This is a genomic window from Halobacteriovorax vibrionivorans (assembly GCF_003346865.1).
In the GTDB taxonomy this organism is placed as follows: domain Bacteria; phylum Bdellovibrionota; class Bacteriovoracia; order Bacteriovoracales; family Bacteriovoracaceae; genus Halobacteriovorax_A; species Halobacteriovorax_A vibrionivorans.
In genome coordinates, this window is sequence record NZ_QDKL01000002.1 from 749,731 (window position 1) to 806,242 (window position 56,512).

General features: G+C 36.0%; 65 protein-coding genes (2 of these 65 running past the window's edge). 33 read left to right on the forward strand and 32 right to left on the reverse strand.

What is annotated here, in order from left to right; translation table 11 throughout:
* The 7 genes from DAY19_RS09475 to DAY19_RS09505 form a co-directional block, all read left to right on the forward strand.
* On the forward strand, positions 1 to 1,275 hold the final stretch of the coding sequence (locus tag DAY19_RS09475; protein WP_115361764.1) for a Tad domain-containing protein. It extends 1,458 nt beyond the left edge of the window; only the last 1,275 of its 2,733 coding nucleotides appear in the window; its start codon lies beyond the left edge, outside the window; the stop codon is at positions 1,273 to 1,275.
* Between the two features lie 124 nt (positions 1,276 to 1,399).
* Entirely contained in the window at positions 1,400 to 2,350 is a 951-nt protein-coding gene (locus tag DAY19_RS09480; protein ID WP_115361766.1) for a histone protein, read from the forward strand.
* A gap of 68 nt (positions 2,351 to 2,418) precedes the next feature.
* Positions 2,419 to 2,661: a glutaredoxin family protein gene (locus tag DAY19_RS09485; RefSeq protein WP_158536864.1), complete on the forward strand. Its 243-nt coding sequence runs from the start codon at positions 2,419 to 2,421 to the stop codon at positions 2,659 to 2,661.
* 18 nt (positions 2,662 to 2,679) lie between these two features.
* The gene (locus DAY19_RS09490; RefSeq protein ID WP_115361770.1) at positions 2,680 to 3,990 is read left to right on the forward strand and encodes an HD domain-containing protein; all 1,311 of its coding nucleotides are present in this window, start codon (positions 2,680 to 2,682) and stop codon (positions 3,988 to 3,990) included.
* Positions 3,991 to 4,040: 50 nt separating this feature from the next.
* The gene (locus tag DAY19_RS09495; protein WP_115361772.1) at positions 4,041 to 4,715 is read left to right on the forward strand and encodes a hypothetical protein; all 675 of its coding nucleotides are present in this window, start codon (positions 4,041 to 4,043) and stop codon (positions 4,713 to 4,715) included.
* Positions 4,708 to 5,613 (forward strand): DUF350 domain-containing protein, encoded by a 906-nt coding sequence (locus DAY19_RS09500; protein WP_115361774.1) that lies wholly within the window; start codon positions 4,708 to 4,710, stop codon positions 5,611 to 5,613. Before DAY19_RS09495 ends, DAY19_RS09500 begins: the two co-directional genes overlap by 8 nt.
* A gap of 67 nt (positions 5,614 to 5,680) precedes the next feature.
* Complete coding sequence (locus DAY19_RS09505) at positions 5,681 to 6,187, forward strand: rhodanese-like domain-containing protein (protein WP_115361776.1); 507 nt, start codon at positions 5,681 to 5,683, stop codon at positions 6,185 to 6,187.
* A gap of 6 nt (positions 6,188 to 6,193) precedes the next feature.
* Here DAY19_RS09505 and DAY19_RS09510 read toward each other — a convergent pair whose 3' ends face one another.
* From DAY19_RS09510 to mreC, 6 genes are all read right to left on the reverse strand, one after another.
* Positions 6,194 to 6,679, reverse strand: a complete 486-nt coding sequence (locus tag DAY19_RS09510; RefSeq protein WP_115361778.1) for a MarR family winged helix-turn-helix transcriptional regulator — start codon at positions 6,677 to 6,679, stop codon at positions 6,194 to 6,196.
* A 78-nt stretch (positions 6,680 to 6,757) separates the two neighbouring features.
* Positions 6,758 to 7,051 (reverse strand): hypothetical protein, encoded by a 294-nt coding sequence (locus DAY19_RS09515; RefSeq protein WP_115361780.1) that lies wholly within the window; start codon positions 7,049 to 7,051, stop codon positions 6,758 to 6,760.
* Between the two features lie 64 nt (positions 7,052 to 7,115).
* Positions 7,116 to 8,228 carry a rod shape-determining protein RodA gene (rodA, locus tag DAY19_RS09520; protein ID WP_115361782.1) on the reverse strand — a complete coding sequence of 371 codons (1,113 nt, stop codon included), beginning with the start codon at positions 8,226 to 8,228 and terminating at the stop codon, positions 7,116 to 7,118.
* A gap of 2 nt (positions 8,229 to 8,230) precedes the next feature.
* Positions 8,231 to 10,240, reverse strand: coding sequence for a penicillin-binding protein 2 (mrdA, locus tag DAY19_RS09525; RefSeq protein ID WP_115361783.1), 2,010 nt, complete (start codon positions 10,238 to 10,240; stop codon positions 8,231 to 8,233).
* Positions 10,240 to 10,770, reverse strand: a complete 531-nt coding sequence (locus DAY19_RS09530) for a hypothetical protein (RefSeq protein WP_115361785.1) — start codon at positions 10,768 to 10,770, stop codon at positions 10,240 to 10,242. The genes mrdA and DAY19_RS09530 overlap by 1 nt, the downstream gene beginning before the upstream one ends.
* Positions 10,767 to 11,657 carry a rod shape-determining protein MreC gene (gene mreC / locus DAY19_RS09535; RefSeq protein WP_115361788.1) on the reverse strand — a complete coding sequence of 297 codons (891 nt, stop codon included), beginning with the start codon at positions 11,655 to 11,657 and terminating at the stop codon, positions 10,767 to 10,769. Before mreC ends, DAY19_RS09530 begins: the two co-directional genes overlap by 4 nt.
* Before the next feature lie 130 nt (positions 11,658 to 11,787).
* Here mreC and DAY19_RS09540 point away from each other — a divergent pair, with 130 nt between their 5' ends.
* The 3 genes from DAY19_RS09540 (at position 11,788) to DAY19_RS09550 (ending at position 15,484) form a co-directional block, all read left to right on the forward strand.
* Positions 11,788 to 13,251: a peptidylprolyl isomerase gene (locus DAY19_RS09540; protein ID WP_115361790.1), complete on the forward strand. Its 1,464-nt coding sequence runs from the start codon at positions 11,788 to 11,790 to the stop codon at positions 13,249 to 13,251.
* Between the two features lie 23 nt (positions 13,252 to 13,274).
* Positions 13,275 to 13,505, forward strand: coding sequence for a ferredoxin (locus tag DAY19_RS09545; RefSeq protein ID WP_115361792.1), 231 nt, complete (start codon positions 13,275 to 13,277; stop codon positions 13,503 to 13,505).
* Positions 13,506 to 13,615: 110 nt separating this feature from the next.
* Positions 13,616 to 15,484, forward strand: a complete 1,869-nt coding sequence (locus DAY19_RS09550) for a hypothetical protein (RefSeq protein WP_133296932.1) — start codon at positions 13,616 to 13,618, stop codon at positions 15,482 to 15,484.
* A gap of 292 nt (positions 15,485 to 15,776) precedes the next feature.
* Here DAY19_RS09550 and DAY19_RS15330 read toward each other — a convergent pair whose 3' ends face one another.
* The 4 genes from DAY19_RS15330 to DAY19_RS09570 all read right to left on the reverse strand — a co-directional run bounded on the left by DAY19_RS15330 (position 15,777) and on the right by DAY19_RS09570 (position 19,677).
* Positions 15,777 to 16,835, reverse strand: coding sequence for a hypothetical protein (locus DAY19_RS15330; protein ID WP_199506639.1), 1,059 nt, complete (start codon positions 16,833 to 16,835; stop codon positions 15,777 to 15,779).
* Positions 16,836 to 16,908: 73 nt separating this feature from the next.
* Positions 16,909 to 18,048, reverse strand: coding sequence for an acyl-CoA dehydrogenase (locus tag DAY19_RS09560; RefSeq protein ID WP_115361795.1), 1,140 nt, complete (start codon positions 18,046 to 18,048; stop codon positions 16,909 to 16,911).
* Positions 18,049 to 18,050: 2 nt separating this feature from the next.
* A complete protein-coding gene (locus DAY19_RS09565; protein WP_115361797.1) occupies positions 18,051 to 18,842 on the reverse strand; it encodes an enoyl-CoA hydratase/isomerase family protein in 792 nt (263 codons plus the stop codon).
* Positions 18,832 to 19,677, reverse strand: a complete 846-nt coding sequence (locus DAY19_RS09570; RefSeq protein WP_115361799.1) for a 3-hydroxybutyryl-CoA dehydrogenase — start codon at positions 19,675 to 19,677, stop codon at positions 18,832 to 18,834. The genes DAY19_RS09565 and DAY19_RS09570 overlap by 11 nt, the downstream gene beginning before the upstream one ends.
* A 248-nt stretch (positions 19,678 to 19,925) precedes the next feature.
* Between DAY19_RS09570 and rpsT the strand changes: the two genes are divergently transcribed.
* The gene (rpsT, locus tag DAY19_RS09575) at positions 19,926 to 20,186 is read left to right on the forward strand and encodes a 30S ribosomal protein S20 (protein WP_115361801.1); all 261 of its coding nucleotides are present in this window, start codon (positions 19,926 to 19,928) and stop codon (positions 20,184 to 20,186) included.
* 107 nt (positions 20,187 to 20,293) lie between these two features.
* Here the strand turns inward: rpsT and DAY19_RS09580 are convergent, their stop codons facing one another.
* Together DAY19_RS09580 and DAY19_RS09585 are read right to left on the reverse strand one after the other, a co-directional pair.
* Positions 20,294 to 21,244 (reverse strand): hypothetical protein, encoded by a 951-nt coding sequence (locus tag DAY19_RS09580; protein WP_135420452.1) that lies wholly within the window; start codon positions 21,242 to 21,244, stop codon positions 20,294 to 20,296.
* Entirely contained in the window at positions 21,207 to 21,866 is a 660-nt protein-coding gene (locus tag DAY19_RS09585) for a hypothetical protein (RefSeq protein ID WP_115361806.1), read from the reverse strand. The genes DAY19_RS09580 and DAY19_RS09585 overlap by 38 nt, the downstream gene beginning before the upstream one ends.
* 77 nt (positions 21,867 to 21,943) lie before the next feature.
* Between DAY19_RS09585 and DAY19_RS09590 the strand changes: the two genes are divergently transcribed.
* The gene (locus DAY19_RS09590) at positions 21,944 to 22,522 is read left to right on the forward strand and encodes a DUF721 domain-containing protein (RefSeq protein ID WP_158536865.1); all 579 of its coding nucleotides are present in this window, start codon (positions 21,944 to 21,946) and stop codon (positions 22,520 to 22,522) included.
* On the opposite strand, the gene DAY19_RS09595 is transcribed toward DAY19_RS09590, so the two are convergent.
* From DAY19_RS09595 to DAY19_RS09640, 10 genes are read right to left on the reverse strand one after another with little or no spacing between them, the layout of a single operon-like run.
* Positions 22,496 to 23,122, reverse strand: coding sequence for a methyltransferase (locus DAY19_RS09595; protein WP_115361810.1), 627 nt, complete (start codon positions 23,120 to 23,122; stop codon positions 22,496 to 22,498). The two genes, DAY19_RS09590 and DAY19_RS09595, sit on opposite strands and share 27 nt — an antisense overlap.
* On the reverse strand, positions 23,106 to 23,693 hold the full coding sequence (locus tag DAY19_RS09600; protein ID WP_115361812.1) for an L-threonylcarbamoyladenylate synthase: 588 nt from the start codon (positions 23,691 to 23,693) through the stop codon (positions 23,106 to 23,108). The genes DAY19_RS09595 and DAY19_RS09600 overlap by 17 nt, the downstream gene beginning before the upstream one ends.
* Positions 23,690 to 24,781 (reverse strand): hypothetical protein, encoded by a 1,092-nt coding sequence (locus tag DAY19_RS09605; RefSeq protein ID WP_115361814.1) that lies wholly within the window; start codon positions 24,779 to 24,781, stop codon positions 23,690 to 23,692. The genes DAY19_RS09600 and DAY19_RS09605 overlap by 4 nt, the downstream gene beginning before the upstream one ends.
* A 5-nt stretch (positions 24,782 to 24,786) precedes the next feature.
* The gene (locus DAY19_RS09610; RefSeq protein WP_115361816.1) at positions 24,787 to 25,860 is read right to left on the reverse strand and encodes a prolipoprotein diacylglyceryl transferase; all 1,074 of its coding nucleotides are present in this window, start codon (positions 25,858 to 25,860) and stop codon (positions 24,787 to 24,789) included.
* Positions 25,861 to 25,870: 10 nt separating this feature from the next.
* Complete coding sequence (locus DAY19_RS09615) at positions 25,871 to 27,241, reverse strand: MlaD family protein (protein WP_115361818.1); 1,371 nt, start codon at positions 27,239 to 27,241, stop codon at positions 25,871 to 25,873.
* Positions 27,242 to 27,265: 24 nt separating this feature from the next.
* Positions 27,266 to 28,018 (reverse strand): ABC transporter ATP-binding protein, encoded by a 753-nt coding sequence (locus tag DAY19_RS09620; protein WP_115361820.1) that lies wholly within the window; start codon positions 28,016 to 28,018, stop codon positions 27,266 to 27,268.
* On the reverse strand, positions 28,019 to 28,819 hold the full coding sequence (locus tag DAY19_RS09625) for an MlaE family ABC transporter permease (RefSeq protein WP_115361822.1): 801 nt from the start codon (positions 28,817 to 28,819) through the stop codon (positions 28,019 to 28,021). It abuts the gene before it with no gap.
* A gap of 37 nt (positions 28,820 to 28,856) precedes the next feature.
* Positions 28,857 to 29,984: an alanine racemase gene (gene alr, locus DAY19_RS09630; protein ID WP_115361824.1), complete on the reverse strand. Its 1,128-nt coding sequence runs from the start codon at positions 29,982 to 29,984 to the stop codon at positions 28,857 to 28,859.
* Positions 29,981 to 31,333: a hypothetical protein gene (locus DAY19_RS09635; RefSeq protein ID WP_115361826.1), complete on the reverse strand. Its 1,353-nt coding sequence runs from the start codon at positions 31,331 to 31,333 to the stop codon at positions 29,981 to 29,983. Before DAY19_RS09635 ends, alr begins: the two co-directional genes overlap by 4 nt.
* 59 nt (positions 31,334 to 31,392) lie before the next feature.
* The gene (locus DAY19_RS09640) at positions 31,393 to 31,899 is read right to left on the reverse strand and encodes a shikimate kinase (protein WP_158536866.1); all 507 of its coding nucleotides are present in this window, start codon (positions 31,897 to 31,899) and stop codon (positions 31,393 to 31,395) included.
* A 98-nt stretch (positions 31,900 to 31,997) separates the two neighbouring features.
* Here DAY19_RS09640 and DAY19_RS09645 point away from each other — a divergent pair, with 98 nt between their 5' ends.
* From DAY19_RS09645 to acpP, 7 genes are all read left to right on the forward strand, one after another.
* Entirely contained in the window at positions 31,998 to 32,570 is a 573-nt protein-coding gene (locus DAY19_RS09645; RefSeq protein ID WP_115361830.1) for a YceD family protein, read from the forward strand.
* Positions 32,571 to 32,683: 113 nt separating this feature from the next.
* Positions 32,684 to 32,893 carry a 50S ribosomal protein L32 gene (rpmF, locus tag DAY19_RS09650; RefSeq protein WP_115361832.1) on the forward strand — a complete coding sequence of 70 codons (210 nt, stop codon included), beginning with the start codon at positions 32,684 to 32,686 and terminating at the stop codon, positions 32,891 to 32,893.
* 148 nt (positions 32,894 to 33,041) lie between these two features.
* On the forward strand, positions 33,042 to 34,361 hold the full coding sequence (locus DAY19_RS09655; RefSeq protein ID WP_115361834.1) for a cytochrome-c peroxidase: 1,320 nt from the start codon (positions 33,042 to 33,044) through the stop codon (positions 34,359 to 34,361).
* A gap of 148 nt (positions 34,362 to 34,509) precedes the next feature.
* Positions 34,510 to 35,508: a beta-ketoacyl-ACP synthase III gene (locus DAY19_RS09660; protein ID WP_115361836.1), complete on the forward strand. Its 999-nt coding sequence runs from the start codon at positions 34,510 to 34,512 to the stop codon at positions 35,506 to 35,508.
* A gap of 17 nt (positions 35,509 to 35,525) precedes the next feature.
* A complete protein-coding gene (gene fabD / locus DAY19_RS09665) occupies positions 35,526 to 36,479 on the forward strand; it encodes an ACP S-malonyltransferase (protein ID WP_115361838.1) in 954 nt (317 codons plus the stop codon).
* A gap of 8 nt (positions 36,480 to 36,487) precedes the next feature.
* The gene (fabG, locus tag DAY19_RS09670) at positions 36,488 to 37,252 is read left to right on the forward strand and encodes a 3-oxoacyl-ACP reductase FabG (RefSeq protein WP_162929500.1); all 765 of its coding nucleotides are present in this window, start codon (positions 36,488 to 36,490) and stop codon (positions 37,250 to 37,252) included.
* An 89-nt stretch (positions 37,253 to 37,341) separates the two neighbouring features.
* Complete coding sequence (gene acpP / locus DAY19_RS09675) at positions 37,342 to 37,566, forward strand: acyl carrier protein (RefSeq protein ID WP_115361840.1); 225 nt, start codon at positions 37,342 to 37,344, stop codon at positions 37,564 to 37,566.
* A 50-nt stretch (positions 37,567 to 37,616) separates the two neighbouring features.
* Here acpP and DAY19_RS09680 read toward each other — a convergent pair whose 3' ends face one another.
* Entirely contained in the window at positions 37,617 to 37,877 is a 261-nt protein-coding gene (locus tag DAY19_RS09680; protein WP_115361842.1) for a hypothetical protein, read from the reverse strand.
* Positions 37,877 to 39,451, reverse strand: a complete 1,575-nt coding sequence (locus DAY19_RS09685) for a protein-glutamine glutaminase family protein (protein WP_115361844.1) — start codon at positions 39,449 to 39,451, stop codon at positions 37,877 to 37,879. The genes DAY19_RS09680 and DAY19_RS09685 overlap by 1 nt, the downstream gene beginning before the upstream one ends.
* 192 nt (positions 39,452 to 39,643) lie before the next feature.
* On the opposite strand from DAY19_RS09685, the gene fabF reads away from it, so the two are divergent.
* The 6 genes from fabF (at position 39,644) to DAY19_RS09715 (ending at position 45,260) form a co-directional block, all read left to right on the forward strand.
* Positions 39,644 to 40,897, forward strand: coding sequence for a beta-ketoacyl-ACP synthase II (gene fabF / locus DAY19_RS09690; RefSeq protein ID WP_115361846.1), 1,254 nt, complete (start codon positions 39,644 to 39,646; stop codon positions 40,895 to 40,897).
* A gap of 17 nt (positions 40,898 to 40,914) precedes the next feature.
* Positions 40,915 to 42,165, forward strand: a complete 1,251-nt coding sequence (glyA, locus tag DAY19_RS09695; RefSeq protein WP_133296933.1) for a serine hydroxymethyltransferase — start codon at positions 40,915 to 40,917, stop codon at positions 42,163 to 42,165.
* Between the two features lie 93 nt (positions 42,166 to 42,258).
* The gene (locus tag DAY19_RS09700) at positions 42,259 to 43,839 is read left to right on the forward strand and encodes a YiiX/YebB-like N1pC/P60 family cysteine hydrolase (protein WP_115361848.1); all 1,581 of its coding nucleotides are present in this window, start codon (positions 42,259 to 42,261) and stop codon (positions 43,837 to 43,839) included.
* A 9-nt stretch (positions 43,840 to 43,848) separates the two neighbouring features.
* Positions 43,849 to 44,400 carry a transcriptional regulator NrdR gene (nrdR, locus tag DAY19_RS09705; RefSeq protein WP_233500255.1) on the forward strand — a complete coding sequence of 184 codons (552 nt, stop codon included), beginning with the start codon at positions 43,849 to 43,851 and terminating at the stop codon, positions 44,398 to 44,400.
* The gene (gene nusB / locus DAY19_RS09710) at positions 44,378 to 44,854 is read left to right on the forward strand and encodes a transcription antitermination factor NusB (RefSeq protein WP_115361852.1); all 477 of its coding nucleotides are present in this window, start codon (positions 44,378 to 44,380) and stop codon (positions 44,852 to 44,854) included. Before nrdR ends, nusB begins: the two co-directional genes overlap by 23 nt.
* Positions 44,855 to 44,858: 4 nt before the next feature.
* A complete protein-coding gene (locus tag DAY19_RS09715) occupies positions 44,859 to 45,260 on the forward strand; it encodes a hypothetical protein (RefSeq protein WP_115361854.1) in 402 nt (133 codons plus the stop codon).
* On the opposite strand, the gene DAY19_RS09720 is transcribed toward DAY19_RS09715, so the two are convergent.
* From DAY19_RS09720 to DAY19_RS09740, 5 genes are all read right to left on the reverse strand, one after another.
* Positions 45,257 to 46,021: a HEAT repeat domain-containing protein gene (locus tag DAY19_RS09720; protein ID WP_115361856.1), complete on the reverse strand. Its 765-nt coding sequence runs from the start codon at positions 46,019 to 46,021 to the stop codon at positions 45,257 to 45,259. The two genes, DAY19_RS09715 and DAY19_RS09720, sit on opposite strands and share 4 nt — an antisense overlap.
* 37 nt (positions 46,022 to 46,058) lie before the next feature.
* The gene (locus DAY19_RS09725) at positions 46,059 to 47,093 is read right to left on the reverse strand and encodes a hypothetical protein (RefSeq protein ID WP_133296934.1); all 1,035 of its coding nucleotides are present in this window, start codon (positions 47,091 to 47,093) and stop codon (positions 46,059 to 46,061) included.
* Positions 47,094 to 47,212: 119 nt separating this feature from the next.
* Positions 47,213 to 48,055: an inositol monophosphatase family protein gene (locus DAY19_RS09730; RefSeq protein ID WP_115361860.1), complete on the reverse strand. Its 843-nt coding sequence runs from the start codon at positions 48,053 to 48,055 to the stop codon at positions 47,213 to 47,215.
* Entirely contained in the window at positions 48,039 to 48,251 is a 213-nt protein-coding gene (locus tag DAY19_RS09735) for a DNA gyrase inhibitor YacG (RefSeq protein ID WP_199506641.1), read from the reverse strand. The genes DAY19_RS09730 and DAY19_RS09735 overlap by 17 nt, the downstream gene beginning before the upstream one ends.
* Positions 48,248 to 49,048 (reverse strand): aminotransferase class IV, encoded by an 801-nt coding sequence (locus DAY19_RS09740; protein WP_115361862.1) that lies wholly within the window; start codon positions 49,046 to 49,048, stop codon positions 48,248 to 48,250. Before DAY19_RS09740 ends, DAY19_RS09735 begins: the two co-directional genes overlap by 4 nt.
* Before the next feature lie 39 nt (positions 49,049 to 49,087).
* Here DAY19_RS09740 and DAY19_RS09745 point away from each other — a divergent pair, with 39 nt between their 5' ends.
* The 3 genes from DAY19_RS09745 to DAY19_RS09755 are packed head-to-tail and all read left to right on the forward strand — an operon-like array spanning position 49,088 to position 51,489.
* Positions 49,088 to 50,056 (forward strand): NAD(P)-binding domain-containing protein, encoded by a 969-nt coding sequence (locus tag DAY19_RS09745; RefSeq protein ID WP_115361864.1) that lies wholly within the window; start codon positions 49,088 to 49,090, stop codon positions 50,054 to 50,056.
* Entirely contained in the window at positions 50,028 to 50,834 is an 807-nt protein-coding gene (gene panB, locus DAY19_RS09750) for a 3-methyl-2-oxobutanoate hydroxymethyltransferase (RefSeq protein WP_115361866.1), read from the forward strand. Before DAY19_RS09745 ends, panB begins: the two co-directional genes overlap by 29 nt.
* A complete protein-coding gene (locus DAY19_RS09755; protein WP_115361868.1) occupies positions 50,815 to 51,489 on the forward strand; it encodes a type III pantothenate kinase in 675 nt (224 codons plus the stop codon). Before panB ends, DAY19_RS09755 begins: the two co-directional genes overlap by 20 nt.
* Here DAY19_RS09755 and DAY19_RS15150 read toward each other — a convergent pair.
* Positions 51,421 to 51,645: a hypothetical protein gene (locus tag DAY19_RS15150; protein ID WP_133296935.1), complete on the reverse strand. Its 225-nt coding sequence runs from the start codon at positions 51,643 to 51,645 to the stop codon at positions 51,421 to 51,423. The genes DAY19_RS09755 and DAY19_RS15150 overlap by 69 nt on opposite strands.
* Positions 51,646 to 51,744: 99 nt before the next feature.
* On the opposite strand from DAY19_RS15150, the gene coaBC reads away from it, so the two are divergent.
* From coaBC to DAY19_RS09775, 4 genes are read left to right on the forward strand one after another with little or no spacing between them, the layout of a single operon-like run.
* Positions 51,745 to 52,968 (forward strand): bifunctional phosphopantothenoylcysteine decarboxylase/phosphopantothenate--cysteine ligase CoaBC, encoded by a 1,224-nt coding sequence (gene coaBC, locus DAY19_RS09760; RefSeq protein WP_115361869.1) that lies wholly within the window; start codon positions 51,745 to 51,747, stop codon positions 52,966 to 52,968.
* A complete protein-coding gene (panC, locus tag DAY19_RS09765) occupies positions 52,968 to 53,837 on the forward strand; it encodes a pantoate--beta-alanine ligase (protein WP_115361871.1) in 870 nt (289 codons plus the stop codon). Before coaBC ends, panC begins: the two co-directional genes overlap by 1 nt.
* Positions 53,830 to 55,149 carry a GTPase HflX gene (gene hflX, locus DAY19_RS09770; protein ID WP_115361873.1) on the forward strand — a complete coding sequence of 440 codons (1,320 nt, stop codon included), beginning with the start codon at positions 53,830 to 53,832 and terminating at the stop codon, positions 55,147 to 55,149. Before panC ends, hflX begins: the two co-directional genes overlap by 8 nt.
* 30 nt (positions 55,150 to 55,179) lie before the next feature.
* Positions 55,180 to 55,533, forward strand: a complete 354-nt coding sequence (locus DAY19_RS09775) for a hypothetical protein (protein ID WP_115361875.1) — start codon at positions 55,180 to 55,182, stop codon at positions 55,531 to 55,533.
* Between the two features lie 3 nt (positions 55,534 to 55,536).
* Here the strand turns inward: DAY19_RS09775 and DAY19_RS09780 are convergent, their stop codons facing one another.
* Positions 55,537 to 55,809 (reverse strand): peptidylprolyl isomerase, encoded by a 273-nt coding sequence (locus DAY19_RS09780; protein WP_115361877.1) that lies wholly within the window; start codon positions 55,807 to 55,809, stop codon positions 55,537 to 55,539.
* 99 nt (positions 55,810 to 55,908) lie between these two features.
* Positions 55,909 to 56,256, reverse strand: coding sequence for a hypothetical protein (locus DAY19_RS09785; RefSeq protein ID WP_115361879.1), 348 nt, complete (start codon positions 56,254 to 56,256; stop codon positions 55,909 to 55,911).
* Positions 56,257 to 56,306: 50 nt separating this feature from the next.
* Between DAY19_RS09785 and DAY19_RS09790 the strand changes: the two genes are divergently transcribed.
* Positions 56,307 to 56,512, forward strand: partial view of a hypothetical protein gene (locus tag DAY19_RS09790; RefSeq protein ID WP_115361881.1) — the 5' portion only. The gene runs 82 nt beyond the window's last position; only the first 206 of its 288 coding nucleotides appear in the window; the start codon lies at positions 56,307 to 56,309; its stop codon lies beyond the right edge, outside the window.

Here is a 56,512-nt window from a genome sequence, read left to right on the forward strand (position 1 = left end):
ACTACAAATGACCCAAGACTTGAAGATGGGGCCAAGGTTCAGGGGCTACCACTTCCCGCTTCAAATGATTTCTTCTTAGATGTAAGCTCTTCCGATATTGCAATTGGCGGTGTTCCTTCAAATGTCGATACGAAGTTCACTCTTCCCAATATGATTTATAATCTCAACTCTGAAACAACAAACGATGGAAGGCTTCAAAACCTCCCATATAATACAGATCTCAATAGTCCAGCGCCAGTAACAGCAGGGCTTTTCACAAGACAACAATACGAAGACCTAAGAAGAAATATACCTAATTATACTGGGATGCAGGCCGGTGTTTCAGCTCAGGATCTAATTGAGAGTTATAAGAATGTAAGATCTCCTACCAATTATGACGTTCTAAATTATATGGTTCCAACACTTCTTGAGCTTGAGACAGATGATGATGCTGAACACTACTCAACACATCGCTACTTTAACCGTGATAATGAAACGATAGGATATTTTGCTCCTCTATTTCACGCAAACCTTCTCTTTAAAGACCAGTCTAATGTAAAGGGAGTACTTTACAGCTATATTGAAGGCCTAAAGGATTCAGTTATTGTTTATCGTAAGGCACTACAAGCCTATGCTCAAAAAGTAAGAGAAACTCCTGCTCAAGAAGCAGATGCCTATGTTGCCGCTTCAAAGGCCATCTTCAATGAAGATACAGATGGCGATCCTAGCGATGTCTCAACTGGAACAATTGGTGGACCTTTTGGAAATTGCCAAAAACAAAGTATCGCCTCTCGCTTTAGCTATTTTATATTAGGTGAAGACCAGCCACCATCAGAAGATAATTGTAATACCGCTCCTCTAATAACAACAATTGGTGAGTACTTAAACAATTTTCGAGGAAGCTCAAGCTTGTTCTATATAACGTCATATAGACAAAACAACAACGCACAGGGTCCAACACCACTCCTCAATAATAATTTAATGAGAACTGGATACTCACCAGGAAAGGATTATGGTTCAGAAAATAATGGCCGTTCATCAAATCCACTATCAGGACGTGACCGTAACCAGCGACGTAATGCCTACTCTACAAAGTTAATAAGTCTCGACTCGATTTCTAGCACAGATGTCGGTTATGGGAATAATGTTTCAAATTACCTGGAGTCTCAAAGGGGCTTCTCACCAGAAGGTGAAACACCGCGTACTCCTGAAGATATCAAGACAGGAGCAGATACTATTTACAATCTACTGCCAAGAGAACAGCTTAGTGAATTTGGTAGTGACTTATTCTTTTAACAAAATTTCCTATTTGCCCTTAAAATGGCCTCTATTGACCTAAAGTCAACAAAAATAGCTTGCGAAAATTTAAATTTCTTTTATATACTAGGGTCGATTCTAAAACTTTATCGCGAGGTAAATAATGGCAAAGAAGAAAGCGGCCAAGAAAAAGGTAGCCAAAAAAGCTACAAAGAAAAAAACTGCAAAGAAAGTAGCTAAAAAAGCTACTAAGAAAAAAACTGCAAAAAAAGTAGCTAAGAAAGCGACAAAGAAAAAAACAGCAAAGAAAAAAGTTGCCAAAAAAACTACAAAGAAAGCAACGAAGAAAAAAACGGCCAAGAAAAAAGTTGCCAAAAAAACGACAAAGAAAGCAACAAAGAAAAAAACGGCCAAGAAAAAGGTAGCCAAAAAAGCTACTAAGAAAAAAACTGCAAAGAAAGTAGCCAAAAAAGCCACTAAGAAAAAAACTGCAAAGAAAGTAGCTAAAAAAGCTACTAAGAAAAAAACTGCAAAGAAAGTAGCTAAAAAAGCGACAAAGAAAAAAACAGCTAAGAAAAAAGTTGCCAAAAAAACGACAAAGAAAGCAACAAAGAAAAAAGTAGCAAAAAAAGCAACGAAGAAAACGACGAAGAAAAAGACTGCTAAAAAAGCAACAAAAGCTTCTCCAAAGAAAAAGCAAACAAAAGCAGAAAGAGAAGCGGCAGCAGCACTTTCTCGTGAAGAGGCCATTGCTAAATACAAAGCTGAGCATAAAGCTGAACTAGAAGCTCAATTAGCAGATTCACTTAAAGAATATGAAATTGAAGATAAACTAGCTGAAGCCGAAGAAGCAAAAGTTGAAACGATTGAGGAAGCTGAAGGAAGCGTTGCTCTTGAAGCGGCTGAAAATTACAACGATCCAGGCCCAAATCTTCAAGAAGAATATAACCCAGATGATGAGCAAGACGAAAAAGATGATATGAGTTTTGGTTGGGGTTATAACGATGCTTTTGACTCTCCAGAAGAGGAAGTATCAGCAGATGATCTAGATGAAGATGAGCGCTATGCACTTGGCCTAGAAACATCTGATGAAGATAAAGACGATTTATATTAAGATTTATTTACATCGATTATAAAATGATAAAAGCGGCTTCGGCCGCTTTTTCTGTTTGGGATAAAATTATGAAACTAGAACTATACTATTACGACTCATGTCCTTTTTGCCAAATTGTCCTTCAGGCAGTGAAAGAACTAGATATTAATCTAACTTATTGCGATATAATGAATGACACATCAGCTCTAGAAAGGCATATTAAGACTACAGGACGACGTACAGTTCCTTGCTTATACATTGATGGAGAACCAATGTTTGAGTCGCGAGATATCATCAACTGGTTAACGCAAAACAAAGAAAAACTAAAATAAGCTTGAGGTTAAATCCAAATGGAAGTTAGAGACCCGGTACATGGATCAATCCATATTTTAAAAGAAGAAGAACCAATTATTCGTGCAGACTTTTTTCAACGTCTTCGCAATATTAAACAACTTGGCTTTTCTGAATATATTTTTCCAGGTGCCACTCATACTCGCTTCATTCACTCAATCGGTGTAATGAGAGTTGGAGAGATGTCATTTGACCGTCTTTTCAAAGGTGTCGAACTCACAAAAGAACATTTAAGAATCAAAGAAACTTTTAAGCTAGCATGTCTTCTACATGATATTGGACATGCACCTTTAAGTCACTCAACAGAAGTTGTGATGCCAAAGCTTAAAGACCTAAAGATTCCAAAAGAATACCTTGTTGCAAGAGACCTTAATAGTGATCGTCAAGCAACACACGAAGACTACACTATCAAGGCCATTGCTGATAGTTCTCTTGCACATAGTTTAAGAGAAGTTGAGAAAACATTTGGCGTTGAAAGAAAGTATATAGCAGACTTAATTCGCGGAGAAACAAGCGACCACGAATATTTCACAATAAATGGTATTAGCTACTTCCCACTTCTACATCAACTTGTTTCAAGTGAACTTGATTGTGACCGAATGGACTACCTTTTAAGAGATAGCTACTTCTGCGGAGTTAGCTACGGTTCCTACGATCTTGACTGGTTACTTGATAATCTCGAACCAGCTATTATCGATGGAAAAGCAAGCTTAGGTATTTCGGAAAGAGCAGTTATCACATTTGATGACTTCTTACTAAGCCGCTACCACATGTTTATTATGGTTTACTTCCACTACCGCGCTGTTTGTCTTGAAAAGCTTCTACAAAGATATTTTAAAACTTCACCATATGAGTATTTAATCCCTGCTGATATTGAAAAATATATTGAACACGATGATTACCATCTAATGAAGGTTCTTCGTCATTCAAACAATCCTTACGCGAAGGCCATTGTTAACAACCAAACTCCAGAAAAGATTTTTGAATCCTTTAATAGTTCACAACTAAAGACATTAGAGGAAGTTCAAAAGTACTTAGAATCCTTAAATATTGAAGTCATCCGCTCTTCTTCAACTGGACGTCTATCGAAGTATTATGCAGCAGATAAGCCAAATAATAACGAATACACGATGAAAGTAGTAAGAAATTCAAAGATGGGTGGACGTACAGAATACTTCGATATCAATGAAGCGACGGATCTTTTCCACAAATTTCAAAAGTCACATGCTATTAATCGCCTCCACTGTGACCTTGGGATGCTAAGCAAAGCTAATTTAGACGAAATTAATAAAATAATTTCTGCAAATTAATCTTTGAAAGTTTTTACTTAACTCTTCATCCTCGTCTATAATAAGAGGATATGAATAAGTTTTCACTTTATGTGCTATTAATTTTGCTCTATTTAGGAATCTCTAAGAGCTTCTCGCCCTCTGAGAAGAAGACAATCTATATTCCGAATGCAAATGCTTTTGCCTCTATTTTTAAAGGCTCCCCTATTTCAGTAATTCTTGAAAAAGAGTTCTCTACTGGTGCACTAATTAAAACTTATTATCATCAATATCAAATCATTCACGCCTTTAAAGCACCTCAAAGATATAATATTAGAATCTCAAGAGACTTTCATCTTGAGAATAAAAAAAATATTGGGATGTCTCTTTTTAGAAGATTTGAAAACGGTGAAATCTCAACAGTTCCCCTACCTCCTGGTTCAATCTACATTGGTTCCCCTGCATATGGTACATGGAGAACTTCAGGCTCTGGTCAAAAAGTATGGCGCTTTCATCGAACATACAAAAACTTTCCTATGATCTTTCGCTGGGGAGACTTTACACCAACTTACAGCTTCTATCGAAAAATGATAGCTTTAGAAAAACTTGATACTCCTTTCTACGGACTAAATGATGAGTTTGGAACAGATGGAAAAGTGACTCAAGAAAATTACAAGTTAAAGAAGAATGTCAAAAGAGAAACTAACTTCAAAGATATTTTAAAGAAATATACCAAAATACCTAAATGGGACCTCAAGAATGAATGAGCTTTATGATAAATTAATTATTCGAGTTATATTTGCGCTCCTTATTTGCTTTATTGTTTATATTTATAAGCAAGCGCACCTTATTCTCTATCCTTCAATAAAGCATCAAATTCTTAAGAAATTTGCTCCATCTAAAAATTCAACAGATACTATACATCTCTTTGGTCGAATCATCGGTATTGGAATTATCTATTCAAATATTGTCATTAATGTATCTGATGGAGTTTACTTCGCTCTTGGACAATTATTTCTTGAATCGATTATGGTCATCATTCTCTACCTTGCTTCTCTATATATTTTAGAGAGTATTGTTTTGTACAACTTTGAATACGCAGATGAAGTTTTAAGGCGTAAGAACTATGCTTATGCGATCATTTGTTTTTCTCATTCTATTTCATTAGCCTATATTCTAAAGACTGTAATTAAGGTTTCAAATAGTTCTCTTATTATGACCGTTTTTCTCTGGCTATTTGCCATTGTTCTCATCGGCTTTTGTTCAAAGACATTTCAGATCATATCCAAGCTCTCGTTTAATCGACTGCTAGTTCAAAAAAGCTTGGCGGTTGCAATTTCTTATATGGGCTTTATTTTAGGCTTATGCATTATTATATCTTCAGCATTAGACCATTCATTACAAGATATTAAATGGTATACGATTCAGGTAATCTTAAAAATTCTACTTTCTATTATCATTATTCCAATTATTAGAAAGGGCCTTATTTGGGTCTTCTCAATTCAAGATGACCTTCAGGTTAAGAAAGATGAAACAGAAGAGAAAAAACTGAATGTTGAACTCGGTTATGGAATTTATGAGGGTGCGATTCTCTTCACATCATGCTTCTTAACAACGGTTATCACTGGGAATATCTATTACGGAAATTTTTACCCGCTCTTCTAGCCACAGCCTCATTCTCTCATCTTTAAGGTTTTTTAACCGAAATGGTTGGTAGAATGAGGAGGATTTCGTGGATTTAAAATACTTTCAAATGCTAGATTTTATCAATACAAGGCTTACTAATATTGAACGTAACCTTGCAAAGGTAGATGAGAAACTAGATTTCTCAGTTGCATTACAAAGAAATCACTTAATTCGTGTCAAAAATGGTGAATTCATTGATGATAATATGATCTTAATGGGACTTCCATATAACGATCTCTCACCTCGTCGTGCACTTGAAATTTATGAAGATAAGGATATGGATTATATTCTTCTTGATATCACTTCTAAAGGTTATGACAAACCAATTGAATTAGAAGGTGCAATTCACATTCCTTACGAAGAATTAGATCACCGCTATGTTGAGATCACAAACAAAACAACACCAATTCTCGTTATTAGTGAAGACGGCCTTAAGTCAATTCAAGCTTGTGAAAAGCTAGTTAAGAAAGGATTCTTCAACGTTAATAACATCTCTGGTGGCTATAAGTTTTGGCCAGCAAATCAGGGTTCTGTTGTTTTGAAAGTTGCCTAAATACGTCTAGAAATCGAGAGAAAGATTTAATTGAATACGAGATTCAAGTGTATCTCTTTCCACGTTATTAAGCTTGTCGTGCATATTATCGAGAGTCGATAAAATTCGCTCAAGTTCAACTTCACCAATACGTCTTGAATAATTATTCTCGATTAGCTCTAATACGTCATAAAGTGAAAACTTAAATTTCTCACCGTACTCCGTCAGATAAACTCTTTGCTCACGCTTATCAACTTCTGAAGACTTGCGAATAATGTAGCCACGTTTTTGTAATTCATTGAGATGGCTTGTCATAGTTTGTTTCTTTAAACCACAAGCTGCACCAATCTCTTTAATTGTTGGGCCTTCATTTTCACATGTATAAATAAGAATCTCGAGGAAACTAGGTCTTAGATCAGTAAAACCCTTATCCTGAAGATAAGATAAAATATGATTACTATAAATGCGATAGATTCTCTTAAGGAGACTACCAATTGCTGAAACGTTTTTCATTTCATACCTCGCTACAGCAATATTGTAGCGAGATCATTTCTCCATAGTCAAATATTAGTACTAAATTTAAATACGTTTTTAGAACGATCTTTCAAAGGCATGGATAAGATCATAAGGTACTGATTTTACAGCGGACATTTGCTGGGCAACTTCTTGCTGAATTTCACCATCTTGCATCATTCCATGGGTTGGTGAGTTAAGATCGGCCGTTTGGACATATTCAAAGTCAAGGCCCATCTGCCACATATCAGTTTTCAATCGATCAAATAATTCAAATTCTTCATTATGACCGAATGAATTGGCCATAACAGAACCCGATAAAATGCTAAGTAATGAGACAACTGTAAATAATTTGATCAACTTCTTTGCCATATTTGCTCCATATTGCTGCTTTCTTCAATATAGTTGCAGGATTAATGCCAAATCGAAGCTGATCTTAGAAAAACCTTCTCGTATTGGAAATTGAAGTCGCTACCCCGATACATATCCCAAAGGTCAATAATGAGGACCCACCATATGACATAAGAGGAAGTGGTAAACCTACAACCGGTAGTAATCCCATAACCATCCCCATATTGATAAAGGTGTGCCAAAAGAAAATACTCATAATTCCAATTATGGTGACGGATTCAAAGATCCTGCTGACATTTACGGAGAGCCAGACAAATCGAAAAAAGAGAAAGAGGTATAAGCCAATCAGAAGTATCGCTCCAAAGAAGCCATGTTCTTCATTATAGATTGAGAAAACGAAGTCAGTATGATTTTCAGGAAGATAATTAAGTGAAGCCTGAGAAGATTTTCTTAAACCTTTACCAAATATCTTTCCTGAACCAATAGCAATCTTTGATTGGATCGCATTGTAACCTGTCCCCTTAGCATCGGCCGTAGGATTTAAGAAAGTTCTAATACGATTTCGCTGGTACTCTTTTAATCCAAATTGATACATCACTCCCCCACTAAGAACTCCAACAAGTCCCAAGATAAGAAGTGTTTTCCATTTGAGTTTTCTAAAGAAAACCATTGTTGCAAATATAAGAAGAACAAGAAGTCCTGTTCCAAGGTCTGGCTCCACAACAATTAGAATGGTCGGAATAATGGCAAGGATTGCAGGTTTAATAAGATCCTTTAATCCAAGTTCAATATCAGGAGCGTAATTTCTAAAATAACGGGCCAAAATAAAGATCACTGAAATCTTCATAAATTCTGAAGGCTGAATTCTAATAGGCCCTATTAATAGCCATCGTCTTGCCCCCATTCCCTTATGACCGAGAACTAGTACTAAGACTAATAAGAGAATATTAAATAAATAGATCGGCCAAGCGAAACGGTATAGGTTTTGTGGATTAATAAAGCTAATAACAAAGGCAACAACAATTGAAAGTGCATACCAACCTAATTGAACTTTAAATAAGTTTGCATGAGCTGTACTGGCCGAAGCATGAGTTGCAGAATAGAGGTTTAGAATTCCAAAGAAAAAGATTACAAAACTCAAAAGAAAAAATGAGAAGTCATATCTTTTAAAAAATTCTTTGATATTAGATAAATCCATTATTAATCCTCTTCGCGTCCATTTTCTTCAGACTCTGAAGCTTGTTCTTCTTTCTCTTCTTTTAGTCGTTGAGCTTCTTCTCTCTTACGTCTTCTTTCTGCAAAGTATTTCTTCATAATGGCACGATCTTCTTTTGCATAAATTTGATGAAGATCTGGCATATACTTTTTCATATAAGTCGTAAGAACATCTCGAACAATTGGGCCAGCTGCACCTGAACCGGAACATCCGTGTTCAACAACAGCAGCAACTGCAACTCTTGGATTCTCATATGGTGCAAAGGCCACAAATAGACCGTGGTGTCTTTGGTTATATGGTTTTTCACTACACTTAGAAAATAGCTCTGATGTCGTCATTGAAATAACTTGAGAAGTACCAGACTTTCCGGCCATTTTTATACCTGTACCACGTACCCACCAACCTGTTCCTTTTGGGTGATTGGCAACTTCGTATAGGCCTTGTCTGATGTCGACAAAAGTTTGTTCACTAATGTCGGCCGTTTGAATGAGCTCTTCTTTATAACTTTTAATAATGTCACCTTTATTATTAAAAACTTCTCTAACAATTTGCGGTTTAAATACTTTCCCACCATTTGCAATGGCAGCATAAGAGACGGCCAATTGTAGAGGTGTTGCAAGAACATATGATTGACCGATTACACAACTTACGGTTTCACCGTCTTGCCACTTCTCACCAAAACGTTTCTCCTTCCATTCTCTAGTTGGAATAAGGCCAGTTGTTTCGCGAGGTAGAGCAATTCCTGTCTTTTCACCAAGTCCGAACATACGAGCATACTTTGCAAGGATATCAATATCCAGTTCAACAGCGATCTTATAATAGTAAACATCAACAGAGCGACGTAATGACTTATACAGATTTGTAATCCCGTGTCCAGATCGCTTCCAATCATTATAAGTACGACGTCCTAATCTGAAGCGAGGCCCACACATTATTTCATCTTTTGCTTTTATAATTCCCTCTTCGAGAGCAGCAATTCCTGTGAAAGTTTTAAAAGTTGAACCTGGAGCGTAGTGATCCTGTATTGTACGATCTCTTAGAGGACGATCAGGGTTATTAATTAGCGAGTTCCAATACTCTGATGTTAATCCTTTAGAAAATTGTCCTGGGTCAAAAGAAGGACGTGATACCATTGTTAAAACTTCACCATTTCTAACGTCTACTGCTACAACCCCACCAACCTTTTCCTCAAGGGCCTTGTAAGCAGTAATTTGCATATCACGATCGATTGTTAATCTTAGATTATTACCAGGTCTAGCTTTCTTATTTTGAATACCGGCCAAAAGATTACTCGTACCAATTGAGCGACGCATACGTCCTCTGGCATCGACTTCCATAATTTGGTATCCGTCTTCACCACGTAAATAGCGATCAAAACGTTCTTCAATTCCGGCTTGTCCGATAAAGTCACCTAGCTTGTAATCAATATTATCTCTTTTACGATACCTTGGTAATTGGTTTTGAGAGATCTCACCAATATAGCCAAGTAAGTGTGAGCCAACTTCTTTATCTCGATATTCACGTGAAATAAATGTTTCGACCTGCACACCTGGAAGCTTTTCATTTTCAGTTTCGACAATGGCCACTTCTTTATTTGAAATATTCTTTTTAATTCTTACGGGACGGTATCTTGCTTGGCCACGATACTTCTTTAACGTTTTATAAATATCTTTCTCATCCATCTCAAGAATTTTTGAAAGCTTCTTTATAGTCTCTTTCTTATTCGTTAAATATTGAGGAATAATAACGAGGTCAAAACGAGGAACGTTATCAACAAGAAGTTGATTATTACGAGAAAAAATCATCCCCCTTGGTGCTTTAACTGTCTCTTTTCTTAAGCGGTTTTGAATCGAATATTGATACAACAGGTCCCCTTGATATATCTGTAAATACCAAAGGCGAATTAAGATAATCGCAAAAGCTAAAGTAATTAATGTAAATAGAATATCCGCTCGTGTCTTATGGGAGCGAACTACTTCTTCTTCAGCAAACATTAAACATTACTTCCCATAAGGCCTTCACCTTTCGTCTTCCATACCTTATCAAGTAAAGAGAAGAAAACTGGTGCCAATAAAGATAAAATTATACTCTCTGGAATAAAACGCCAAAACTTCTGAACAATATAATCAAAACTATCAAACTTTAAATACAGTAGTGATGAACTGATTAAGAACCAAAGAATTTGAAATATAAATGTTGTCAGCATCGTAATGAAGCTACTTGTAAAATGAAGTAGATCTCTTAAATATGCAATGACGATACAAATAAGAACACCTGCAATAGTCCCATACTCCCAACCTTCAATTGAGAAGAGTGAATGAACTAATTGAAGAGAGAGAATTATAAGAGCTAAGTATGGAGTTTCTAATTTAAACCCAACATAGAGAACAATTAAGATATTAAATGGAATCATGTACTTATTAAGTCCAAATAAAGGAAGAAAGGCACTTGCCAAAACCTCTAAGACAATAAGGATTAATACCGTAATTAATAAACGAATTGGGATATCTGATGACTTAATCATTTGTCATCTCCTTGTTCAGCGTTATTCTCTAGAGCTTGCCACTCCACTCTCTTTCTTTCTTGATCTTTCGTCGTTACAAGAACTGCAACTTCTTCAAGCTTTGAAAAATCAACCGCAGGAGTTACTTCAAGGTGCTGAGTAATCCCATAACTTTCACGTTCAATTTTTGTAATTCTTCCAACAGGAATACCTTTTGGATAAATATTTCCAAGACCAGAAGTGATAACAAGATCATTTAGGCGAACAGGATCAGTACGAACGACATACTTCATCACTGTTCTCCAGCCAGAATAACCTTCAAGTATTCCATAAGACCTTGTGCGATTTACAATAACATCAACGCGATTACTTGGATCAAGGATCGTTAAAATATCAGCGAAATGATCTGTTAGACGATATACATAACCAACTACACCTTCTGATGTAACAACTGTTGACTGAAGTTTAATACCATCTTCAACACCTTTATTAATACGAATTACACGAAAGTCACTCGACGAGTCCCAGGCCACAACCTGAGCAGAGATCATTTCATGTTTTATCTTTTCTCCAAAATTTAAGATATCTCTTAAACGTCGATTTTCTTGCTCTAATTGCTTTAGTGCAAAAACCTCTTGCTTCAAGGCACCGATTTTTTCTTTCAGTGCAACATTTTCTTTCGACGCATTAACATTGAGCATATAATCTTCAAAAAAAGACGCGACATTTCCATATGCGTTGGAAATCCCTCTTTGAAGAGGTGCTAGTGTATCCATCATTACATTCTCGAAAATAGAGGCTTCTTTATAAGGGGCCTTACGTTTTGACACGCCGTAAAATGCAAGTGATAAGACAACGAGATTAATGATTAATTTGGTTCGAGATCCTTCCGATGCGATCAGCTTCATTCTAATCCTAAGTTGCTAATTTTTTTTATATTAAAATCGTACACAGGATTATTTAAACTGCCAATAATCTTTACGACCCACCTTATTTAAGTGATAATATCGGAAATCAAAAATTACATGGAGTGGTATAATGTCATCTAGTTTTCAGAAAAAATCATCGCAGATATTCCTGACTCTTTTCATCGGGATTATTGTAATTTCATTTATGGTTTCAGGACCAATGTTTAATACTGGTACACCTGATTCAATAGGAAGTGTTGCTGGTCATGATATAAAAGTTCGTGAATTCAATGCTGAAGTTCAAAGACAATCTGAGTTCTACGCAAATATTCTAAATGGTGGACAACCATTAACATCACAACAAATGTCTCAATATAAAGTTTATGACAATGCTATTAGAAACCTTGTTTTTCAAAAGTTAAGAATTGTTGTTGCTGATGATCTAGGAATTGTTGTTTCAAATGAAGAAGTTATCAACGATATTCAAAACCAGCCATATTTCCAAACAAATAAGCAATTTGATATCACAAAGTATAAAGCACTACTTTCATACAATAAATTCACTCCTGAAGATTATGAGAATGAAACGAAAGATCGTGTGGCCCTAAGAAGACTACAAAATATCGTTCAACACGTTCCTCTATCAAAAGGACTAGAAAACGAATTAAATGAATTATACCAAGACCAAAGAAATGCAAAAATTATTTCTTTAAAGCATAGTGAAGTTAGAAAGCTTGTTAATGTTTCAGATAAAGAGATTACTAAGTTTTTAAGCAATGAAGAAAATAAGTCAAAAGTTGAAGCTCTTTTCAATGAAAAGAAGCCTGTTCTTTCAACACCTGAACAAGTAAGAACAAGACACATCCTTATTACTGTTGATGAAGGTAATGAAGAAGAAGCTCTTAAGCAGGCAAAGAAGATTAGAAAGGAAGTTAATCCTAAAAACTTCGTTCGTCTTGCTAAGAAGTATACTCAAGAACCACAAGGTAAAGAAAATGGTGGTGATCTTAATTGGGTAAAGCGCGGTCAAATGGTACCAGAATTTGAAAAAGCAGCCTTTGCTTTAAAAGAGGGTGAAATCTCTGAGCCAGTTAAAACATCATATGGTTATCATATTATCTATGCACAAGATCGCAAAGATGCAGTCGTTGCTAAACTTGAAAATCATGAAAGAAGTCTTGCAAAAGAAATCTTACAAAAAGAAATCGATATAAAAGACATGGTGGCCAAGGCAACTAATGAGATTAAAAATGCAGCTGGAAGCGGTAAAGCTCTTAGTCGTTTAAAGAAAAAGTACAACTTAACTGTTAAAGATCAAAATATTAATAAGCTTGAAGGTGCCGGTCCAACAGGTGCATTAGATGAGAAGCAAACAGCTGAGATCTTTTCAAAAGATAGCGGATTATTCACTTTTGATGAAGCAACACAAACAACAATTGTTGCGACAAAGCCAGCTGATGAAAAAGATGTAAAATCTTATAATATTGAAGGTCTTACAAATATTAGTTCTCAACAAATGATAAAAAATCTGCTAGATAACTTAAGTAAAGAATATACTTTTAAACAAAATAAATACGCTCAATTACCACAGTAATTTAGAATTTTTGGAGAAGCGAGATGGCCGATAAAAGCGCAAAATTTGATCAGAATGTAGATGGCAAATTCTATGTTGATGACCAATGCATCGCCTGTGATGCTTGCGTGATGGAGGCTCCTCGCTTCTTTGAAATGAATGATGATGAAGGACACGCCTTCGTAAAACTCCAGCCAACAAACGATGCTGAATTAGAAGAATGTATCTCTGCCCTTGAAGCATGCCCAGTTGAGGCCATTGGAGATGATGGTTAAACCTCATTTTCTTTGCAATTTCAAACCCTTAGCTCTCTTCTAACTAGTTAAAATCACATTAAATTTATCTAAAGCTTCTGCCTCAAATAACCGAGTAGTATAATATGGTTATGAGGAAAACTCTTACGCTATTCACACTCTTGTCTCTGACAACGGCCCTTGCAAATGACAATGGAGAGGCCCAGTATCTACAAGTTATCAGTAGTAAAAATCCTCTTTTTAAAAGTGCTATGCAAGTTGAAGGCGTTCGAGAAATGTATTCAGAGTGTTATCAAATTGATGCGCAAAATGGAAAGCTTGAAGATGGCGACAATAAATTAAGTAATTGTTTATGGGATCGCATCAAAGCGGATGAAGGTATTAAAGAAAAAGTCATGAAGCTTGTTAATGAGCAAAGTGGCGAGGAAGGTACTGGACGCTATCGCACGACCATGGAAACGACAAAGAAACAGTCGGCAGGATTAAAAGGCCTGAAGGAATTTTTCCAAAAACGCCTTGAAGAGGCCCTTTACGGTGAGTATCAAAGTGATAAAGGCCGATTTGAAAAAATCGCCGATCAAAGAACCTTCTTTGAACTCTATAAAACTCAACTTGGTAAAAATATTATTGCTTCAATGACATCATATTGTATTGAGACTGGGCCATACGCTACAGAAATACATCAAACAGGAATACCAGCATATCCTCTTATTCATTTTAGTGATGAAAAAGCGAGTGGTGATAAGAACAAAAATATCGCTAGTCTTAATAAGCAAGACATCGAAAAAGGTGCATATTCAAATTGGGAACGATGTATTCAAAACCTACCTGTAATTTGTGCTATTGGCTCGAGTGCTAATAAAGATGAAGTTACCTATAAGAAATATGATGTTTCAACAAAGAAACAAAAAGATTCAAAGAAGTATTCAGATATTCTTGGCTCATGTGAAGACCGCATGAAGAAGGGAAAAGACCCTACAGCAGATGAAACTGAAACATGTGAAAAAATTGTCGATAACTCTAATATGAGGGCCTGCCAGGTTGTTCAATATATTGAACTAGCTAAGCAAAGTCTTCTTAAAACAGATGATATCGTAGCCAAACTCGATAAGAAGTCCGGAATGGCCGGAATTCAAAATGTTGAATTCTATGACTCAACTAAGAATCAAGACGAGAGTATCAATGCTCTAACGACGATTTCTTCAGGTGAGGCCCTTGAGGCCTTATCAGAAGGTCACAAGCAAGATGTTGCAAAAATGGAAGAGTGCTATAAAGACGGAGCAATTGTAGATGCTGAAGCTTGTAGTCAATACTTAGCAACAGATAAAGAAGAACAATACGCACTTCTAGGTGAGCTAAAAGTCCAACAAGAAGCGACTCTTGAAAAGTTAAAAAATAGTGAAAACGATCCAGAAGAGATCGCAAAGATCCTAATTGAAGAAGGTTATACAGAAACGCAGGCCCAAGAACTTGCAACAATTCAAGGTGTAAAAGAGCAAGTTGAGAGTCGTTATCAAGCAAAGAAAGATGCCATCCTTGCTTCTTTAAGAGAAGAGATTGAAGCCCATACAACAACAGGTGATGAGTTTGATGCTAATAATGCCCAGGATGTTGAAAAGATCGCAAAGATTGCTAAAGATATTGAATCACGACCAGAGAACTTTTCAAAACTAGTTCACTATAACAATATCATTTCATCATTTCTTGAGGTTTCTAGTACTGGTGAAGATGGTGAAGAAGTTAAGAACCGAAACACCGCTTCCCTATCAGCTGAAATGAAAAATTCATTTCTATCTGAAGAAAATAAGCAGAAATATGAAGAGATGAACGTAAATTTAGCAACACTTGGCTATTCAGAGGATCAGCTTGGGGAGAGATTTGCTCAGGCAGGAATTGATTACTCTGAAGCTCCTAATGACGATACAACTGTAGAGTTGGAAGATATCAATAAACTGATCTTTAGTTTATTTGATGGCGCCGAGAATATTCAAGAGAAATAAGAGATAGTTTTTTTTGCGGGGTAATGGCTTATTTTCACGAAGTGAAAATGTTGATTTTTTCTTTGCGGAGGATTTAGCTAACTTTAGCTTCGCTAAAGTGTCGCTTTTTATTTGTGGGGGATTTGGCTTATTTTAGCTACGCTAAAATGTCGCTTTTTCTTTGCGTTTTCTTTCCCATTGCTCCAGAGGCAACAAAGCCGGGCTTGAACCCGGCTTGTTGAATTAGTTTAATTTCTTTTGCATGGGGAGCTGGCATAGCGTCCAATAGTTTGCCTTTGGGCAAACAATGACGCTATTCCTCATCCATAATAGCTTTAACAGATGACTTTGTTTCGAAGGCGATGTCTTGATCATCTTCTGCATCAATATCATCAACTTCATCAAAGCTTTCATCTGCTTCAATATCCATCTCACGAAGAACATCAACGAAAGACTTATCATCAGCAAGATCTTTTAAAACCTCGTCGATAACTTTTACTGGATATTTAGAAGTGATCTCACGAACAAACTTCTGTAGCATTCCTTCTTCAAGGATTGTTATTTTGTTTTTAATTTCTTTCCAATAACCAATATAGTGAAGACGACAGTATCCGGCCGTTGTAGCTGGATTATCACATCCTTTAGCTAGACAATCATCAGTATCACCTAGGAAATAATCTAAATTATCGGCCATATCAAATACTTGTTCAATACGATCTTCTTCAGCTTCTTTCTTTTCTTCAGCTTTTGTTTTCTTCTTGGCCTTTGGTGCAGGCTTCTTCTCTTCAACGACTTCCTCAACTACTTCTTCTTCAGTAAATAGTTCCGGCTGCTCTTCAACTGCCTCAACTACTTCTTCCTTCTTTGCTTTAGCTTTTGAAGTTTTCTTTTTAGGTGTCGCTTCAGCCTTTTTTGCTACTTTATTTTCTGCCTTCTTCTTAACTGAAGAAGCGGCTTTTTTAGCTGTCTTCTTCTTTGTTGAAGAAGTTGCTGCTTTTTTAGCCACTTTTTTCGCAGTCTTTTTCTTCGTAGTTTTCTTTGCTACTTTTTTAGCCGCTTTTTTCGCAGTCTTTTTCTTCGTAGTCTTCTTTGCTACTTTTTTAGCCGCTTTTTTCGCAGTCTTTTTCTTCGTAGTTTTCTTTGCTACTTTTTTAGCCGCTTTTTTTGCAGTCTTTTTCTTTGCTACCTTCTTCTTTGCAGAAGAAGTAGCCGCTTTTTTTGCAGTCTTTTTCTTCGTAGTTTTCTTTGCTACCTTCTTCTTTGCAGAAGAAGTAGCCGCTTTTTTTGCAGTCTTTTTCTTCGTAGTTTTCTTTGCTACTTTTTTAGCCGCTTTTTTCGCAGTTTTCTTCTTAGTAGTTTTCTTTTTGGCCATGCCTACTTTCTCCAAGATTTTCTTTAACATAACAAGTTAAAACCGTATCACTTCTCTTTCAATAGAACAACGCCTACTTTAAGCTCTTAAGCTCGTTAGCGGCAATTACGACTCTTTGAATTTCTGAAGTCCCTTCATAAATTTCAGTAATCTTAGCATCACGGAAGAACCTCTCAACCGGATACTCTTTAGTATATCCATTACCACCACAAACCTGAATAGCTTGAGTCGTAATCCACATTGCAGCTTCAGCAGCAAAAAGCTTGGCCTGAGCAGATTGTAATGAGTACTCTTCACCATTATCTTTTCTACGAGATGCTTCCCAAATAAGAAGACGTGATGCTGCAAGTTTTGTACTCATATCAGCTAACTTAAACTGGATTGCTTGAATTGCATGAAGTGGCTTACCAAACTGAACTCTTTCATTTGAGTAATGCTTAGCATAACGGAATGCAGCTTCACCAATACCAAGTGCCTGAGCAGCAATACCGATACGTCCACCATCTAGTGTATTCATCGCAATTTTGAAACCTTTCTCATACTCACCTAAAAGATTCTCTTTTGGCACTTTTACTTTATCGAATGCGATTTGAGCTGTTGATGATCCTTTGATCCCTAGCTTATCTTCACATTTCATTACTTCGAAACCTTCAGAGTCACATTCAACGATGAATGCCGAGATTCCTTTGTAATTATCTGTTTTTGATGTCTTAGCGAAAACAACTGCGATATTAGCTTCTTTACCATTTGTAATGAAGTTCTTTGTTCCACTAATCTCAAAGTAGTCACCTTTATCTTCAGCAAATGTTGTCAGAGAACCTGCGTCTGTACCAGCATTTGGCTCAGACAGACAGAAACAACCAATATGCTCACCAGAAGCTAGCTTAGGAAGATACTTCTTCTTTTGCTCTTCATTACCAAAGTTTAGAATTGGGTAAACACATAGTGAAGTGTGTGCTGAGATTAAAACCCCTGTTGAAGCACAAGCACGAGAAATTTCTTCTACGATGATCGAGTAAGATACATAATCCATTCCTGCTCCACCATATTCTTCTGGAACATATGAACCTAGGAATCCATTCTCACCGAGCTTACCAACGAGATCACTTGGAATCTTTTCATTTTTATCAATTGAAGCCGCTAGAGGAGCTACTTCGCTATCAGCAAATTTAGAAACAAGGTCTCTAAGTTCTTGGTAGTCACTTAACATCATTATTATTCTCCCTTAAATTCTGGTTTTCTTTTTTCAACAAAGGCCTTTGTTCCTTCTTTCATATCATAAGAAGAGAAGATATCGCCAAAGTGGCGAGCTTCAATATCTAGACCTTGTTCATTAGTCAGGTCATTACCTTCGTTCATAATTTGTTTTGATATGGCCACTGCATTTGGTGAGTTTTTAGAAATTGCTTCCAATGTCTTCATCGCCTCACTAATCATTTCATCTTGTGAATCAAAAGAACGAACAACTAACCCGATTTCTTTTGCTTCATTAATATCAACATTACGGCCACTATAAATAATTTCTTTAGCGCGATTGCGTCCAATTAACTTTGCTAATCTCTGTGTACCACCAAAGCCTGGAACAAGACCAAGTTTTACTTCAGGCTGCCCAAAAACTGCTGTCTTCGTTGCATAAATAAAGTCACATGCCATGGCCATTTCACAACCACCGCCAAGTGCAAAACCATTTACACAAGCGATTACTGGAATATTTAAACTTTCAAAAAGTAGCGTTACATCTTGCCCAAGAGTTGAGAAGTCATGCCCTTCATCAACTGTCATATCACTCATTTCAGCAATATCTGCACCAGCTATAAAAGCTTTGTCACCAGCTCCAGTAAAGATCATCCCTTTAAGCTCATGACCTTCACTTAGTGAAGATAAAAAATCTTTTAACTCGTGAAGTACTTGTGAGTTAAGTGCATTATATTTCTTTTCACGATTTACTTTTAAAATTCCAATTTCACCGAGCTTTTCAAAAGCAATTGTTTCAAAATTAGTATTCATAAACACCCTTCCCTACTTTGCGACCAAAGCGACCAGCTGTTACATACTTCTTAAGAAGTGGGCATGGACGATACTTTGTATCACCTAGGCCATCATGTAGAACTTCCATAATAGCTAAACATGTATCAAGTCCAATAAAGTCAGCAAGCTCTAGTGGTCCCATTGGCTGGTTACATCCAAGCTTCATAGCATCGTCGATCCCTTTAGCCTCAGCAACTCCTTCGTATAGAGTATAGAAAGCTTCATTGATCATTGGCATAAGGATTCTATTAACAGCAAAGCCTGCTACATCATCTGCACGTACAACTGTTTTACCCATTTTTGTTGCTGCTTCTTCAACAGCATTAATTGTTTCAGCACTTGTTTCAAGCCCAGTGATTGTTTCAACTAACTTCATTACAGGTACTGGATTCATAAAGTGCATTCCAGCAACCTTTTCTGGACGTGAAGTAGCTGCAGCAATTTCAGTAATTGAAATTGAAGATGTATTTGAAGCTAAGATTGCTTCAGGTTTTGCAATCTCATCTAATTGCTTAAAGATTTTGAATTTTATCTCTTTATTTTCAGTAGCTGCTTCAATGAAAAGGTCACAACCTTTAAGATCATTCATTTCTGAAGTTGCACTTAAGTTAGCTAGCGTTGAATCAACAAATGATTGTTCCCACTTACCTTTTGAAACACCTTTTTCTAATTGCTTTTTTATAAAGCTCTGTCCGAACTCAAGGCCTTCAGCTGAGATATCATACATAAAAACTTTATAGTCATTCATAGCGGCAACTTGAGCGATTCCTCGACCCATCTGCCCTGCTCCTATAACGGCAATTTGTTTAATCATTGTGTCTCCTTTGTATTGGCATTCAAAGTACCTAAATTATAAAGGATCGTCCATTAAATTACTATTTCACTCAGATATATCAAACACTTAGACGCCATGAATCATTTAACCATAAAAAGGAGCCAGGTCCATAAATCCTATTGTAGAGATGTGTAATATTCACTTTTCTCTTGCAAAAATGCATTGTGCGGATTATAAAAAGTGACTTATTAATTAGATGTTGAACAAGTTAAACGTAGGAGTCCATTGTGGCAAACCACAAATCTTCAAAGAAAAGAGCTAGACAAGCAATTGTTAGAAACGAAAGAAATACTTCAAAAAGAACTGCTGTAAAAACAGCTGTTAAGAACGTAAGAAATGCTATTGAAGCAGGTAAGAAAGAAGAAGCATCAACTCTTCTAGTTACAGCTCAAAAGCTACTTGGTCGTCTAGCAAAGCACGGTGTTATTAAAACTAACACAGCTGGAAGAAAAACTTCTAGACTAGCAAACCAAATCAACAAGCTTTAATCTTTAATTAGATAGTTTGATATATAAAAAGCGGAGAGCAATCTCCGCTTTTTGTGTTTGTAGCTATATCTTTTAAAATACTAACCTCTTAATTTTTTCTTATAATTTTAGAGGCAGAGGTATTCTCTACGGATTTGATCTCTAAGCCAAAGGTCTTTAGACTTGGCCAGCACCTCAAAATTAATCATCTTCTGCTGAATATCGATTAACTCTTCAAAATCCCACTTCTTAGATGCTAATTGAATTCCCCTATCATACTTACTAAGGGATTTTTTAGTGGCCAAATAACTAGGATCAATAATTTTTGATATATGGCCCTGAAATGAACGGAAGAAATCCATATATAAACTAAAATCATCTTCCACTAATAATAAGTTGAGGTAGAACCTTTTTAAGTTTTGCTGATTAAAAAGATCTGTCTGATCAAAGAAATCTAACTTTCTCACCTTTATAAGCTCTCTGGCTTTTTCAAGAGAGATATTCCCATTTGCATCCACATGGTGAGAAAGAATATGACATGAATTGAAATAATCACCAACATTATCCTGGACTGACTTTTCAATAAAATTCTTCACTTGAGGATTCATTTGAAAACCAAAGTACTTAGCAAAAATATCTAAGTATTGGCCAAAATGCCATGGCTTTGGTGCAGCGATGGACAAAGCATTCATATCTTTAGGAAAAGCTTTAGGGAGGCGCCCTTTCGTTATGAAGATAATTGTGTCTTCAATTAAGTGACGATTATTATTAAATGCTTCAAAAGCATTAGCTTTAATATCCTGAGCATCAATAACAACATAAGGGCCATTAGTCCCAAATAGACCGCCTCCAGCAAGAAGCTCTTGCTCTACAAAGTCGATATTAAACTCATTAGGCCACATCTTCTTTGTCTCACCTTTTAATTTGTCACAAACAATTTTTGAAATAAATTCATCTGGGACAGCTAAATGGTATAGGCCATTTAATTCACTAAGAATTTTTGAAACTTGATCAACGCTATTAATATCAAAACTTTGTTTTTTAGAAGGCATAAAGAAGAACCTCTCTAAAGTCATCACCGAAATCACTTGCTCCATCAGCTAGGGATTTCTTAAAAGTACCTCGGTTCTTTACACTTCTAAGAGGAGCAGCACTGTCAATTCCACCAACTGTATTTTCAATAATATAAGAATCACTTATATCAAAAGTCTTTGAAAAAATGCTACGAGGAAATTGAGAGTGGTCTATTTTATAAAATGATTCATAGAACTGAATTTCATCATTATTTGGCTTCTTAAAGACTGTCACTTGTATCTGAAATTGATAACTTCCAGATGTAGCTAGATAGAAAGCATTTCTATTTCCACCCAATTGATTCTTCTGCTCATCATTCATTAAGGTGTCACCAGTTTCAGTAACTTCTTTCCCCGCTTTTTTTCGACTAGTAATCTCTGCAAGTAAAATTGCATCACTGTCATAATTCTTTCCTGTTCTAACCCTTAAAGAACTAAAAGAAGAAAGAGTTTCAACAATTTCATCAGTATATATTTGAGAAAGACCTGATATTCCAGTGTGATTTTTTACAACAAAAATTGTAATACTATTAACTCCTTGGGCCTCAAATGGGTTATTTGACTCACTGAAACGATACCCTGCACAAGAAGAAAGTAAAATTAAACAAGTTAATACGAAAAACCTCATATTAATAATATGCCTATGATTCAATCAATCGTCTATTACTTTGACTGGTAAGACCTCTTTAATATATGATGCATCTTGTGAAAAAGCTGAAAAATCTCAAAAATTTAAAAGATGTTTTAAAAGATATCGATAGTGACTTCAGTAAAAACGCTGGTGTTGCGAGCGTTTCAAGTTATGGTAGTTATGGTAATAAACAATCTAACTTTAAAGCGAATAAGGCCATTGATCTCTTTGACTTTCTCGAGCTCTCAAGTTCTTGGAATAAGATCGTAGGGCCAAGGCTTTCTCAATTCACTATTCCACTTAAGCTAAAAAATAAATCTCTAACGATTTTAACTTCACATCCAGTTTACGCTCAACAGCTTAAATACATGGAAACAGAAATTATAAAATCAATTGGAAATGTTCTACCTGCAACAAAAGGACAGATTAAGAAAATCTTCTTCCAAGTAGATAATCAATTCTTCCAAAAAAAGAAGTCCGAAGTCGAAAGAAAAGAGATAGTAAAACAAGAAGTTGAAAATCGTCTACATCCACAATCTCCAGAATACAAAGCAATTATGAGAGATGCTCAAGAACAATTTTCAGATATTGAAGATGAAGAGCTCAAAAAGTCATTAACTTCAATATTAATGCAACTTAGAACGAAGAAGTAAGAAAATCGAAAAGCCTTCTGCATCCTCAACCTTCTCTATATAATAGTTCTTAGAAATACCACTTAGTAATTCTTTTAATTGCTCATCTTCTCGACAAACAAAGAATAAAACACCATTTTGACTCAGTAAATTAGCAGCGTGAACGATATAACTCTTAAGCTCATCACCAGAATACTCTCGGCAAGTTCTTTTCTTTTCATTCTCACTAGATCTTCCATGGCCATTTTTAAAATATGGTGGATTCATCACAATAAGGTCAAAGTCTTTTACTGTATTAAATTGAAGAATATTTTCGAAATGAACCTGATATTCAAGGCCATTTATTTCTCTTTTAACTATTTCAATATTACGATGAAGATGAGAGTTGTAATCATCTTGCACTTCAACAAAATGAATCTCTTTTATCGAATTGAGAAGTTCTTCTTCTAGCTTTTGTAAGATCTCGAGTCCAATGACGCCACAACCACAGCAGAGGTCAGCGACCTTATCAACGACAAGCTCATGAAATTCAATATGCTCGGCCACACAATTTGCTAACTCAATTGAATCACGAGAAAAATGATAAAATGAGGGCTGTGAATAATCAGTAATTAATGCCATGAGATTTTAACACTTCTAAAATATTGTCAATATGATTACCTTCTCGAACTACTTGGGCCGTCAATCCTGAGATTAATATGATAGTTGATGAATGCCCACTCGGTTTAAGAAAATCTGAACTTATGAAGTTACTGTCAGGACAATATCGATGCCAAAATTCATTTGCTTCATCAGAGTCGTAAATCGGAGGCTGACCTGTTTTATTTAAACTTGTTGAAGTAATGAATCCAGGAAAGTCCCTAATACACTCATCAATGATCTCATTTTGAATGACTCGAAAACAAATAAAGTCCGTATCATCAAATGGACCTTTAGGAAATTGAAGGGATAAACTCGCCTTTGGCAGTCCCACTGTGATTTCGTATTTGAAAAGGTCATCAAAAAGAGCTGTATAGGATTCTGAACCATGAAAAGTATCAATCAAATTTTGAACATCATTAGTTAATATACTCAAAGGCTTTCTAATTGAAGTTCCCTTCACTTGAGCAATAAGTTCATACGTTTCAATAGAGAATGGATCTCCTCCAATTCCCCAGACAGTATCCGTTGGATAAATGAATAAATCTTTCATAAATCAACCATTAAGTTTTTAATAACTTCTTCGTTTCTTTGTCCAAGATATAACAGCTGATACGCAAGCCAGCTACTCTTTTTTTCTCTTAATTTCTTATTTAGATATGTTCTTTCAATACTAAAGATTGGCCTTTCAAAATACTTATCACGCTTGACCAGCTCTTTTTTAAAAACAGGGTTACGTAATCCAGAAATCAAAGAAATCATTTGATCAAAATTATAATCTTTATACTCACTAGCTATTTTATCGATAATCTTATCTCGGCCACTTCCAACCTTTGGTAGGTTGTATTCAAATAATAGGCCATTATAATCAGATAACTCTTTTACAGCTGGAGTCGCAAAGAACCTCTCTACTAAGCGCTTCTTTTCATTAAAGTTCTCAAGCTCCTGCACCCAAAATGGAGTCATCTTAACTCCATATTTATAACTTGTTATATCAAACTCAAGAGTTGCTCCAAAAGTTTGATTTAAAAGCTGTGTTAACTTTAATCGACTATCACCAGTAGATATATGAGTGAATTTTTTAAAAAACATTAATTTATAAAATTCATCTATACTGGACTCGTTTACCAATTCAAATGTTCTATTAATATATTTTGCATACTTCTGTCTTGAATTTGGAATGATATTTTCATTAATCCAAACAGAATAATTTGTAATATCTCTACCTAATAAGTCGATAATAACAGTGGTTAGCCATTCGTTTTTATTTAACGAAGAAGCGATTATTATTTCTAAAAGTAATTGATGAATATTCTTTCTCTCTAAACTTTTTAAGAAGTTTTGATGAGCTACTTTTTTACTATCAAACTTCATTTTTAAAGCTTCTTCAAACTCCAAAATAGGCTTATCAGAACGAGACTCAACATAAGACTTTATAACGATATCTGGATAAAATAGATGCTGACACTTGGCCTGAAACTCAACCCAAGGCTTCTCGTCACTTTTAAGTTCTGACGTCGTAAAAGCATAAATCAAATTGAACTCAAATTGTGTAATTTTATCACAAGTACTAGGAGGTGTTTTAATAAAGTCCGGTATATACTCGACACCTTCTAATGATAAACTATATGAAACATTCACATAGTTTAGAAAAATCTTTTTTTTTTATCCTGTGATCTAAACTCTTGCGCGTAAACTAAGCTAGTTGGTGTTTTAAATTGAATATCAGAAAACAATTCCTTACCTACAAGCTTTGAATAGAATTTTGAAATAAAGAAAAGAAGAACAATTAATACAGCAATAGCAATATAGACAAAGCTATAATCGTTTTTTCTTTTCTTCTTTTTAGCTTTTGATTTTTTCTTAGCACCTGACTTCTTCTTTTTTGAAGGACGAGGCATTTCGACGGCCTTCATAGGCTCGATATTATCATCTTCAATACTATCTAAATCCGGTGCAGTTGGTGGTTGTTTTTTTTCAGACTTAAGAATCTCTTCTGCTTGAGCAGCTAGTTCATCTTCTTTATTCTTTTCTACTTCTTCAACAAATTGATCAATTTGGCTTACTTGAGAAGCTTCTTGTGCAACTTCCTCAGCAGGTGTACTTTCTGAAACACCGCCAATATCTGGGAAATCGAGATCATCCGATGAAGGAAGGATTACTTCTTCTTCCTCGATATCCATAGCACTTGTTGCTTCGGCTAAACTGATTGATTCGTCATTGGCCACATCTGCCAGTGGTTTTTCTTGAACAATATTAGGCTCACTACTTGGAGCTGCAACTGCTGTATCACTGTAATCAATTGGCTCTGGAAAATCTAAGTCATCTTCAGCAGGAAGTAATATTTCTTCTTCATCATTAATTGTTGTTGAAATATCTGTTGCAGGGTTTTCAGAAGATAATGGTGTTGCAGGGATTTCATCCCCATTTTCTTTAGAGATTTTTTCTACGATACCACTTGTTTTAACAAGTTTTGTTACGCTATTTGCAACTTTCGTCTTGGCCTCTGCTACAGGATTGAAGGTTTGTTCTTCATCTCCATAGAGAAACTTATTTAATAGGTCTTCTTCTTTGACCCAAAACCAGTAACCATTACCGCTACAAATCTCATCCTCTCCAGAGAGGGTTCCATTTTGTACAAACTCGACAACCTTCTGCTTTGAAAGTGGACCGAGTATTTTTTTCGATTCTGTTCTAATTAACCAGTTTCTTTCCGTCATTACTTATTCTTTATAAGAAAATCCCTACTAAGCCTTTTATATCTTCGTCATTAAACTTTAATCCTAAACTATAAACCATACCAGGATCATTAATTAAATCTTCACCCTCAATTTTACCATAAATTACACTCCATAGTTGAAAATCTAATCCGATACGAATATTTGGCCCAATATTATCTCGGTAATCGAAGACCTCAAGGCTTGTAATGGTATTCCAGTCATCAAAATTATAATCAACAGCAAGACCACCATAAGAATCGATAAGTCCTCCACGGAATGTCCAATTGTCGATACGACGTCCTAATTGAAGGTTGAGGAGAACGTCATTGTATTTTCTAACCTTCTCATCCTCAATAGTCGTTGTCCCACCAACAGTTGTTTCTGTAATCTTTCGTCTTTCTGGCCCAAATTCAGAAGTCGTTACACCTACCAGGTAAAAACGGCCAGGGGATGGAAAGATACGAAGTTCAGCAGTTGTATCTGTTTGATCAGTTCTCGTATTTGCACCAGTATAAACCGACAATTGTGTTCGGATACTATCAACTCGTCCAATTACTTTTTGAACACTTGATAGAGTTGACTTAACTTCATCAGCAATCTCTTCTTCAACAAGAAGCTTACCAACTGTTCCCTTCCCATCTTTGATATTTTGAACAAGGTCCTCAAGATCGGCCATCATATTATCAGCTTTCTTAAGAATCTCTTTTACATCTGCAACAGCACTTGCTGGCTCGTTTGCATCTGTCTGGTATGCTATTTGAGCAGTAAAGTCTTCGAGATTATCAATAATTCGTTGAAGTTTTTGATTATTCCTTCCAACGAGATCATTAAGTTTACCTGTTAATTCTTTCGTATTCGTCATCGTCTCCTGAACATCAGCTACGATCTTTTTCATCGCTGGCTCACCACCCTCAGGAACAAAAGACTCTTTAATACTTCCAACAAGAACTTTTACATCTTGCATAACTTCACTTGCATCTTTTAGAAGTGTTTCAATACCTGCTTTTTCTTCTGCTAGAAGCTCTGAACCATCAGGAAGAAGTTCATCATTATTAGCAACGTAAATCTCTAAGTACTTATCACCTAAGAAACCTACTGATCGAATTCTAAGTTTGGAGCCCTTTGTGATCTTAACTCTTTCAAGAACCTCAAAACTAATACGGGCCTTATTTCCAGTTAGTTGAATATCTTTAATTCGTCCCGCATTAATACCAGCAACTTTGATTGGAGTTTTTGGAAAGATACCAGAGGCATCATTAATAGTTGTGTAATAATCATTATAAGCTCCAAAACCAGATTGGTTTGAAGTTACAACTAAGGACATAACAACAACAGCTATCATGGCGGCCAAGGCCATTAAGCCGACTTTAAATTCATTCATATAATTCCTCTTTCCTGGAACTACCTATAAATTAATAAACTCTTGAACCAATGGATGGTCTGAGTTTTTAAAATCATTTGCAGGTAGATACTCAACAATATTACCACGGTTTAAAAAGGCAACGTAGTCGGAAATTTCAAGCGATGCTTTTACGTCGTGCGAAATAATAATTGAGGTTAATCCAATATCTTTATGTAATTTACTTGTTTCTATGATCAAATCGTTGACCATTTTAGTTGTAATAGGATCAAGTCCAGTTGTTGGCTCATCATAGAGCATAAGTTGTGGACTTAGGGCCAGTGCTCTTGCAAGACCTACCCTTTTTCTCATACCACCAGACAATTCACTTGGTAGTTTATCAAAAGAGATCTCCTGAAGACCTACTGACTTTAATAAAGAAGCTGCTTTCTCTTTAATTTCACTTTCATTTAATTTTGTGAATTCAATTAATGGAAAGGCCACATTTTCAATTGTTGTCATTGAATCAAAAAGTGCCGCATATTGAAAAAGCATTCCGTAGTTTTGACGGAATTCACGAAGCTTATCTTCTTGAAGAGTTGATAAGTCTTTTCCCAAAACCTCAATTGATCCAGAAGTTGGATGATGAAGTCCTAGGATATGCTTTAAGAGTGTTGATTTTCCAGCTCCTGAAAAGCCGAGGATTGTAGTAATACTTCCTCGTTTTATATCAAAGTTTAATTCACTTAAAACAGTGTGCTTACCAAAAGTCTTGGTTAAGTTTCTAATTCGTACTGAATGATCATCAAACTCTAACATCTACATCACCTGCACTAAGAAACTTGTTAAAAAATAATCTAAAACTAAAACCGAAATCATTCCCCATACAACAGCGAGGTTTGTCCCCTTACCGACTCCTTGTGCACCTTTTGTGACAGCAAAGCCAAAGTAAGTTCCAATTACTGAAATAACGAAACCAAAGACAGTCGCTTTAATTACACCTTGGAAAATATCTGAGACATACATAAATTGTCCAAGCTTAGACAAGTATATGGCATCATCAATCTGCAAGGCATAGGTTCCGACAATGTATGAGCCAACATTCCCTACTAATAAAAAGAAAACTGATAATAGTGGAACTGATAAAGTACCAGCAATAATTCTTGGAACAGCAAGGTATTGCATACTACTAATACCCATAACTTCAAGAGCATCAATTTGTTCAGTAACTTTCATCGTTCCAATTTGTGCTGCCATAGCAGCCCCTGCTCGACCTGCAACAATTAGCCCTGTTAAAACAGGAGCCAATTCCTTTGCTAAAGAAATTGCAACAACTGGACCAACAAGAGAATCAACATTGATTAACTTAAAGCCAAAGTATGTTTGATAGGCCATAACCATTCCCGTGAATGCACCGGCCAAGAAAATAATAAATAGACTTTTGTTTCCGACAAATTCCATTTGTTCAAAAAATAATTTGAAACGATACGGCCTCTTCGTTAACCAGTAAAAAAAGTTCACAATGAACTTCATCACTTTGCCAAGACCTGCCAAATTGAAAATAACTAATTTTCCTATATTTTCATTAAAGGAAACAAATGTTCTAAGTAAAAGATTCATTACTTAAATTCTAATGGAAAAAGAATGAAACTGCTACTTACTGTCGATATATTTTGGGAATTCTTTCAGTTAAGTGAATGAACACTTCGTAAGGAATAGTCTTTGATTCGACACATATATTAGAAAAGTTTTGACCATTTTGATCCCATACGACAAACCTTTCTCCATTTTTGATTGTTAAGTTTGTGTTAGGAAACAAAATCTGTGCCATATCCATATTAACTCGCCCTACAATTTGCCCTTCATACTCTCCATGATTAAGGTGAACATTTTGATAGCGAGTTGAAAAACCATCACCATATCCTAGAGCAAAAACTCCTACTGTACCTGCTGATGGGCATGGGGTTGCTCCATAGCCTATAGGCGTACCTCGATCAACTTGGAAACTATCAATAAAGGTTGTCTCAAGTTTAGAGATCAACTTTCCTTTCCAGCAACTCAACTTATTATACTGAGGCAACAAAGAAGACGGGCCATACATCATTAATCCTGCACGAACATGAGACTCTTCAAGTCCAACCTTTTGCTCAATTGCACCAGAGTTTGCAATTGATGATTTATGAATTTCAATTCCAGAACTATTGATTTGAGACTTTAATTCTTTCCAATTCTCTTTTTGAGTTAGATTTCTCTTATTTTTTTGCATTGATAAGCTTGAGCTCGAAAAGTGGGTCATCAAATGATAAATACTTGATCGGCCATGCTTTTTGATTGTTTGAATCGCATAATCAATTCGATCCATTTTTATTCCGAGTCGATTCATTCCCGTATTAAATTTTAAACAAAGTGGGAAGTAGCGAAATTCCTCATGAGACAAGAAGAACTCTAAGTTTGTTTCATTTGAAATAACTGGGATAATTCGATTATTTAAATAAATATCTGCTGCTTCTTGAAGGTCTAGGTTCACATCAGAAAAGACATAAACTTCAAACTCTCCATTTGGAATTTCTTCACGAAGCCTAAGAGCCTCTCCAATACTGGCACAGCCAAACTCTTTTATGCCAAGCTCATAATAAGCAAACTTAACAACTGGCACCAGTCCATGTCCATAGGCATTGGCCTTGACCATAAAGAGAGTTTCATTATTAGGACAAATTTCTTTTAAAAGTTGATAGTTTTGCGCAAGAGTGGAGACATTAACCTCCATACTACTTTTTATTCTCATAAGGTACTATCTTGAAACGCTCTTTTTCCTCTCAACTTTCGTGATGTCGTCACCATTGAATACCCAGAGTAAGGAATTTCAGAAACATTTAGCTGCATTGATAGAATAAGACTCTTATCTTTTCCGCTAAAATACTTTCCTAATCTTATATTCTTACAAAGGTCTTGAGCGGCTGCATAACTTTCATCAAAAAAGTCATTTTCCACATCCAGTACAATTGATTCAAAAGAGATATTGTAAATATTGCCAATACTAGTGATTTGAGAAAGATAAACTTTCATATCTTTCCAAAATGTATTCCAGTCAAATGAGAAGTCTGATCTTAACTCCATTAGATCTGTAATTTCAGAAGTATCAATCGATATTAAATTCCTTCCATGACTAACTTCAGAGATATTTGATAATAATTCAAATGGCCCTTTAGCCTGTGCGATAGAAGAAACATGAGTTAATGAATTCTTTATTTGAGAATAAATCCCACTTAAAAGTGTTTCTATGACCTGCCAATTAAAGTTAAATAAATAATCGCGATCAACTTCAAGTGCTACAACACTAGTTGTATCGACACCATTTTCCGATAATTCTAAGGTAACAACAGGATTGTGAACTAGGTTAGAAACAATATTCTTCACCATATTCATTCCATTTTCATTAACGCCTTTAAGTTTAATATGACCAAGCCAAACCTCAGGAACTTCAATAGACTTATGCCCATCATGCTTTAAAGGTGAAAGTTTATTGGTCTTTTGATTTAATTCAAAAATTGTATAACCTGAGACAAACTCTAAAGGTTCAAAAACATTTGTTATAAGTGAAGTTAAATCATTTTCTTCTCTATTAAAATTAATGCTGTCACAAACTTCAAAGAAGTCTTTCCCATAAAGAGTCTTCGTTCTTTCACTTTCAAGACTCGCAACAAGTGCTTCTTGACGGTGACGGTACTTATCATGAAATGATTCAAGTTGAGCTAATTGTCTCTTTAACGATGTTTGTTGATTGTACTGATTTAGTACATGTCTAATTTGCGCAAGCAAATCTAAATCGCGATATATAATTCCAATATTCTCATTCGTTGCAACTGTCTTCAGTTCTGAATTCGTTGAAACAATGAAAGCTCTCTTAACGGCCTTTAACTCAGATCGATTAAAAAGAAATTGTCCCTCAAATGTCGCATCATTTGCACTTGCTATAACAAGGTCGTATTGCTTTTGTAAGTGAGCGATTAAGAAAGAGTCTACAGTGTCGTATGAGTCGACAACAGTATTAATACTTTTGAAAATTTTTGAAAATGATTTACAGTCATCAATCATTGATGAAAGGATCGCAACTTTTGGACTATTCATTGTCATGGCGCAAAAACTCCTTCTAAGGACATAACATCGCTTAAAATCGTATCAAAAGAGACGTTCTATAGCAATTTTAAGAGGTCCTGGACTGTATTTATTTCAAGAATTTCTTCTTGATTAAGTAAAAGATGACTCTTTTCATAAGTAGGAGCTCTCTTTTTATAGAGATTTTCCATAAACTCGCGGCCATATTTAGCAAGAGGGCGATTTCCATCTTTCTTTAAACGTTGCCAACACTCTTCGAAGTCACATTTTAAATAGACTAATTTTCCACCAATCTCTTCTATAAAATCTGCTACACTCTTTTCATCAAGAGCACCTGCTCCTAATGTAATCATATAGTTATCCTTCATATTTTGATGTAGGAGCTTGAGCATATCAAATTCATCCTTACGAAATTCATCAATACCGATCTCTTGGATATACTCCCCAAGACTGTCGTAGCCAGTCCCCATTCGATTAAAAATCTCTTCATCCAGATCAAATACTTGAAATTCACTATCTTTAGATAGTTTCTCACCAAAAGTTGTTTTGCCGGCTCCAGAAAAGCCCGTTATAAAGATTCTCATACGTAAAAAACTACACGATTCCCACCATAATGTCCTAATTTTCTTGCATTTTGGCCTTACGCAATATACACAGAAGGACATCTAAATTTAGAGGAAATATGCAAATAGTTAATAAAGAAAATAGCTTTCTAAAAGATTCGACAATCCTAATCTCACGAGTTGGAGACGAGTTTGAAACTTACAATCTTACTGATAAAGATTGCACTTGGGTAAAAGAGATTCTTGATGGAATCACAAAAGACTTTGAACCTGAAGTTAAGCCGGAAGGTTTTGAAGGCTTAAGCGTAGAGCTACAACTAAAAAATGCAAGAGACTATACTTTTGGTGAGCACTTAATCGTCAAAGGAAAGGTATCAGGGGCGTATACAGCAACTTGTATCCGCTGCTTAATTGATACACCACAGACTTTTGATTCTGAATTCACAGCTGCATATGTAAATAAGCGCTACGAAGACGATCCTGAGTACGAAGAGGTTGATGAGATTTTTGTAAGTGATGAAATGGCAGATATGTACTTTCATAATCGCGGAAAGGCCGACTTAAAAGAAGCCTTGGCAGAATGTTGCTTTTTGGCAGTAAATCACTACCCTCTACATGACGCAGATTGCAAAGGTCTTTGCCAAATATGTGGTGTTGACCAAAATTCAGAGACTTGCGAGCATGCGAATTAAGAATAGATAAAAACAAGGCCTCTTTTGGCTTGTAAAAATGACGTGAGTGATGTATTTACATAAGCTCATTTATAAAAGAAATAATTTTGTAGTTGAATATAACGGAGTAGAAAATGGCAGTACCTAAGAAGAAGACAAGTGTTTCAAGAAAAGGCCTAAGAAGAGCTGGACAAACACACAAGCTTTACGCGAACAATGTAGTTGTAGCTGATTCAACAACTGGTGAACTTACTAAGAAGGGATGTATCTCTCCTTCAGGTTACTGGAAAGGTAAGCAGATCTTCACTACTAAAGCGGATAGAGAAGAAACAACAGAAGAATAAGATAATTCATTATTTTTCATATAAGAAAGGCCCACTCTTTGAGTGGGCTTTTTGTGTTTTATATCTTTCTAAAGCTAATAAAAATCAGTTTGACCCATCAAACTCTTCTCTTGTATAAAGATAGAAAATATTTAGAGAGAGAACACACATGAATAAAATTTTAATCATTCTAATGATGACAGTTTATGCATCAGCAATGTCACCACTAGATAAGTCACTTGCAACCCTAATTGAAAAGCATCAACTGACATCACTTCCAGAGTCAAAATTACAAAACCAGAATGAGGTTATCCTAGGTTCGAGGCTTTTTGCTGAACTTCAATTAAGTGGAAATAACGACATTACTTGTATGCACTGTCACCATCCAATGCTTGGCACAGGTGATGATCTTCCTTTCTCAATTGGAACAGGTGGAAAAGGCCTAGGAACAGGACGTGTTCAAGATGGTAAGGGTAAAATTATTAAGCGCCACGCACCTACTCTTATAAATCTTGGTTACGATGATATTGTTGATATGTTCTGGGATGGAAGAGTACACTACGATAAATCAAAACAAGAGTTTATGTCTCCAAGTACTGAGCTTAATGCAAGAAAGGACTTATGGAGTAAGTTTAGCGGCTCTCTTGCAGTTCAAGTTATCTTTCCACTACTCTCGCCTGAAGAAATGCTTGGTGAAAATAATGAAATTGCATCACTTGAAGGTGACTTAGAAAAATGGAATGGACTTGTTAAACGACTTTTAAATGGTAAGAAAAATGCCATGTATCAAAATCTCTTTAAGCGCGCCTACCCTCAAGATTATAAAAAGGGAAAAATAGATATCACTCATGTGGCAAATTCTCTTGCAGCTTTTATTACAAGAAACTTCAATGTTGTGAATACACCATATGACCAATACCTTGATGGAGACTTAAATGCCATGAATGATAGCGAGAAGCGCGGATTAAAGGTATTCCTCGATAAAGGAGCATGTATCAATTGCCATAGTGGTCGTCATTTAACAGATTGGGATTATAAATCGATTGGACTACCTGAAATTGGACCGATTGATGCTCAAGCTTCTCTAAACGATAAGGGAAGATATGAAGTAACAGGGGCCAAGGCCGATCAATATAACTTTAGGACACCTCCTCTTAGAAATATTCATCTTTCAGCTCCGTACATGCACAATGGGGTTTACTCAACATTAGAAGAAGTTGTTGATCATTATAATCACACTCGACGAGCTATCAGAAACTACGATGTTTCCGAAACAATTCAGGCCCTTTATGAAGAAAAAATCGTAAAAGATGAAAGTTTTGTTAACAATAAACTTAGATTTCAGTTAATAAGTGATGATGATATTAGACGTCCACTGAATCTGACTGAAAACGAGAAGGCTGACCTCGTTCAATTCCTCAGAACAGGGTTGGCAACAAAGCGTCTCAGAGGGCTATCTGAAGACTTATCAAGTAAACAAACTAAATAATATGAACGAAAGGCCACATCAGTGGCCTTTTTTTGTAAAACCTATACAAAAACACTGCGCATCAATTCATAACGCCCCTTCCCTTCCCCATCATTGCTATACTACCTAAAATAGGGCCAATTTTTATAACCAAGGTTAGGAATTTTAAATGAATACAAAAGTTAAAATTAAAGGAACAGGGATCTACGTTCCTAAAGAAGTTAGAACAAATGTCGACCTCGAAAGCATGGTTGAAACTAGTGATGAATGGATCTTTGAAAGAACAGGTATTCGCCAAAGACATATCTGCTCTACTGAAGGTGGAGAATGGCCAAGTGATATGGCCTATCATGCAACAATGGATGCATTAAAAACAGCTGGAATGGAACCAAATGATATCGACATGATTGTCTTTGCTTCTGTTACACCTGATTACAAACTTCCAAATACAGCATGTATTCTTCAACAAAAACTAGGCATTACTAATAAGTGTGCGGCAATCGATATTGCAGCAGCTTGCTCTGGATTTGTTTACGGAATCAATATGGTCACAGGACTGATAAAAATGGGTGCAATTAAAAATGCACTAATCGTAGGTTCTGAAATGTTATCACGAGAAGTTAACTGGGAAGATCGTAACACTTGTATTCTTTTTGGAGATGGTTGTGGTGTTGCTATTATTGGGGCCAATGAAGATGGTGATGATTCAGATATCCTATCACTTGAGCTTGGTGCCGACGGTTCAGGAAAAGAATTCTTCGACCAACCAGTTGGAGGAGCAATTGATCCAATCACAGCTGAGCACTTAGAAAATAGAACTCACTATATGCAAATGAAAGGAAAAGAAATGTTCCGTGTTGCCACTAGAACACTTGCAGATAATGCAAAGAAAGTTTTAGAAAAAGCAGGAAAGGATCTTGAAGAAGTCGATTGGCTAATTCCTCATCAAGCGAATGTGAGAATTATTGAAACAACAGGAAAACTTTTAGGAATCAATCCTGAAAAAGTTATTATCAATATTGATAAGTATGCCAATACATCTGCGGCCACAGTACCGATTGCAATGCACGAAGCAATTACAGACGGTCGAATTAAGCGCGGACAATTATTATTACTAGATGCATTTGGTGCCGGATTAACAAGCGGTGCTACATTACTAAAATACTAATTAAAAGGTTTATTGATATGAAGAAAGTAGTATTAATCTTCCCTGGTCAGGGATCACAATATGTTGGAATGGGAAAAAGTCTTGAAGGACACCCTTCTTTCGAATTACTAGAAAAAGCAAATAAGACTCTTGGTTATGATCTTTCAAAAATTATGCTTGAAGGTCCTGCTGAAGAGTTAACACTAACTCAAAATACACAGCCAGCAATTCTTACTTATTCAATTGGCCTTTATCAAAAAGCCAAAGAAATTTTAGACGAAGCAGGAATTGAAGTATCATGTGTTCTTGGCCACTCAGTTGGTGAATACCCTGCGCTTGTCGCTGCCGGTACTTTAAGTTTTGAAGACGCACTAAAGTCTGTGCACAATCGTGGAAAATATATGCAAGAAGCCGTTCCAGCAGGAATGGGTAAAATGTATGCTGTCATGAGAGTGCCAGCAGAAATTGTAGAAAAGGCATGTAAAGAAGTTTCATCAGAAGGTAATGAAGTTATGCCAGCAAACTTCAATGAACCTGGTCAAATAGTTATCTCAGGACATGCTGATGCATGTGATAAGGCCGTTGCTTGGATTTCTGAAAACTTTTCTGATCCACATAAGACTGTTGAACTTAAAGTAAGTGCTCCCTTCCATTCAAGCCTGATGAAGCCAGCTCGAGAGAATATGGCAGCATTTTTTAATGACGTAACTTTTAATAAAACGACAATTCCTTATATTGCCAACATCGATGCCAAAAAGTATCAAATTGGTACAGACGGTGACATCGTAAAAGAGAACCTCATTAAGCAAATTGATGGTTCTGTACTATGGACTCAAAGTTTCCAGAGCCTTGATGACGATACTCTTTGTATTGAAGTTGGGCCAGGAAGAGTGCTAATGGGACTTGCTAGAAAGATTAACCGCAATATAAAAGTCATCTCACTTGATAAAGACGGTGCATTTGACGAGCTAAAAGAAGCTTTAAACTCATAGGAGCATATATGATTGCAACTTATAATGACCTTAAAAATAAGAAAGTTCTAATCACTGGTGCTAGCCGTGGTATCGGTTTAGAGATTGCAAAATCTCTTGCAACTCAAGGTGCTCACGTTGTCTTCAATTATCGTGAGGGTAAAGAAGAGGTCGCAAAAGAAGTAGAAGCAAAACTAAAAGAGCTTGGTGCTTCAAATGTAACAGGACTCATGTTTGATCTAAATAACGAAGAACAAATGAAGACTGCAGTAAACGACTTCACAAAAGAATATGGCCCACTTGAGGGGTTAGTAAATAATGCCGGAGTATCAAAAGACAGCCTTATCCTTAGAACGAGAAAAGCAGATCTGGATGCAATTATTGATACAAACCTAAAGGGTGCAATCATGTTAACAAGTATTTGTTCTCGTGGTTTCCTAAAGGCCGAGAATGTATCAATTGTTAATATCAGCTCAATTGTTGGCTTAATGGGTAATATTTCACAAACAGCTTACTCTGCTTCTAAAGCGGGACTAATTGGAGCAACAAAGTCAGTAGCGAAAGAATTAGCTAGCCGCAACATTCGCTGTAACGCAATCTGTCCAGGTTTTATTGAAACTGATATGACTGATTCTCTCGAAGAAAAGGCTAAAGAAGCCTATATTGCTTCAATTCCAACTTCACGCTTTGGGTCAACTGAAGATGTATCAAACCTTGTTTGTTTTCTTCTTAGCCAAGCGTCAGGATATATTACTGGTGAAGTAATTAAAATTGACGGTGGACTTTATATCTAGAAAAATATTAATATACTAAAATTAAAAATTTAACATAACTAATAGAGAGAGATTGAGTTTAAAGCTTAATATTTAATTAGGAGACAAATATGGAACAAAAAGTAATTCAACTAGTAGCGGATCAAACAAAAATCGATATCGCAAAAATCAACGCTTCAACATCATTCGTAGATGATCTAAACCTTGACTCATTAGACATCGTAGAACTTATGATGAAAATGGAAGATGAATTTGATATTCAAATTCCAGAAGAAGATGCAGAAGGTCTTAAGTCTGTTCAAGACGTTGTTAAGTACCTTGAGTCTAAGCAATAATCTAATTTAAATTTTAGATAAAAAGAAAGCCTGCAATTTGCAGGCTTTTTTTATTCTACAATCTTACATGACTTTATTTCATATGTTTTATAGTCGTAATCTATTTTAACTTTTCTATCATTCTTAGTTGATTCTTGAATACACTTTAATTCTTTTTCATTTGCCTTATAAAAAGTTGCACTCTCAATAAAGGAAACAAGAGTTTTTCCATCTTTATTAATAATCTTTGAGACAGTGTACTTTGCACTACTAATACTTGAGGCAAAAACAGAGCTACATAATATTGAAAGAATTAAAAATACCTTGTGCATTATTGTAACCTATTTCCTAAATCAGCTAAAAGAGCTCTCGCGGCAGTAACCCTTTGCTCTTTTGTAAGTCTTGTCTTGTCCTGAGGATGAAATGTACTTCGATCAGAAATCGTAAATGTATTTCGACCAACTGAGACAGCATCTAAACTTGGTGGGAAGCCAACTTGATCGAGGTTCTTTTCATTTACACCCATAAGCCTTAACCACTCATCTGGCTCAACTGGACCATTTGCTACGGCAGGATCAATAATCATTTTTTGTACATGGCCTCGCCCATTATTAACATATACTACTGGAGCAACATGGTAAGACCATGGATGAGGTGAAGATTTTGATTTCAAATATCCAGAGGTCCATGCCTTATCAGCAATGACTCCTTCTTCTTCCATCATATTAACCATAAGTTCAGCTCTGGCATAACAACCATCTGCTGTATAACGCCAAGTTAACTCTTTCATTTTCTTTGCTTTATCAAAGAGCTCTCCTGCTTTTTTCCAAGAGATAACACCACTTGATCGAGGAACAAATTCTTGCGACTCTTTATAACTTTCTGCCGTATAATATGAATCACCATCACGACAGCTATTTTTTGGAAGGAATTTCTTATTAATATACTGACTATTGATAGTGCCGTTAACAACTTCAACAAGATGAACAAAGTCTAAGTTTGCTCTTTCATTATTAGTTTGTACACCAAGGCTAATAATATCGTCTTTAATGTTCTCAGAACAATGCGGAATGATTGTCTTAAGATAATCACTAAAGCGGGCATCTTGAAAACTAAAATAGGCTGTAGGATTACTTTGTAAATTTTGAGGTGCCTTTCTTGCAGCTGTTAAACGAGATGTTTTATAATCGTCATTTAATTCTAGAACTGCACCATTCATTGTTCTTGCTATAGTTATTTGAGAATCACTCTTGGTAAACTTTGCATTACCTCGTGAGTCACGAGTGTAGTTAATTGGCATGAAGATATTTCGAGAAGGATCAAAAATAAAGAAATGATTGTCTCCACACTTTTTAATGGGACACTTTGTACTCATCTCACAATGAATATTTCCATCTTTTTTAGTGTTAACCCATAATAAGTTTGAAGCCTGAGCAACAACTGATTTTAACTTATTTAAGCTATCATCTAAGTCACTATCAAAATCTTCAAGGTCTTCTAAAATATTACTATCTTCTTTTTTAGCAATTTCTATTGCTTGTTCGATTGATTTTTTTCTTTCTGCAATTTCTTGTAACTTTGTAATAGGTGTTGTGAATTCTGAGGTTGCTCTCTCCTCATTAATCTTATCACTTAAACTGTTGTAGTATGTCGGAACACCATTTTCAACGATCTGCTTAACAGCAAATGTTTTTGAAGTCCCACCTTCAGTAACAAGACCTAAAAGATGTCCCCTGCTATTGATTTGAACAATCGCTCTTTTTCCACCGTTTTCACAAACGACAACGGGTACCTTTGAAGGAGCTTTACAATTATCAAAGCTGAGATCATCAGAGAAGACAACTGATGTTGCATGTGAATAAATAGAAAAAATTGACAAAACCAATAGGATAATATTTTTAGTCATAGAGGCATTATCGGGGTAATTACCTAAAAATATTAACTTATTAAGAATTAAATTCGTTATTTCTTATAACTTATTGAAATATCGTTTAAATTTAAACAGAACCCATTGAATTCTGTAAAATTTAAGAGCCTCAAAGACTTGTCAAATGGCCTTCAAAATTATCAAATACTAGGAAAAAATAAGGATATGTATATGACGACAAATAGAAATCGCCGTGTAGTTATAACAGGACTAGGAACAATCTGTGGCCTAGGTAAAAACACAAAAGAAGTATGGAATGGGATTGTTGAAGGAAAGTCAGGAATCTCAGAAGTTGAAAGTTGGCCAGTACCAGATCTTGCAATCAAGATTGCTGGAGAGGTAAAGGACTTCGAACTTTCAGAAGATATAATGGAAGCAAGAGAGGCCAAGAAATATGACCGCTTTATACACTTTGCTCTTCATGCAACAGATGAGGCCTTAAAAGACTCTGGAGTTAATCTTGAAGAGTTTGATAAGTATAAAGTAGGTGCAATCCTTGGTGTAGGAATTGGTGGCTTCCCTATTACAGAACAAACAGCAAGAGCTTTTGTTGAAAAAGGGCCACGACGTATTTCTCCTTTCTTCATTCCAGCTATCATTCCAAATATGGCATCAGGTGTATTAAGTATTAAGCATGGATTTATGGGTGTTAACTACACTGTTTCATCTGCTTGCGCATCTTCATGCCACGCTATTTCAAATGCTGTTGAAGAGATTAGATCTGGCCGTCATGACCTAATGATTACAGGTGGAACTGAAGCAGTAATCTGTAACCTAGGTATGGGTGGTTTCATTAATATGAAGGCATTCTCAAAAAGAGTTGATGAGCCAACAAAAGCATCAAGACCATTTGATATTGATCGTGATGGATTCGTTATGGGAGAAGGTGCTGGGATTCTAGTACTTGAAGATTATGAAAGTGCTGTAAAGCGTGGAGCAACGATTTACGCTGAAGTAGCAGGACATGGAGCAACTTCAGATGCTCACCATATTACAGCTCCTCATCCTGAGGGTGATGGTGCTTATGGTTGTATGAAAAAAGCAATCGAAGACGCAGGAATTTCTCCAGAAGATATCGAATATGTTAATGCACACGGAACTTCGACTCCTCTGGGAGACGTTGCTGAAACTGGTGCTATTAAGCGTGTTCTTGGTGAAGAGCATGCCAAAAAAATCAATGTATCTTCAACAAAGTCAATGACTGGTCACCTTCTTGGTGCAGCTGGTGGTATTGAAACAGTCTTTACAGCGCTTGCGCTACACACTGGAACGATTCCTCCAACTATTAATATCGACAATCAGGACCCGAAGTGCGATCTTAATTACACGGCAAATAAGGCCGTTAAAAAAGATATTAAATATGCGCTTAACAATTCTTTTGGATTCGGTTCGACAAATTCGTCACTCGTATTAAAGAAAGTTTAAAGTCAAAAAGGATTAAGATGTTTCATAAAGACGCCATTAACCTAGAAAAAATGGATGAGGAAATTTTCTCATTAACTAATAAAGAATTAGCAAGACAAGAAGAAGGTCTTGAACTTATTGCTTCTGAAAATTATACATCAAAAGCAGTTATGCAGGCCCAAGGCTCAGTTCTTACAAATAAGTACGCTGAAGGTCTTCCAAAGAAACGCTACTACGGTGGTTGTGAAGTTGTTGATACAGTAGAACAAATTGCAATTGATCGCCTATGTAAAGTCTTTGGTTGTAAATTTGCCAACGTTCAACCACACTCAGGATCAGGTGCTAATATGGCAGCCTACTTTTCTATCATCTCACCTGGTGACAGAATCTTAGGGATGAACCTATCTGAAGGTGGTCACTTAACACATGGTTCACCGGTTAATTTTTCTGGAAAGTATTTTGATGTAAAATTTTACGGACTTAATCCAGAAACTGAAATGATTGACTATGAAGATGTAAGACGTGCAGCTCAAGAACATAAGCCAAATGTAATTGTAGCTGGTGCAAGTGCTTATCCTCGTACAATTGATTTTGCAAAGTTTAGAGAAATTGCTGATGAAGTTGGTGCTTATCTATTAGTTGATATGGCCCATATTGCAGGTCTTGTTGCCGCAGGTCTTCACCCTTCACCATTTCCACACGCTCATATAGTCACATCGACAACACATAAGACGTTAAGAGGTCCACGTGGTGGAATCATTCTTACAAACGATGAAGAGCTAGCAAAGAAAATTAACTTTAATGTCTTCCCAGGAATTCAAGGTGGCCCACTAGAGCATGTTATTGCAGCAAAAGCAGTATCTTTCAAAGAAGCACTTGATCCACAATACAAAGAGTATCAAAAACAAGTTATTACAAATGCACAGGCCCTTGCTAAACAACTAACAGATCTTGGTATGGAATTAGTTTCAGGTGGAACAGATAACCACCTTGTTCTTATGAAAACAGATCCAGCAGGAGTAACTGGTAAAGTGGCAGAAAAGGCCCTTGAGCAAGCAGGTATTACTTGTAATAAGAATATGATTCCAGGTGATACAAGATCACCATTTGTTACTTCAGGTATTCGTCTTGGAACTCCAGCTCTTACAACGAGAGGAATGAAAGAGGACGAAATGAAGAAGATAGGAACTTGGATTGTTGAGGCCCTTAAGAATGCAGAGAATGAAAGTGTTCTTGCAGATATAAAAGGACAGGTCCAAGCTCTTTGCAAAGAATTTCCAGTATACTAATTTCAATACATTAGGGAGCTTTTCAGCTCCCTTTTTCATCTCCTAAATTTATTGTCTTAGCTATCCGATAAGTCTTTCAGTGAGGAAAGATTGATGAGGATTAACATTTCGAAATTACTACTATATTTATCAGCAAGCTCTCTGTTGAGCTCATGTGCTAGTGTCGATCAAATTGAGATGGCCTATGATAATTATCGTAACTCTGTTAGCCGCTACATCGCTTCAGTAAAAGGACAATACCATCCTTCTGAATTTGAGATTAATAAAGATAATCTCTATAAGCTACAAGAAGAAATCGAATTGAATTTAGTTTGGAGAAAGAATTTTGCTAATGCAAAAAAGAAAGAAGATCAAAACTCCTTGAAGTTTATTTCTCCCTACTTTAATCAAAACCAAAAGATTACTGCTAATCTAAATCGCTTTTTGAAGAATATTAACTGGGTAACAGACCCTACAACTCGCTTTGAAATACGCACTGATAAAATTTCATCGATAGAACAACGAAAAGAAATATATTTCGTAGGAAATCGAAAGCTTAAAAGAAAAGAAAGAGATGTCGATTTTGCTATAATCAATCCTTATGATGAAATTGGACAAGATACATTTAAGGCCATAAAAGTCGGTCTCATTGCTAATATTGCGATTTATGAAAATCATCTTTTACTTAAAAGAAAAATTGCAGAGGCAATAAAAATTGAATCCGACCCAACACTTCAAAAAGAGCTTGAACTATATCATGAGAAGTTAGAAGAGAAGTTAAAGAACTCTCCTTCACATATGAAATTAGCAAATCTCTTATCGATGTATCGAGATATCACGATCTTTGAGAAGGCAAAAACAAAATCAAAACTTTCTTACTATATTGACCCTTTAATTGAAGAGACTCTAGTTTATAGTAATGTTCACAAAGAGCTTCACAAGAAAAAGAGATGGAATCAAGAAACTAAAGTGATCCACGACATAGTTGCAAAGATGGCAACGACAGTAGACAAGCGCTTTGCTGTTTACTTTAAGAAGTCTATCAAGTTTGAAAACCCAACTTATGGTGAAGTGACAAAAATTGGTAAGAATGAAAAAGCACATCTACTCTATCAACTAAAACCTATGGATATTATCTTTATTCATAATGAAAATAATTTCAACAATGCTGTTGTTGAAAAGTTTTGGGATAATGTAGGAATCTGGATTGGAAGCTGGGACGATATTGTAAAATTAGGACTTTCCACTCATCCTCTGATCAAAGAGCATCAAGAAAAAATTCAAACGAAAGAGTTAAACTTCCTAGTCTCAACCAGACAAGGGGTTAAACTTAAAAATATGAGCTCGATATTAAATCAAGACGATATTGCTATTGTTAGAAAACGAAGACTTAGCTACGAAGAAACAGTTAAAGGCCTAACTCTTGCCTTTAGCAATCTTGGAAAACCTTATGATTACTCAATGAATCCACAAGATAAAGAGAAAGTATCTTTTGCGCAGCTCGTCTTTGACAGCTTTCCTCAAGTGAATTGGGATAAGTCACATATGTATAAACAAGAAGCAGTTTCTCCGTATAAGATTACACAGCGCACCGGTGAAGAAAAAGACTTCTTCACAGTTCTACTATATCGAAATGGTAAAGAAGTTCTAGAAGACCTTGAGGAAAATTTTCGAACCATTTCCTCTCAAAACTAAAATGGGAATATGCAATGCATCTCAATTATGATAGAAATAATTATGTATTGCCCAAATTGCCAAACACCAAACACTAAAGTTATCGATTCGCGTCATCTTTCGGATGGACTTGCTGTTCGCCGTAGACGTTCGTGCCCAAAGTGTGATTTTCGCTACACGACTTATGAGAAGCTTCAGCTTCAAGTTCCGGCCATTGTTAAAAATGACAAAAGACGTGAGCCATATAATCGTGAAAAGATCTCAAAAGGTATCAATAAGGCATGTCAAAAAAGACCTTTAACAACAGCACAAATTAACCGATTAATTGATGATGTTGAAATGACTTTATCTCAAAAGAATAATACTGAAGTTGTGGCCAAGGTTGTTGGTGAAGTTGTGATGGAAAAATTATACGAATTAGACCCTGTTGCCTATGTTCGTTATGCTTCTTTTTATTGGAACTTTAATGACATTGATGGCTTCATTGAAAGTTTACAAAAAAGTATTGGGCAATTTACAAATATAAAAGAAAAGATTTTTATCAATAAGGATATACTAAGTGAAAAACCAAGCATTCAATAATAAATCAGCTGCTAGAAGCTTTGCATTTAAATTCATCTACAAACTCTTTCTTAAAGATTTCAAAAATGATTTAAGTGACTACCAATCTGACCTTGAGAAATTAAAAGTTGATATTGAAGAGTTTGAAGAGTCATATATTAAAGAAGATGATGAACACAGTGATAATGAATTAAATCCAAGTGTTCAAAATTATGGAAATAAGCTTATCACAGGTGTTATCAAAAACTTTGAAAGCATTAAGTCCACAGCTTCGGAGTGTATTCTAAAAAGAAGTTTTGACTCTGTTGATGCTATTGAAAGAGCTATTATCTGCCTTGGTATTTATGAGATTAAATTTGAAGAAACACCAAATAATGTAGCAATCAATGAATATGTAAATCTTGTAAAGAGTTACGGGAAAGAAGACTCTAAGAACTTTGTAAATGGTCTTTTAGACAGAGTGAGTAAGTCTTAACGATATGTCAGTAAAAGAAGAGATCTTCACATTAGTAAACGAAAGAGTAGGAGCAGTGATTTGTCTATATGACCAGTCATCTTCTAACTCTATCGATGTGATTGAGGCAATTAACCATCTGGTTGACGGAACTCTAGAAGAACGAATTCTAAAAAAGAAGAATCAAGACTTAATAAAAGAAGATTATTCTCATTTCTTCTTTTCAAAAAACTTTGGACAGCAACTTAATATCATTTTTAGTCAGATACCAAAGACTCCAACTAAGAATGAAATCAACCAATTTATCTCTATTCTTGATAAGCAATACGATATAGAAAATGAATGTGAAGTTGTAATTATAAAGCCCACTGGAAATTCATTTAAATTTCACCACCCAAGCCTTCAAATTCACCACTTTGAATATTAGCGAATAACCACTTTTGCTTGAGCAAATTTAGACCAGAATCTTTTCTTTTCTTTAAGACTAGTTGTAGGAGCTCGGCGTCCTGTAATCTTTTCTAACGTATCAGATATTTCAGAATGAATATCAGAATACTTCGGTTTTTGAATCATCGATAAAAGTGGACCTTGGGCCTTTTCAAACTTTAGATCTCCAATTGTATTAATAATTTCTTTTACAATATGGGCCCTTTTAGATGACTTTAATTTTTCATTAATATGATAATTTCTCTTATCATAAAGCATTGCCCAAATATTTGGAGCAAGCCCTGTAAGATTAAGCTTCTTTACGTTTTCAAGTGCTTGGTAACGAACAATTAGAGAATTATCTTTTAAAGACTTTTTATAAATATCAGTATATTCAGTTTGTCCTAAAGCGAGTAGAGATTTTAAAGCGGCCATTCGCATTACCCAATTTGGGTGCATTGTGAATTTTGAAATAAATGGTGCCGACTTCTTCCCCATAATTCTTCCAAGTAAGAATGTTGCCATCCAACGATTCTTATCTGGGTACTTATCACTTTTCATGACATTTATAAGGGCCGCAACAGACTTTCCTTTAAGCTTTAAGACTTGTTTCTTAAGCTTATCCATATCTGCTGTTTTCATATTATATTTGAATTGTCTTTCTAGCTTTTGAGTTAGAACAGAACGCTGTGCCTTTTGGTTAACTGCGGCAGTAGTATTTAAACTTGCAAGTATCGTTACAATTAAAAGTAGTTTCTTCAAAAGACATCCTTGTCTGCAAAAAAATTTGCTCTAAATATTATCCTAACATTTTTTCAAATTCGCTTAGTAACTCTTCAGCTGATTTCTGTTCACCTGCTCCATCATCCTTAGCTTCTTCAGGTGCAGCTTCAGCAGCAGGGGCCGCGGCTTCTTCAATAGGTGCCGGCGCTTCTTCAGCAACTGGTTCTGGTGCTGGCTCTGGTGCAGCTTCTGCAATTGGCTCCTCAGGAGTCGGCTGTGGCTGCTCAGGCGCTGGAACTTCTTCAGGTTCTGGAGGAGTCGTAGGCTCTTCTTCAGGAACTGGAACTTCAGCAGGCTCAGGAGTAACATCAATCTCAGGCTCTTCGGCCGGAGTTGGATCGATTTCAGGTTCAGGCTGAGCAGGAGTTGGATCCCCACCAGCTTGAGCAAGTTGAGCTTTTAATTGTTCGTTCTCTTGCTTGAACTTTCTTAGATCGGCAAGATCACCTTCAATCATTTCATATTCTTTAAGACGAGACTGTAGTTCGTCTCTTTCATCTTTAAGAGCATCAATTTCTTCATTAGAGGCAGCCGCAGAATCACCAGCAGCTTTAAGCGCTGCAATTTGTGCCTTAAGGTCTGCGATCTCTGTATTTAACTTTGTGATAATAGCAGCTGACTCTGAATCATCACTACTACCTGCTGCACTTAATTGTGCTTCAAGATCTTTTATAAGAGATTCTTTATTTGCAACTTGCCCTTTTAAGGCAGCTATTTCGGCATTCTTACTTGCAAGCTGGGCCCCATCAACATTACCAGTAGGTAAACTTCCACCTGGAACAACAGATGGTATCCCCTCTCCGGCCTCAAGCCCTCCACCTCTAAATAGAGATGACTTTAACGCATTTGAATTTTGAATTACTGAATCGAGATAGCTCTTTAATACATTTGCTGGAATTTGATGTTGTAATTCCTGCATACGTTTTCTTGTGTAAAACCAGTAAACGACAATGACACAAATTAACAATATAAGAACTGAGAACAAAATATAGAAGACGTTATCACTAACGTACATCATTTCTCTCGATAATCTTGTAATAGTACCAGTCACTTCTTTATTCCTTTTAAATTAGATAAACCTTTGATTATTTTAACATAATCAGCATTATTTAAAAGATATGAAAAAAGAGCAATTATGAACCCATTATTTCCATTTATAAGGTGAGTTTTTTAGTCAGAAACCATTTCACTAAGTTTCTTATAAAGAGGATTTCTGCCAACTATGATTGTCTTAGAAAAAATATTATGATCATGACCATTATACTCAGTTATTTTTGCCCCAGCTTCTAAACAAATGATCTTTCCTGCGGCCACATCCCAAGGAGCAAGCCCCTTCTCCCAAAAACCATCAAAGATTCCTTGGGCCACATAACATAAGTCGATGGCCGCCGAGCCCAATCTTCTCACAGCGGAGATACTTGTCATGACTTTTTTAAACTTACGGAATTCATCATTGAACGGCTTGCCTTTTTCAGTAGCAAAGCCTGTTGCTAATAAGAAACCTTTTGAACGAGATTTATTTTGCTTGAGTCTCTTCTTATCTTTTCCCTTAATAAAGTATGAACCGTTGCCTTTAGTTGCACAATAAGTCTCTTTGCGTTCAGGGATATAGATAACTCCAACAACCGGTTGAAGTTTATATGTTAAGGAGAGGCTAATACAATAATGCTCAAGTCCATGAACAAAATTATTCGTACCATCCAAAGGATCAATAACCCACATATAATCATGGTCTTGATATTCTTTTAAATATTTATAATTGCCTTGATACTTCTTATAAAAGTCTTCTTCGGCCAAAACAGGAATCTCTGGATTTAACTTTTTAAGCTTTTTAATTATATACTCTTCAGAAGCATGGTCTGCTGCAGAGACTGCCCCTTGAGCTTCTTTAATATCAATTTTTAAATTAGCTAAATCTTTTTGATAAGGAGAAAGAATCTTACCTGCTCCCTTTGCTATTGAAATAAGCTGCGCTTCATAAGCTAATAAATCTTTCTTAGTAATCTTCTTCATCCTGTCTCTTCTTTATAACTGCTTCAAGGTCAGAGTCTGAAAGAGGCTCATGTGAAGCCACTGTATAATTCTCAGTTAGCCACATCCCTAAATCAACCATCTTACATTTTTCACTACAAAATGGTCTAAATTCACTTTCATAATAATTAAACTCTTGTGAGCATTCAGGACACTTAACATTCAACTTCTTTGTCACCAAATTTCTCCGTAAAATTCTTTGATCATATCTTTTATCTTACTATCTTCATTATATGCTACTTCACCTATACTTGAAATATGCCTTATGCCATTAAATGAACTCGTCGCAAAACAGCTATCAAATTCATGTAGTTCAGCAGCATGTACTCGCATTTCTTTAAATTCATGGCCTGTTTCACTTAGCATAAATCTTACGCGATCAAGAGTAATTCCATCTAAGACTCCATATTCTGCTGTTGGAGTTATATAAGTATCCCCTTTTTTCAGAATTAGGTTTGACGTGGGAAGCTCCAATAAATACGAATCGTGATCTAGTAAGAGAACATCATCATAACCATTAAAAATGGCCTCTTTTCTTATTTTAAACTGATATTGATAATCGCTACGTTTTAAATAGTCGGGAAAATTTCGATCAGGATAATAACAGTGAGTTGTTAACTTTAAAGGTGTAGTCACCTGTTCTTTTTCTAAGGCCCATATCCAAAACTGAATATCACCAGATAACTCACGATAGAAAGTTATTCTCAAATAAGCATGATCAATGTGGACAAATTCATCTAATATTTGGGCCGTCGCTAATTGTGCTTCATCAATAAGCCCTTTATCAAATTGCTTAGGCCAACAAAACTCGAAGCACTTTTCAAGTCGAGCTCGATGTTGATCCCAAAATATGGCCTTACCTGAGCGAACAAGGGCCGTGGTAAAGAATGAATTCCCCCATAAGTTCCCCTCATTAATAAATGCATCTCTTGCCGATAAACCTTTTCTCGAAAAATAGATTACTTCCTGTGCCATAACTTTCCTTATTGTTATAAAACATGATATCTAAAAATCATGATGACAGATAGTGATAATCAAGAAATTCTAATTATTGGCTTTGGCTCTCAAGCAAAATCTTGGGCAATGAACCTAAGAGACTCAAAGCGAAATATTCATATTGGCCTTCGATCAAATAGCTCTTCTATAGAGCTGGCCAACGAATTAGGCTTTAAGGTTCTTGATATTGAAAATCTTGCACTACCTCAATACGAATTTATCATTATCCTTACACCTGATGATACCCATAAAGAGATTTTAACTTCACTTAAATTTTCTAATAAGAAAAGTAAGCAAAAATTTATTTATGCCCATGGTTACAGTGTTATATACGATGAACTAAGGAAGCTACTTCCCCATCACGAACATATGCTCTTAGCACCGAAGGCCATCGCAAGTGAATTAAGATTTGGTTATGAAACAAAAGCTCCTTTAACTGCTGTTATCAATAGCGATGCTAAATCTAAAGATGCCCTTAAAAACTTGGCCAAAGATTTGGGTATTACTGTCGGTCCAATTGAGAGCAGTTTTAAAGAAGAAACAATTTGTGATTTATTTTCAGAGCAGTCTCTTCTTTGCTCAGTCATTCCACAGGCCGCACGCCTTTCTTTTGAAACTCTTGTAAATAAGGGTCACTCGCCGGAGATTGCATATATCGAATGTTGGCATGAGGTAAAACTCATTGCTGATGCTATGATTAAACACGGGCCAAGTGCTCTTCTTAAATTAATTTCACCTAATGCTTTCATGGGTGGAGAGAGGGCTAAGTCACTGATATTTGATGAAGGGTACCAGCAGAAACTCCATAAAATCTACAATGAAATCGATAATGGCCAATTTGCCCATGAAATTCTTCATAGTGATTTCCAAATGCAACTGAAACAAGCTATAAGTGAGTGGGATAATCTTGAAATTTCCAAAGTTTATCAACGCTTTGGAAAAAAATTGGTTCATGTGAATGAAAAAGTTAACAACGAGAAAAATTAGAAGCTTCAAAGCCGAAAAGACTAAAACTTCACTGCAAGTTCTCACTTGCTATGACTTCCAAACAGCGCAAATGTTAAATGAGACTCAATTAGATATGATTCTCGTTGGCGACAGTCTTGGAAATGTCGTTTTAGGATACGATACAACTGTTGAAGTAAGCTTAGAAGAAATGGCAATCTTTGGAGCGGCCGTTAAAAGAGGTGCTCCTAATAAATTCGTCATTGTCGATATGCCTTTTGGTTCTTATTCTACTTTTAATAAGGCCATTGAAAATGCGACCAAGATTTATCAACAAACAAAAGCTGAAGCCTTAAAACTTGAAGGCGCCTTCCCTCATCAACTTGAGATTATCACCCGCTTAACTCAAAGTGGAATTCCTGTAATGGGACATATCGGTTTAACTCCTCAAAGTGTTCATCAACAAGGTGGATACTATACTCATGGTAAGACTGATGCCGATAAAGAAAGACTTTTAAAAGAGGCAAAAGACTTAGAAGCTGCCGGATGTTTTTCCCTAGTACTTGAGTGTGTAACAGAAGAGATTGCAAATCTTATTACAAAAGAGATTTCAATTCCAACAATTGGCATTGGTGCAGGCAACGGTACAGATGGACAGGTTCTCGTAATCAACGACCTTTTAAAGATGGGTCCAGGAAAGTACCCTAATTTCTGTAAGCCAATTGCAAATTTTTACGACTTAAAGCTAGAGCTTGTTTCAAAGTATATTCAGGATAAGAAAATTCCTCAAGGAATTGATAATGCCGACTTACACCATTGATAGTGGCAACACATTTATTAAAGTAGCGAAGTTTGAAAATAATATTCTTTCAAAGATCACTCGCTATACGCCAGAAGACTTTAATCCAACATTTCAAAAAGATGAAAAAATTATTTTTTCAAATGTATCCAAAAATATTATCCACAAATTACCATCGTCTGCCATAGCTGCAGCTGAGCTAATAGAAGACTTCAAGTCTACTTATGATCAATCAACATTTGGTGTGGATCGAAAAATCATTTCACATTATCTTCAAAAGAAGTTTCCAAATGAAAATATTCTCATTATCGATGCGGGTAGTTTTATTACTTTTGACTATATAGAGAGTGGAATCCATCGAGGCGGGCCCATCTACCTTGGACTTGGGAATTACCTCAAAGCTTATCCGGCATTTTCACAAAATCTTCCTCTAGTTGATAATGTAAAAGCAGGAGAATGTGCAAATACGAAAGAGGCCATTAGCACAGCATTCACTCAATATCTTTCAATGATTAAAAATGAAATTCAGAAATTTCAGACTGATCAAGTTATCGTAACCGGTGGTGACGCTAGAAACTTTCAAGACTGTGCAGATGAACAAGGCGATCTAATGCACCATGCTCTCTTTGAACTTAGCAGGGATTTCGATAGCTCGGTACTTCTTCCCATTACTTAGTCGGATCCAGTAACCTTCTTGCACTTCACCATCAATAACAATATTAATTGGCTTCATTGATACAATGTGATCATAGTTTATATAAATTGGCTCACAAGTATCTCCCAATGCTTGAACGTCGCGTTGTGAAATAATCGAAAACTTACCAAATTTCATATACTTACCTTTGTTACATCGTTTCAAATTCAATGGCCTAAACCCTTTAAAACATATATAAGGGAGTCTCAGGGTATTAACAACCATAAAGTTAACTATATGAAAATATTAGTAGGTGTATGTGGTTCAGTTTCCGCTTACAGGTCAATTGAGTTTGTCAGAGGACTTGTTAAGGCCGGCCACCAAGTAAAAGTCATTTTAACAAATGGAGCAAAGGAATTTGTTTGCCCAAACCTATACTCATACCTTGGCGCCCAAGAAGTTTACGAAGCTAATGCTGACTTTAGCGGCAGTATTGAGTCAAAGAGTGTACTTCATATAGAATTAGCAAAGTGGGCCGACAAGCTCCATATCTACCCGGCCAGTGCCAATACGATAGCCAAGCTTGCCATGGGTCAGGCCAATGACCTACTTAGTAGTGTCTTCCTCGCAGGATGGGATAAGTTTCAAACAATTATTTACCCGGCCATGAACACTTCGATGTGGACCAATCCAATTACCCAAGAAAATATTGATTTAATAAATCGTCTTGATAAGCATGATCATATCTATATATATCCACCACAGAGTGGAACACTCGCCTGCGGTGATACTGGTAGTGGAAAAATTCCCGATGTAGAAGAAGTGCTAACAAATTACGATGCCATAAACCTTGGTATCACTGATAACTCTCCTCATGTTGTCATTACAGCAGGTGCAACAGTTGCTCCAATTGATCCTGTTCGTTTTGTGACGAATCCTTCATCAGGAAAGACAGGACTTGAGATAGCAAAACAATCCCTTCGCCTTGGCAATCGCACCACAGTTCTTTTAGGAGAAAATTCATGCGATGGCTTTAAGCACCTAGCAAAACTTCCAGGAGTTAAAATCATTAAGGTTCGTACAACGGATGAGATGTATGAAGCAGTGAAATCTCTTGAGAATCGTTTTGATACATATATTTCAACTGCCGCTATTAGTGATCTTAAATTTAAAACCGCTGGTGACAAGTTAAAGAAAGACACTCTCTCAAATTCACTTGAATTTGAAAAAGCACAAGATATTCTAAGCTATGTAGTTTCAAATCAAAGTCCTTCTCAATGTATTGTTGGATTTGCAGCTGAGACACAAATGACTAAAGAAGTCTTGGAAAGCAAATATAATCGTAAACCAACAAAGCTATTAATAGGTACTCATGTAAATAGTGGACTTTGTGATAAGGCCCGCCAAGGATTTGGCAATGATAGTGCAACATATACGATTCTTGAAAATGGAAAAGTTGCTTTTGAAGGAGAACTTTCAAAGCTTCAATTGGCCAAAGAAATATTTGAGAGGATTAAATAGTGAAAGTTATCACAAAACGTAATGAACTTATTAACACAATGAAGGAAGTTTCCCACCAAAGTCTTGGACTTGTTCCAACAATGGGAAATCTTCATGCTGGACACATGAGCTTACTTGAAAGTGCTCTTAATGACTGTCAGCAAGTTGTTCTAACAATTTTTGTTAACCCAAAACAATTTAGTGCAAATGAAGACCTCTCAACATACCCAAGAACTCCTCAGGAAGATCTCGATAAGATAAAAGAAACTGCGGGCAATCGTGCTAACGATATTATCGTTTTCATGCCAGAGGGTAATACCGAAGTTTATCCTCCAGGATTCAATACAACGATTAGTGTTTCTGGAATAACTGAAAAGCTTTGTGGAAAGAGTCGTCCAACTCATTTTGCAGGAGTGACAACTGTAGTCTACCAATTATTTACTCTAATAAATCCTGCTCGTGCTTACTTTGGACAAAAAGATTACCAACAAGTATGTGTTATTCGTAAGATGGCACAGGACTTAAATTTAAATATCGATATTAAAACCGTACCAATTATAAGAGAAGAATCGGGACTTGCCCTCTCTTCACGAAATGGTTACTTATCAAACGAAGAAAAAGAAATCGCTCTAAATCTTCCTACTAAATTAGAAGTTATTGAATCTCTTTTAAAGTTCAATACTTGGGTAGACGCTGGAGCACAATTAAATGAAATACTAGAATCAACACTAAGTGATAAGGCCTGGGACTATCTAGATATTCTAGATAGCAAGACTCTTGAAGATGTTGATCAAAATACAAAAGAAGTTGTTATCGCTGGAGCTTATTTTGTTGGAGATCGTCCAACGAGAATCATCGATAACCGACTAGTGGAAATTACATATGCTTGATAATGAATTTTATATCTCACGTGAGGCAAAGGCCTCCCTTGTCTCTTTAATTTGTCCTAAGTTTAAAGAACATGCGACAGAAAAAGACACTCTTCGAAGTTTAGAAGAGCTTCGAGAGCTAATGCGCACTTTAAATATTGAAACAGGTGAACAGTATATTCAAAATAAGAAGACTGTTGATGCTGGAACGATTTTAGGAACAGGAAAGCTTGAAGAAATTGCAGCAGCGGCAAAGGCCGAAGGCTCATCTCTACTCGTTTTTGACTGTGAGTTAACTTCTTCGCAAATTAGAAATATCAAGAAGCTGACAGGGCTATCTGTCGTTGATCGTTGCCACATTATTCTTGAGATCTTCTCAGAGCACGCAAGAACAAAAGAAGCACGTATTCAAATTGAAATTGCTCGTCTTCAATATATTCTTCCACGACTGGCCGGATTCTGGTCACACCTTGGCCGTCAAAAAGGTGGTATTGGTGTCCGCGGTGGTGAGGGTGAGCAACAAATTGAGCTTGACCGTCGTATTATTCGCGAAAGAATTGAGTTCTATAAACGCGAACTTAAAGAAGTTGAAAAGTCTCGTATTGAACAAAAGAAGCGCAGGTCAAAAAAAGCAATTACGACAGCACTCGTTGGATACACCAATGCAGGTAAGTCTTCTTTAATGAATCGCCTATGTCGTGTTGATGTACTTGAAGAAGACAAGCTCTTTGCAACACTTGACTCAACTTTTAGGATGTTAAATCCAGATACAAAACCGCCAATGATCCTTATCGATACGGTTGGTTTCTTATCAAACCTACCAAATACTCTAATTGATGGTTTTAAAACAACTCTTGAATCTGCTCTTGAAGCTGATCTTCTTATGATTGTTTGTGATATTAGTGACCCAAATTACGAAAAACATCTTGAAGTTACTAACAATGTTCTTAAAGAACTAGGGCTTGAAGACAAAGAACGTATCATTATCTTTAATAAGAAAGATAAATTAAATGATAAAATAGCTGAAAATATTATTAAGAGAAAGCATCCAAATAGCTTCGTAATTTCAAGTTTTGATAAAGCTGACATTGATAATTTACGCCAATATGTCGTAGATTACTTCTTAGAAAAACAAAATAATTACGACCTATTTATTCCTTATGATGCTGGAGCTGCCCATTCAATCGTTGTTTCAAAAACTAACGTAATTAAGACAACTAATCATGAAAAAGGGATCTATTATCAAGTTAAAGTACCTGACTTTATTTATAATCCATTAGGTTTACAAAAATTTGAGCTTGGGCCACACGACCCTCTTCTTAAAGAAATCTAAATTTAATCTTAAATAATCCGACAAGCGAGTATGAAGAAAATTATACTCGCATTAATATTTAGCTTTATAGCATCGACAGCTTCTGCTGGAATAACAACAATCGACGTAGAATCATATCATCGAACTGATATGGACTTTATGTTCTTAATCAAGAATAAGAAATACGATAAAATTGTTCTTGATTGCCAAGGCTTTATTAATGGCCTCAATATGTATAGTACAAGAGGGCATGATATCTTCACTCTTCCAGGCTATGGACATTGTATAGCAATCCATAACGAGATAATCAAAAATATCAAGGCCAAGAAGAGCTCATGCCTTGCTATTAATGATTCAGAAGGTAAAGTACTAGTTCTTGATAGCAAGTGCCCTGCTCAACCTTAAGAGCTAGGCCAATCGCTTAATTAAGTGGTAGCCAAATTGCGTTCTAACGATTGGTGACATTTCACCAACCTCAAGAGAAAATGCAGCTTTTTCAAATGGTGCCACCATCATTCCCTTTCCAAACTCACCAAGATCTCCACCTTGTTGCCCAGAAGGACAATTCGAATAATCTTTTGCAAGCTCTTCGAAGCTCTTCCCCTCTTGCATCTTTTTTAATAAGTCTTTTGCTTCAAATTCTTGATCCACCAATATGTGGGCACAACGAATCTTGCTCATGTTATTTCCTTTGAATAGATTTTTTAAGAATGAAATCGCCAATAGTATGTTCCTATTATTACAAGTAAGATAACGGCCAGTCCCAGCCACATGTAAAACTCATCCTTCTCCATTGAAGTCTCCACAAATACGATCGAGATTAGACATGAGATTTGCAATATCAAGAGGTGCTTGAATGACGCGCTTTGCGCCTTCTTCTCCCTTAGTTACGAGCTCTACAACTGGAATTTTTTCACAAAATTCAGCTTCGATTTTCTTAATTGTTTCAGCTGAAATTGTTGAAATATCGACGAGAATGACTTCAGGCACAATATCTCGGATAAAATGGAAAGCATCATCTTCATTTGAAAGCGTAAAAAACTCTCCTCCAACCTCTTTGCCTAAAGCCTCTATAGCAGTGATCATCATTTGGTTGTCGGATAGAAAGAATAGTTTTTTAATTTTCACGTTTAGGTCCTGATATGTTACATTAAAACAATAATCGAAATGGAGATCTTATGTCGAGTCGCATTAAAATTATTGATAACTTATCTAATTCTACCCTATATGAGTTTTCAATGGAAGACGCAGACCGTGCATATGAGAAGTCAGAGGAACTTGAGGAAATGGGGCTTGATATAAAGCTTATTATCCCTTCAGTTTCAGAAACACTCATTAAATCTCTAGGTGCAAATGCTGATAAAATTGAAAAACTCAAAGAAAT

Bases quoted from the DNA above. Each gene is read 5' to 3' on its own strand.
- DAY19_RS09480 (WP_115361766.1), top strand. From the start codon at position 1,400: ATGGCAAAGAAGAAAGCGGCCAAGAAAAAGGTAGCCAAAAAAGCTACA.
- DAY19_RS09485 (WP_158536864.1), top strand. From the start codon at position 2,419: ATGAAACTAGAACTATACTATTACGACTCATGTCCTTTTTGCCAAATT.
- DAY19_RS09490 (WP_115361770.1), top strand. From the start codon at position 2,680: ATGGAAGTTAGAGACCCGGTACATGGATCAATCCATATTTTAAAAGAA.
- DAY19_RS09495 (WP_115361772.1), top strand. From the start codon at position 4,041: ATGAATAAGTTTTCACTTTATGTGCTATTAATTTTGCTCTATTTAGGA.
- DAY19_RS09500 (WP_115361774.1), top strand. From the start codon at position 4,708: ATGAATGAGCTTTATGATAAATTAATTATTCGAGTTATATTTGCGCTC.
- DAY19_RS09510 (WP_115361778.1), bottom strand. From the start codon at position 6,679: ATGAAAAACGTTTCAGCAATTGGTAGTCTCCTTAAGAGAATCTATCGC.
- DAY19_RS09515 (WP_115361780.1), bottom strand. From the start codon at position 7,051: ATGGCAAAGAAGTTGATCAAATTATTTACAGTTGTCTCATTACTTAGC.
- rodA (WP_115361782.1), bottom strand. From the start codon at position 8,228: ATGGATTTATCTAATATCAAAGAATTTTTTAAAAGATATGACTTCTCA.
- mrdA (WP_115361783.1), bottom strand. From the start codon at position 10,240: ATGTTTGCTGAAGAAGAAGTAGTTCGCTCCCATAAGACACGAGCGGAT.
- DAY19_RS09530 (WP_115361785.1), bottom strand. From the start codon at position 10,770: ATGATTAAGTCATCAGATATCCCAATTCGTTTATTAATTACGGTATTA.
- mreC (WP_115361788.1), bottom strand. From the start codon at position 11,657: ATGAAGCTGATCGCATCGGAAGGATCTCGAACCAAATTAATCATTAAT.
- DAY19_RS09540 (WP_115361790.1), top strand. From the start codon at position 11,788: ATGTCATCTAGTTTTCAGAAAAAATCATCGCAGATATTCCTGACTCTT.
- DAY19_RS09545 (WP_115361792.1), top strand. From the start codon at position 13,275: ATGGCCGATAAAAGCGCAAAATTTGATCAGAATGTAGATGGCAAATTC.
- DAY19_RS09550 (WP_133296932.1), top strand. From the start codon at position 13,616: ATGAGGAAAACTCTTACGCTATTCACACTCTTGTCTCTGACAACGGCC.
- DAY19_RS15330 (WP_199506639.1), bottom strand. From the start codon at position 16,835: ATGGCCAAAAAGAAAACTACTAAGAAGAAAACTGCGAAAAAAGCGGCT.
- DAY19_RS09560 (WP_115361795.1), bottom strand. From the start codon at position 18,048: ATGATGTTAAGTGACTACCAAGAACTTAGAGACCTTGTTTCTAAATTT.
- DAY19_RS09565 (WP_115361797.1), bottom strand. From the start codon at position 18,842: ATGAATACTAATTTTGAAACAATTGCTTTTGAAAAGCTCGGTGAAATT.
- DAY19_RS09570 (WP_115361799.1), bottom strand. From the start codon at position 19,677: ATGATTAAACAAATTGCCGTTATAGGAGCAGGGCAGATGGGTCGAGGA.
- DAY19_RS09585 (WP_115361806.1), bottom strand. From the start codon at position 21,866: ATGAGGTTTTTCGTATTAACTTGTTTAATTTTACTTTCTTCTTGTGCA.
- DAY19_RS09595 (WP_115361810.1), bottom strand. From the start codon at position 23,122: ATGGCATTAATTACTGATTATTCACAGCCCTCATTTTATCATTTTTCT.
- DAY19_RS09600 (WP_115361812.1), bottom strand. From the start codon at position 23,693: ATGAAAGATTTATTCATTTATCCAACGGATACTGTCTGGGGAATTGGA.
- DAY19_RS09610 (WP_115361816.1), bottom strand. From the start codon at position 25,860: ATGACGGAAAGAAACTGGTTAATTAGAACAGAATCGAAAAAAATACTC.
- DAY19_RS09615 (WP_115361818.1), bottom strand. From the start codon at position 27,241: ATGAATGAATTTAAAGTCGGCTTAATGGCCTTGGCCGCCATGATAGCT.
- DAY19_RS09620 (WP_115361820.1), bottom strand. From the start codon at position 28,018: ATGTTAGAGTTTGATGATCATTCAGTACGAATTAGAAACTTAACCAAG.
- DAY19_RS09625 (WP_115361822.1), bottom strand. From the start codon at position 28,819: ATGAATCTTTTACTTAGAACATTTGTTTCCTTTAATGAAAATATAGGA.
- alr (WP_115361824.1), bottom strand. From the start codon at position 29,984: ATGAGAATAAAAAGTAGTATGGAGGTTAATGTCTCCACTCTTGCGCAA.
- DAY19_RS09635 (WP_115361826.1), bottom strand. From the start codon at position 31,333: ATGACAATGAATAGTCCAAAAGTTGCGATCCTTTCATCAATGATTGAT.
- DAY19_RS09640 (WP_158536866.1), bottom strand. From the start codon at position 31,899: ATGAGAATCTTTATAACGGGCTTTTCTGGAGCCGGCAAAACAACTTTT.
- DAY19_RS09645 (WP_115361830.1), top strand. From the start codon at position 31,998: ATGCAAATAGTTAATAAAGAAAATAGCTTTCTAAAAGATTCGACAATC.
- rpmF (WP_115361832.1), top strand. From the start codon at position 32,684: ATGGCAGTACCTAAGAAGAAGACAAGTGTTTCAAGAAAAGGCCTAAGA.
- DAY19_RS09655 (WP_115361834.1), top strand. From the start codon at position 33,042: ATGAATAAAATTTTAATCATTCTAATGATGACAGTTTATGCATCAGCA.
- DAY19_RS09660 (WP_115361836.1), top strand. From the start codon at position 34,510: ATGAATACAAAAGTTAAAATTAAAGGAACAGGGATCTACGTTCCTAAA.
- fabD (WP_115361838.1), top strand. From the start codon at position 35,526: ATGAAGAAAGTAGTATTAATCTTCCCTGGTCAGGGATCACAATATGTT.
- fabG (WP_162929500.1), top strand. From the start codon at position 36,488: ATGATTGCAACTTATAATGACCTTAAAAATAAGAAAGTTCTAATCACT.
- acpP (WP_115361840.1), top strand. From the start codon at position 37,342: ATGGAACAAAAAGTAATTCAACTAGTAGCGGATCAAACAAAAATCGAT.
- DAY19_RS09680 (WP_115361842.1), bottom strand. From the start codon at position 37,877: ATGCACAAGGTATTTTTAATTCTTTCAATATTATGTAGCTCTGTTTTT.
- DAY19_RS09685 (WP_115361844.1), bottom strand. From the start codon at position 39,451: ATGACTAAAAATATTATCCTATTGGTTTTGTCAATTTTTTCTATTTAT.
- fabF (WP_115361846.1), top strand. From the start codon at position 39,644: ATGACGACAAATAGAAATCGCCGTGTAGTTATAACAGGACTAGGAACA.
- glyA (WP_133296933.1), top strand. From the start codon at position 40,915: ATGTTTCATAAAGACGCCATTAACCTAGAAAAAATGGATGAGGAAATT.
- DAY19_RS09700 (WP_115361848.1), top strand. From the start codon at position 42,259: ATGAGGATTAACATTTCGAAATTACTACTATATTTATCAGCAAGCTCT.
- nrdR (WP_233500255.1), top strand. From the start codon at position 43,849: ATGCAATGCATCTCAATTATGATAGAAATAATTATGTATTGCCCAAAT.
- DAY19_RS09715 (WP_115361854.1), top strand. From the start codon at position 44,859: ATGTCAGTAAAAGAAGAGATCTTCACATTAGTAAACGAAAGAGTAGGA.
- DAY19_RS09730 (WP_115361860.1), bottom strand. From the start codon at position 48,055: ATGAAGAAGATTACTAAGAAAGATTTATTAGCTTATGAAGCGCAGCTT.
- DAY19_RS09740 (WP_115361862.1), bottom strand. From the start codon at position 49,048: ATGGCACAGGAAGTAATCTATTTTTCGAGAAAAGGTTTATCGGCAAGA.
- DAY19_RS09745 (WP_115361864.1), top strand. From the start codon at position 49,088: ATGATGACAGATAGTGATAATCAAGAAATTCTAATTATTGGCTTTGGC.
- panB (WP_115361866.1), top strand. From the start codon at position 50,028: ATGAAAAAGTTAACAACGAGAAAAATTAGAAGCTTCAAAGCCGAAAAG.
- DAY19_RS09755 (WP_115361868.1), top strand. From the start codon at position 50,815: ATGCCGACTTACACCATTGATAGTGGCAACACATTTATTAAAGTAGCG.
- DAY19_RS15150 (WP_133296935.1), bottom strand. From the start codon at position 51,645: ATGAAATTTGGTAAGTTTTCGATTATTTCACAACGCGACGTTCAAGCA.
- coaBC (WP_115361869.1), top strand. From the start codon at position 51,745: ATGAAAATATTAGTAGGTGTATGTGGTTCAGTTTCCGCTTACAGGTCA.
- hflX (WP_115361873.1), top strand. From the start codon at position 53,830: ATGCTTGATAATGAATTTTATATCTCACGTGAGGCAAAGGCCTCCCTT.
- DAY19_RS09775 (WP_115361875.1), top strand. From the start codon at position 55,180: ATGAAGAAAATTATACTCGCATTAATATTTAGCTTTATAGCATCGACA.
- DAY19_RS09780 (WP_115361877.1), bottom strand. From the start codon at position 55,809: ATGAGCAAGATTCGTTGTGCCCACATATTGGTGGATCAAGAATTTGAA.